The organism is Thiobacillus thiophilus (genome assembly GCF_055378705.1).
Genome location: NZ_AP042404.1, coordinates 3,260,145 through 3,314,140 on the forward strand (window position 1 = coordinate 3,260,145; position 53,996 = coordinate 3,314,140).

The window sequence follows — 53,996 nt, forward strand, 5'->3', positions numbered from 1 at the left end:
CCGCCATGCGCAATCCAAACGAAATCGTTGCCGACGCCCTTGCCGCGATCCAGACCAGCCCCGATTTGCCGATGCTGGAACAGGTCAAGGCGGCTTATCTTGGTAAAAGCGGCCAGCTCACCGAACTGCTGAAAAGCCTGGGTGCGATGCCGGCCGACGCGCGCAAGACCGCCGGCGCTCGCATCAACGAGGCCAAGCAGGCGGTCGAGGTGGCGCTGAAAACCCGCCGTGACGTCTTGCAGCAGGCCGAACTGGATCGCCAACTGGCGGCCGAGACGCTGGACGTGAGCCTGCCGGGACGTGGATTGGGGCACGGCGGTCTGCATCCGGTGTCGAAGACGCTGGCGCGCATTCAGGCGCTGTTCCGTACGATCGGGTTCGATGTGGCGACCGGGCCCGAGGTCGAGACCGATTTCTACAACTTCACTGCACTCAACATCCCGCAAGACCATCCGGCCCGCGCGATGCACGACACTTTTTATCTGCAGAGCGGGGCGTTGCTGCGCACCCACACTTCGCCGGTGCAGGTGCGCTACATGGAGCACCAGAAGCCGCCGATCAAGATCATTGCCCCCGGCCGCGTCTACCGGGTCGACTCCGACGCCACCCATTCGCCCATGTTCCACCAGGCCGAAGGCCTTTGGGTGGATGAGCAGATCAGCTTCGCCAATCTGAAAGGCGTGGTGCAGGACTTCCTGCAACGCTTCTTCGAACGCGATGATTTGCAGGTGCGCTTCCGTCCGTCGTTCTTCCCGTTCACCGAGCCTTCGGCCGAGATGGATATGAGTTGGGGCGACGGCTGGCTGGAGATCGGCGGCTGTGGCATGGTGCATCCCAACGTGTTCGGCCACGTCGGCATCGATAGCGAACGCTATCAGGGCTTCGCATTCGGTCTGGGCGTCGAGCGTTTGGCGATGCTGCGTTACGGCGTCGACGACCTGCGGCTGTTCTTTGAAAATGATTTGCGATTTCTCAAGCAATTCAATTAATTAAAGCGAAATCATCATGCAATTCCCGGAATCCTGGCTACGCAGCCTCGTCAATCCCGCGCTCGATACCGCCCAACTGGCCCATGCCCTGACCATGGCGGGACTGGAAGTGGAGGCGCTGGCGCCCGCCGCGCCGCCCTTCAATAACGTGGTGGTGGCCGAAATCCTGTCGGCGGAGAAACATCCCGACGCCGATCGCCTGCGCGTGTGCCGGGTCGATGTCGGCGAAGCGGCGCCGGTCACCATTGTGTGCGGCGCACCCAACGCGGCGGCAGGCCTCAAGGTGCCGTGCGCCCGCCCCGGCGCGACGCTGCCCGGGATCGAGATCAAGGTCGCCAGGGTGCGCGGCGTCGAGTCCTTCGGCATGCTGTGCTCGACCAGGGAACTGGGCCTGGAAGGTGCGGCGGATGGCTTGATGGTGCTGGATGAAGACGCACCGGTGGGCGAGGATTTCCGCAGTTGGCTCAACCTGGACGACACTCTCATCACCCTGAAACTCACGCCCAACCGTGCGGACTGCCTGTCGATACAAGGCCTGGCGCGCGAGGTTGGCGCGATCACCGGCGCCGAGGCGAGGTTGCCGCAGATCGTCGAAGTCGCCCCGAGCATCCAGGATGCGGTGCCGCTGCAGGTGACGGCAAGCGAGGCCTGTCCGCGCTATCTGGCGCGCGTGGTGCGCGGCATCGACGCGCAGGCCGCCACGCCGCGCTGGATGGCGCAACGGCTCGAGCGTAGCGGCATCCGACCGCTGCTGGCGCCGGTCGACATCACCAACTACGTGCTGCTCGAATTCGGCCAGCCGATGCATGCCTTCGCGCTGTCGCGCTTGAATGGCGGCATCGAGGTGCGACTGGCGCGTCCGGGTGAAAAACTCGAATTGCTGGATGGCCAGCTCGCCGAACTCGCCCCCGATATGCTGGTGATCGCCGATGCCGGCGGGCCGGTGGCGCTGGCCGGGATCATGGGCGGGCAGCCGACCAGCGTGGAGCGCGTCTCCGTCGACATCATGCTGGAGGCCGCGTTCTTCGTGCCGGCGGCGATTGCCGGCCGCGCCCGGCGCCTGGGCCTGTCGACCGATTCGTCGCACCGCTTCGAGCGCGGCGTCGATTTCGGCGCCACCCGGCAGGCGATGGAACGCGCAACGCAGCTGCTGCTCGACATCTGCGGCGGCCAGGCCGGGCCGATCACCGAGGCGGTCGCCGAGTTGCCCCGGCGTGAGCCGATCACCCTGCGGCTGGCGCGCCTGACGCGCGTGGTCGGCATCGAGCTCGATGCCGACCAGGTTGCGCGCGACCTTGCCGCCATCGGCGCGAATGTCGAGCGCCAGGACGACCGCTTCGTCGTCACGCCACCGAGTTTCCGTTTCGATCTCGCGATCGAGGAAGACCTGATCGAAGAAGCGGTGCGCCTGTTCGGCTACGACAACATTCCGGCGCAGCCGCCTGCGGCACCCTTGCGCATGCTGCCGCAGGACGAAACAGTGCTGGCCGACGATACCCTGCGCCAGATGATGGTCGATCTCGGCTACCAGGAAGTCATCACCTACAGTTTTGTCGATCCATCATGGGAGACTGCGTTCGACGCCACTGCCCGCCCGCTGTTGCTCGCCAACCCGATCGCCAACCAGTTGTCGGCGATGCGAACTACCCTGTGGGGCGGTCTGATCGAAACCCTGCGCCACAACCTCAACCGTCAGCAGGCGCGGGTGCGTATTTTCGAGCTGGGACGGGTGTACGTGTCGCTTGCCGAACAGCCGATGCGGCTGGGCGGCCTGGTTTATGGCGACGCGCTTCCCGAGCAGTGGGGCGCGCCGTCGCGCCGCGTCGATTTCTTCGATCTCAAAGGTGACCTGGAACGGCTGTTCGGTCATGCGCTGGATGCCCGCAGCGGTGTGCATCCCGCCCTCCATCCGGGGCAGTGTGCCGAACTGTGGGCCGATGGCTGGTCCATCGGCTGGATCGGTTCGCTGCATCCGCGCCTGGTGCAGGCGTTCGATCTACCGGCCGCACCGGTGCTGTTCGAACTCGACAGCCTGGCGCTTGCCCGACGCAGTCTGCCGCGGTATGCCGCGTTGTCCCGCTTCCCGCAGATGCAGCGCGATCTGGCGTTTGTGCTGGACGTTCATACGCCAGCCGGCGAGCTGCTGGCTGCGCTGCGCGAGGCCGCGGCTGACTGGGTGCGCTCAATCGAGGTGTTCGACGATTACCGTGGAAAAGGTGTGACCGAAAACCAAAAAAGCCTTGCCATACGGGTAGTTATGCAAGATACTGAACGCACATTGACGGATCGGGAAGTGGACGATGCCGTGCAAAAACTGGTCGATGCCGCACTTCGTCAGTGCAATGCCTCTTTGCGGGTGTAGCGTAAATTTTACTGACGCGTGCGTGACGCGATTTTCCACCAGCCAAATTCTGCAACAACGACCAACGACCATGACCACCCTTACCAAAGCTGATCTGGCCGAACTTCTGTTCGAAAAAGTGGGTTTGAACAAACGCGAGGCGAAGGACGTCGTCGAGTCGTTTTTTGACGAGATTCGCTTGTCCCTCGAAAAGGGCGACATCGTCAAACTGTCCGGTTTCGGTAATTTTCAGTGTCGCGAGAAACCGCAGCGGCCCGGCCGCAATCCCAAAACCGGCGAAGAAATGCCGATTTCCGCGCGTCGCGTGGTGACCTTCCACGCCAGCCAGAAACTCAAGTCACAGGTCGAAGGCGCCGAAATTGGAACGCCCAGCGAGGAGTGAACTTCCGCCGATTCCGGCAAAACGCTATTTCACCATCGGTGAAGTGTCGGAGCTGTGCGCCGTCAAGGCGCATGTGCTGCGTTACTGGGAACAGGAATTCACCCAGTTGCGCCCGGTCAAGCGGCGCGGCAACCGGCGTTACTACCAGCACCACGAGGTGCTGCTGATCCGCCGCATCCGGGAATTGCTGTACGACGAGGGGTTCACCATCAGCGGCGCACGGCAACGCCTGGAGCACGATCCCGAAACCACATCCGAGGCCGCGCTCGCGCCGGCTTCAAGTGCGCTGGATATTGGCAAACTGCGTGCCGAAATCATCGCCATCCTGAAAATATTGGGGTGACCGGCTTCCGCCGGATGCGGCTCATCTGTTAGAATTACCGGCTTCATCGGGGCGTAGCGCAGCCTGGTAGCGCACTTGACTGGGGGTCAAGTGGTCGGAGGTTCAAATCCTCTCGTCCCGACCAAAAAACAAGAGAGTCAGGGCCGGATTGCACCGGCCCTTTTTCTTGTGCGCCCGGCTGACGGCGCTGGTGCCGACATCGGACTGCAGCGCCCGAAAAACAGCCTATCATTTACTGTCTGTTCAATATCAGGAGAGAGTTATGGAACACACCTTGCCCGCACTGCCCTTTGCCATGGATGCGCTCGCACCGCACATGTCCCAGGAAACCTTCGAATACCACTACAGCAAGCACCATCAGGCTTATGTGACCAACCTCAACAACCTGATCAAGGGCACCGAGTTCGAGAGCAAGTCGCTCGAGGACATCGTCAAGACCGCTCCCGCCGGCGGCGTCTACAACAACGCCGCGCAGGTGTGGAACCACACCTTCTTCTGGAACTGCCTGTCGCCCAACGGCGGTGGCGCGCCCTCCGGCGCACTGGCCGACGCGATCGACAAGAAGTGGGGCTCGCTGGACGAATTCAAGAAGGCCTTCCAGACCAGCGCCGTGGGTAACTTCGGTTCCGGCTGGACCTGGCTGGTGAAAAAGGCCGACGGCTCAGTCGACATCGTCAACATGGGCCCCGCCGGCACCCCACTGACCACCGGCGACAAGGCCCTGCTGTGCGTGGACGTGTGGGAACACGCTTACTACATCGACTACCGCAACGCGCGTCCCAAGTTCGTCGAGACCTTTCTTAACAATCTGACGAACTGGAAGTTCGCCGAAGCGAATTTCGCCTGAGTTTTATCGGGTCAAGTCATATATGAAACCGGGGCGCAAGCCCCGGTTTTGTTTTTGGTGCGCCCTGTTGATAATAAAGTTTTAAACGGTTTAATAAACTTTATTTAGCGGCAAACATGGCGTGTTCCTGGTATGGCGGACTCGGGCTGGCAGCCAGTCGGATCAATCCCGACAGGCTGCTAGTCAGAAGAAGAAATTTCGAGCTTTTTCATCTTCTCCCACAAATTCTTGCGGCTGATGCCAAGACTTTCTGCTGTGCGTCCGAGGTGGCCGTCATTGCGCGCCAGGGAATCGCGGATGTAACGTTCTTCGCAGCCTTGCAGGTAGCTGCCGAGTTCCCGGTTGTCTGCAGGGACCGGCTGTTCACCATGCTCGAACAGGGCTTCAGGCTCCAGCAGCGGTCCGGGGGTGAGAATCGAGGCGCGCTCGATGGCGTGTCGTAGTTCCCGCACGTTGCCGGGCCAGGCGTGGGCGAGCAAGGCTTCCTCGCCGGCGCGGGAAAGCTGCTTGCGTTCTCCCTTGGCAGCCTGCTCCTCCAGGAAGCGGTGGGCGAACCACAGGATGTCTTCGCGTCGCTCGCGTAGTGGCGGTATCTTGGTTTGAATGACGTGGATGCGGTAGTAGAGATCTTCGCGAAAAGCGCCTTCTTCCACCATCTTGCGCAGGTCGCGGTGGGTGGCGCAGATCAATCGCAAGTTGACGGCAATTTCATTACTGCCGCCGACGCGCACGATCCTGCGCTCCTGGACGGCGCGCAGCAGTTTGACCTGCATGGCCAGCGGGGTGTCGCCGATTTCGTCGAGAAACAGCGTGCCGCCATCGGCCTGTTCGAACACCCCTTTGCGCGCGCGGATCGCCCCGGTGAACGCCCCTTTTTCGTGGCCGAACAGTTCCGCTTCGAGCAGCGATTCGCTGACCGCCCCGCAATTGACGGCGACAAAAGGGCGTTCCTTGTTTTTGGGGTCGAGACGGTGGATTTCGTGGGCGATCACTTCCTTGCCCACGCCCGACTCTCCTGTGACGAGAATGGTGGGCGCGTGCTGGGCGAGCCGGGGCAGAGTCTGCGCGATCCGGCGCATAGCGGGCGAGATGCCCAGGCGGCAACTATCCTTTTCGCAGGGGGAGAAGCGGTTGCCACATAACGCGCCCACCTTTTCCACCAGCCGGTCGAGATCGAAGGGCTTGGTGATGTAGTCCGCAGCCCCCAGCTTGAGCAGCGCCACGGCACGGTCGATCGAGCCGTGGCCGGTGATGAAGAGAAACGGCGGCAGGCTGCTGCCGCGCTCCAGCAGCCGAATGAAGATTTCCTCGCCGCTGCCGTCGGGCAGGCGGATGTCGCTCACCACTGCCGCGTAATCCTTGCGCCCAACCGCTGCCAGGGCCGACTGGGCGGTGCGGTGCCAGTCCACCGTGTAGCCTTCCAGCTCGAAGCGGTCTAGCAGCGATTCGCCCATGATCTCGTCGTCCTCGATCAGGCACAGGGAAGGTGTGATTGGGGTGCTCATGGTACTTTCTGCAAGGGCAGAGTGACGGCGAAACGGGTTTCGCCGGGCTCGCTTTCCACCACGATGCCGCCATTCAACTGGCGTGCGATCTGGTAGGTGACCCACAGACCCAGGCCGTGGCCGTTGTGGCTCAAACGCGAAAAAGGCTCAAACAGGTAGGCCATGTCTTCATCCTCGATGTGGGCGCCATCGTTTTTTACCAGCAGGGTGAAACTGCGGCTGTCACGGTAAACTTGGCACTCGACCCGCGTGTTCGCGGCACGGATGGCGTTGAGCAGCAGATTGAGGAGAATCTGGCGCACCAGGGTGGAAGGCAGCGGCAGATCTTCCGTAATGTCGTTTTCCCATGTCAGTTCAAGTTTTTTTTCGGCCGCTTCCGCAGCCACCAGGGTACGTGTGTCCTCGATGTCGCGGCGCGACAGTGGATGGTTCTCCACTTTGGTTTCCACCAGGAGGGCGGCGACCGTATCCTTGATCTGGGTCAGGCCGCGTTCCAGCAAAGCCAGTGTTTTGAGCGTGCGCGGATCGTCCGATCCGTGCCGTTTGAAGGTGCTGATGGCGTTAAGCATGCCGCCCAGGGGGTTGTTGATTTCGTGGGCGATGCCGGCGGAAAGCCGCCCCACCGCCGCCAGCCGTTCGCTTGCCATGATTTCCTGTTCCAGTTGCTCCTTTTCCTTGAGCTCCTTCAGCATGCGTTTGAAGGACGCCCCGGCACGACCGATTTCGTCATGCGATTCGAACAGATCGCAGTGCAGGTTTTCCGGTACGCTGGGCCCGATCTGGTCCATGCATCCTGCCAGTCGGACCAGCGGTTTAGCCATGCGATGGCCCCAGTACCAGGCGACGGGCAGCAGCATCGCCAAGGCCAGCAGGGTCATCAGGGCGGCGCGCTGGGCGATGCCGACGAAGCGGGGGATGAACAGACTCTTGGAGAAACCCATGACCAGGGTTCCCAGGCGCGTCCCTTCGGCGGTGATGGGAATGATGACGAACAGCCTGCTGGAATCGGGCGGGTCAACGACGCTTGGTTTCACATCGTTTCGGTCCGTCGCCAGATTGCTGATTGCGGCATATTCAGGATCAAGCCGTCCTGGGTCCGACAGCATGGGGTACTGGGTGGGGCGGGTGGAAACATAAACCTGGCCCCGTGTGTCCAGCACCAGGATGGTTTCCGCAATCTGGGTCTGCTCCTGGCTTTCCCCCTGGAAAGGTGAGTTGATGATTTCATACGCGCGCCAGACATCGTCATGGGTGATGGGGCCGACCAGGGTGTTGGCCAGCACCCGGCCCATGCTTTCGGCGTGACGCAGCAGATCGTTGCGGGTTTCGTCATACACCCGAAACAGGATGGAAGCGGCCACCAGAATGGCGGTGATGCTGGCGAGCATGAGTACCCGCAAGGGAATCTTGTAGCGCAGGCTGAGATCGCGCAGGAAATGCTTCATGGCCGGTTTGCCACTTCCTTAACCATGCGTGCGATGCCATCAAACAGCTTGCGCTCACCCGGCGTGAAACCGTCCAGGTTGAGCTGGCGCAGTAATTTCCGCCCCTCATCGTTGTCGCGCATATCGATCAGGGCTTGCCGCAGTGCCGCAAAATCGCTATCGGAAAGGGTGGCGCGGGCGACAAAGGGCGGAAAACCAAACTCGGGCGATTGCGCCACGACCCGGGTTCTGGCTGTGAGCTGCGGATGGGAGCGTTGCAGGGTTTCCCAGACATAACCGTCCACTGCGCCGCCCTGGGCCAGTTCGACGGCAACCGCGTCAACCACCTTGCGATGCGACCAGGTGTAGAAAGTGCGCGCAAAGAAGACCTCGGAACGCTCCCTGATCTGCGCCAGTGCGAACTGGGTATAGAGAAAACCGGAATTGGAATCGGGGTCGGAGTAGGCGAAGACCTTGCCGCGCAGGTCGAGCAGGGACTTGGTGTGCGTGTCGCCGGCAGGAACGATGAGATAGGAGCGGTACAGCGGCTTGCCCTGGAACAACGGCACGGCCAGAAGCCTGAGGCGCCGTTCATGACGCACGTACGGCGAACCGCATAGCCATGCCGCGTCGAGCTGGTCCTGGCTGAGCAGGTCGACAATCTCGCGGTAGCTGCCGCGCTGCACGAAAACCACCGGCCGTTGCAGATGCTCGGTCAGGTAAACGCGCCAGGCCTCCAGGAAAGTGGACTGGTCGTCGAGAAAAACGGGGGTCAGGCCAATCCGCAATGCAGGCGCTTCGCCGGCAAGCGCTGCCGCGAATGCGCCGGGTGCCAGCCCGCACAGGGCCAATGCTGTACAAAACCGCCTTCTCGACACGTTTCATTCTCCGTCTGGATTGGTTGCTTGTTGCCGATGTTTACCAAATGGTAATACCGGAATTCATGATTTGTAACCATCAGGTAACGGTGTTTGCGCTCCCTATTCAAAATATATCGATTAAACAATGAGTTATTTTCTGGCATGGATGCTGCTTTATGAATTAACAACCCGAGTTTGAACAGGGTTATGGCTGCCCGCCAGTAGTTACCAGTGCATCGAGGCGGGTCGGAAATGGAATTTAGGAGGAGACCAACAACCATGAGCGAAATGCGCTTGTCTTCCAGCGAAACCCGTGGCGAGCCTGTTAAGAAAAGGTACGCCATGGTGATCGACCTGCGCCGCTGCATCGGCTGCGATGCCTGCATGGTCGCGTGCAAGGCCGAATTCGACGTCCCGCTCGGGGTATTCAGAACCTGGGTGCCCTACAGGGTGGTGGGCACGTATCCCAATGTGCGCAAGCATTTCATGCCGCGCCTGTGCAATCACTGCGAAGATCCACCCTGCGTGCGTGCCTGTCCGGTAGGCGCCACGTATGTCGTGGAAGACGGCGGCTTCGTGCTCCAGCGCTATGAACGCTGCATCGGCTGCAAGGCCTGCATGGCGTCCTGCCCCTACAACGCGCGCTTCATGCTGCCCAAGAGCCGTACCTACACCGACATCACCAGCGTGGTGGACAAATGCACCTTCTGCCACCACCGGGTAACCCAGGGGCTGACACCGGCCTGCGTGCAGACCTGCATCGGCCGGGCGCGCATTTTTGGCGACCTCAACGATCCCGCGAGCGAAGTGTCGCATCTGGTGTCCACCCTGCCGACCCAGGTGTTGCGCCCCGAGGAAGGCACCAAGCCGCATGTGTTCTACATCGGCCTGGACCGCAATAATTCCGAGTTTGGCCGCGCGGTTTACGACCCGCCCGAGGTGCTGGAACAGGACCGCAAGGCCTTCAACAAGAACCATCAGGGATAGGAGCGAATCATGGGTGACTATAATATTTTCCATCACATGCCGTGGTCGAGTACCTATTCGATCTACTTCTTCACCATCGGCATTTCGGCGGCGCTGTTCTTCATGTCCACGCTGTCCTGGTATCGAGCGGAGTTCAGGACCCTGCGTGCCAGCGCGTTCTATCTCTCGTTCGTGCTGCTGGCGGTGAGCGGCTTGCTGCTGATCGGCGATTTGTCGAAACCGGCGCGTTTCCTGAACATCATGAATCCGGCCTATCTCAATTTCACCTCGCCGCTGGCCTGGGGTGGTCTCAACCTAGTTGCGTTTGGCGCGGTGTCGGTGGCCTATTTCTTCATGATGCGCAAGAACGACGAGGGCCTGAGCCGCAAGCTCGCGGTAGTGGGTTCGCTGCTGGCCTTGGGGCTACCGATCTACACCGGCTTCGACCTTACCGTGCATCAGAACCGGCCGGTATGGAACACGCCGCTGATGCCCATCCTGTTTGTCGCCCTGTCGCTGGTATCGGGCGCGGCGGTGGCGTCTTTCCTGGCAGGAGCAAACGAAAAACTGCTCGTCATGCTGCGCAGCTTCATGTTGTGGTCGGCAGCAGCAGTGGGCGTGATGCTGATCTCGATGCTCGGCACCACGGCTTACGGCGGCACCGGCGAGGAGCTGACCTTCATGTTCATGACCAGCGGCACGCTCGGCATGATTTTTATCGGCATCGGCATCCTGCTCGGCACCGCCGCGCCCATCCTGCTCCTGCTCGCGCCCTTCGGACGCCAGCAGGGCGGCGTGATGCTCGCAGCCCTGCTGCTGCTGGTGGGCGGAATGGCGTTGCGCTATTCCATCCTGGTCGGCGGCCAGATCGTTCAGACCTATTTCTAAAGATCGGGAGACCAGAAAATGGACATGTTGAATTTCAAGATTTCGCGCCGCACCTTTCTCCAGGCAAGCGCTGCGACCACGGCCGCTGCCGCGGCTTCCCCCAGGCTGCTCAGGGCAATGGAAACGGATCTGGGCGGCAGGGATTTCAACCCGGTGAATTTCGCCGAACGCAAGGCGATTCCCATTACCTGCCACGTCTGCAACATTCAGGACGGCGCCTTGGCCTACGTAGAGAACGGCCGTATCGTCAAGCTGGAAGGCAACCCGGAGCACGTTTCCACGCGCGGCAGGCTGTGTGCCAAAGGCAATTCCGGCATGTGGTACACCTACAATCCGGACCGCATTCTCTATCCCTTGAAGCGCGTTGGAGCCCGCGGCGAAGGCAAGTGGAAGCGCATCACCTGGGACGAGGCGCTGACCGAAATCGCCCAGAAGCTGGATGCGGCGCTCAAGGAAGACCCCAACACAATCATGCTGAAGTACGGTCGCGACCGCACGGGTGGCGCTATCAGCCGATTCGTCAAGACGCTGGGTTCGGCCACAATCATGAACCATACCTCGGTGTGCGAGTCTTCCAAGAAAATCGGCATGGAGCCGACCTGGGGCCCGGACATTGAAACGCCGGATTTCGCCAACGCCAAGTACATCCTCAACTTCGGCTCCAACATCATGGAGGCGTCATATTTCCACAACCCCTACGCCCAGCGCGTGGCCGATGGCATGGCGGAGAACAAGGCCAAATTGGTGACCTTCGATGTACGTCTGTCCAATACCGCTGGACGTTCCGATGAGTGGATTCCAGTCTTCCCCGGCACTGACGGGGCAGTGGCATTGGCCATCGGCCACGTCATCCTGCGCGACAATCTGCAGGACAGTGACTTCATAGAAACCTGGACCAACGTCACAGTGGATGAACTGAAGGAACATTACCGGCAGTACACCCCGGAATGGGCCTCCAAGCTGTCCGGTGTGCCGGTAGCAACGATCGAGCGCATCGCGCACGAATTCGCCACCACCAAGCCGGCCACCACCTACACCTACCGCGGCCCGGCCAAGCACTTGTACGGTTCCTACAACGAGAAGGCGTGCATGATGTTGCCGATCATGACCGGCAACATCGAGGTGCGCGGCGGCTACTGCATGCCGCGCGGCATGGGCTGGCCCCAGCCGCAGCCAGAACCGCCCAATCCGGCCAAGCCTTCGTGGATGTCCGATCACCCGGATTACCCCCTGGCCGGGCACAAGGTGGCTCATCTGGTGCCGTTCTGGATCGCGGAGGGCAAGCAGAAGATCAACGTCTATTTCACATACATGGACAACCCGGTATACACCAACCCCGGCGCCCAGGCAGTGTGGGGCAAGCTGTTCCGCGACGAGAAGCTGATTCCGTTCTATGTTTCCATGAGCGCGGTGATGGGCGAGGAAACGGAGCTGGCCGACATTATCCTGCCCGACTGCATGTACCTCGAGCGATGGGAACCGGAGTCCATGCCCAACTCCCTGTGGCCATGGCTGGGCATTCGCCAACCGGTGATCAAGCCGTTAGGCGAGACCCGTGAAACCCGCATCATCATGCGCGACATCATTCACAAGCTGGACCCGGACGGCAAGCGCGGCATGAAACAATACTGGAACTTCAAGGATGGCGAGGACTACATGCGCCACCATTTCGACAGTGTCCCGGGCCTGAAAGAGGCTGGCGGGCTGGATTTCCTCAAGAAGCACGGGGTATGGCCGATTTATGGCAAGCTTGATCCGGCCACCGGCAAGATCGTGGACAAGACCGGGCGCGAAATCCAGCCGGAATACGGCCTGCACAAGAAGGAGTTGTATGCCGCCGACATGGCCGGTGCCGTGGTGGAAAAGAACGGCACCATCGTCAAAAACGGCAAAGCCATCGGCGTCCAGCGCAAGGGCAAGAACTACACCGGCTTTCCCACCCACGACCGGATCATCAACGTGCGCGTGGACGAGTGGGCTGACTTTGGTTTCAACCCCATGCCCACCTTCAAGCAGATCCCCTGGCATAAGGAAATGAAGGACGACGAGCTGGTCCTCACCACCTACAAGCTCAATGTACACGTGCAATCCCGTACCGCGTCGGTGAAATGGCTGGCCGAGATCGCCCATGACAATCCGGTGTGGATGAACACCGAAACCGGCAAGAAGCTGGGCGTGAAAACCGGCGACCTGGTGCGGGTGGAAAGCAAGGTTGGTTACCTGGTCACCAAGGCCTACGTGTTCGAGGGCATTCATCCCAAGGTGGTGGCCATCCCGACTTCATTCGGGCACTGGGCCTACGGCAGGCTGGCCCAGCTCAAGCTGAAGAGCGAGAAAGCCGGTGCATGGGGAGCGGCGGACGACCCGGATCTGAACAACGTGTGGTGGGAAGACAAGGGGGTTCATCCCAATGCCATCATCCCCGTGGTGGTAGATCCCATCGGCGGCTCGCAGGGCTGGTACGACACGGTGGTCAAGGTGACCAAAGCCGGTCCGAACGACAAGTACGGCGACGTCAAGGCCTCGTGGGAGAAGCACGTGGAAGCCTTCAAGGAAACCATGCGCTACGCCTACACCGGCGATCTCCACCGCACGATGCATCCGGAAATGGCGGACTGGGGCGGGCCGGAAAGCGTCAAGCCCAAGGGAGGCGGAGGCGGCCATTGATCCATACCTGAGCCAGTGCAGTGCCCCGGTCATGAAGTCCTTCCCTTCTTCATGACCGGGTTTTTTGAGAGGATTGCCATGCAGAATCAGAATGCAGTTTCAGTTGAACCCATGGAAGATAGCCTGTCCCCTCTGGAATTGCGCGCCCGCGCCGGCTACTACCAGTTGCTGGCGGGCGCTTTCGTCGAAGAGCCGGGGTGCGATTATCTGGCGGCCCTGCGTGCGCCGGAAGCGCTGGCTGAATTGGGTCTGGCGTTCGACGCGGATGTGACCGATAGTCCCCTGGACACGCTTCAGGATGTTCTGGCGTGCGAATACGCCACCCTTTTCACCACCTCCGGCGGCTGCCCGCCGGTGGAGTCGTCGCGCCTTACCGGGCGTTTACAGCAGGAACCCTTCCATGAGGTGAAGGCCATATACCAGCGTTGCGGATTCGAGCTGCAACAGGGTAGATTTGCCGTATTCGAGGACCAGCTCGGGGTCGAACTGACTTTCGTGGCCGTGCTGCTGGAAAACCAGGCGGCCGCACTGGAACAGGGCGACAAGGCAGCGGCCTGGCGGCTGGAAAAGGAAATCAAGCGTTTCTGGGCCACCCACCTCGGCCGTTGGGTGCGCGGCTACGCGACGCTACTGGAGCGGGTGACGGAGCATTCCTTCTACCGTGAAATCGCACGCCTGTTGCGCGATTTTGCCGAGGCCGAACTGGCCCTGCTGAAGGTGAAGGTCGACGATGTGGACGGCGGCCGGGAAGTGGTGCCGAAAAGTGAAATCGATGTGTTGTTCAATCCCGACGAGCCTGTATGCGGCGGCTGCGAACATGGCAAGCAAGAGAACCGGGTTGCCGCATGAATCATGAATTCGCCTGGGATGAACTGGAACTGTTGTGGAACGCCAATAACTTCGGCGCCGTCCACGACTGGCTGGGCGAACGCTGGAATCACCTGATCCAGTCCCGGCCGGACGAGCACGAAGATCCGGATGCCCGGTTCCTGCAGGGGCTGGCGTTCGCGGCACTGGCCTTTCATTTCACCCAGAACCATAATCAGGACGGCGCGGCGCTGCTTGCCGATGACGCCCTGACCCTGTTGCCGCAATTTGTTCCGGTTTATCGCGGGGTGGCGCTCGGCCCCGTCCTGGAAACGCTCAATATCCTGAGGCCGTTGCTGGCTGGATTGGACCATGAGGCAGACTGTCCCCTGCAGCCTTTTGTTTTCAAAAAATTTGAACACCGGGTGATGAATCGATGACGCAAGCCATGCCGGAAATCATCCTGCGCCGCTGGGCCAAGCCAGAAGACGGCCCGTTTGCCGAGCCTGTTTTTTTGTTTGACGGCGATGACCTGCCCGAGGACCTGTCCCGCGTTTCGGTCGTGCTGCGCGGTGCCGGCCTGGAGCGCGCGCGCGAACTGCTGGCGCGGGGCGCCGAGCGGGTGCTGGCGGGCGAGGCCGCCTTGCTTGACGGCAGTCTGATCGAGGCCATGAGCCGGGAATTTGGCGGCAATCGCGTGGGGGTATGGGTGCCTGCGCAACGCGTGGAGGTCAGTTGGACGCTGGACATTCATTCCAACGCCGATTTCAGCTGCGTGACACCCTCCTATGGCAAGCCAGCCTGGGAAGTGCTGAAAAGCGATGGCAGCCGCAGTGGCACCGATGCCGGCTGGTGGCTCGGGCAGATGCTTGAACGCGGCGCTTCGCTGGTGCTGCTCGGGGCGGACATCGTCGACGACACCGACCTCAACCTGTGCGCCGAGTTGGTGGAGCAGTGCGGCGCCTGTCTGTGGCTGACGCCGCTGGCAAATCCGGAGGCGGACCTGCTTCCCTGGATTCAATTTGGCCAGGCCAGAAACCTGGCCATTCCCAATAGCGCACATTACGATGAAGCAGCGATGCTGGCCTTGAGCCGGGCACTGGAACCAGCGATGGAGGTCGTGGCATGAACTGGCCGGGAAGATTCGTGGTTGTCCTGGCATGTGTCTTGTCGGCGCCGGTGTGGGCCGCACGGGCAGAGCTGCTGGACGGCCCCCAGCTTGCGGAAGTGCTGAAAAAGGGCCAGCCCTGCTGTGTCATCGATGCGCGCGAAGAAGGGCGGCGCAAACAGCAGCCGATTCCTTTTGCCGTGATCTACAAGGAAGGCGTCAAGCCCAAGCCGGGCGGATTCGCAGTGGTGGTGGGCAACAACGACCGGCAGGCACTGGAAGTTGCACAAGTCATTGCCAAAAACAGCGGGCAGGACGTATTCGCCGTGAAAGGCGGTTACGCCATATTGAAGCAGGTGCAGTCGGGTGGCGAGGCATCCTCGGCCGGGCCGGAAATCCTCATGCCGCAGAATTTCACCATCCCCAGCAATACCTGCGAGCAGGGGCAGGCTTTGCATGAGTACAAGTAATTGATGCTGAGTCAGCCCGAATACCGCACCAGCCGCTGCACCCGTTTTCGCTACCGCTACAGCGGGTGCAGCCGCTGTGCCGACGCCTGCCCTCACGAAGCGGTTGAGCTGAACGACGAGGGCATCAAAATCAGCGCTGCGGCTTGCCGGAACTGCGCGCTGTGCGCCGCCGCCTGTCCCACCGAAGCGCTGCTGGCGGACAACCTGCCGCGCATCGAGGTGCTGAAGCGCGCCGCCAAGCGGCCCGAAGTTACTTTCGCCTGCGCGCCTTCCGAATCCAGGGGGGACGAGATCGTCCCCTGCCTGGGCGCCCTGGACGCGGCGATGCTGGCCTATCTCGCCAGCCGCGGCATCGCGGTCACGCTGGCCGGCACGCAGCATTGCGCAGAATGTGCCCATGGTGCGCGCGGGGAAGCGATGCTGGGCCTCAACCTGGAAGCGGCCGAAAGCCTGCGACACGTTGCCGGTAACGACAAGTGGGCCGCAATAGCCGTACCTGACGCAAGCGCAGCCGAACCGGACAAGGGCGGACACAATTCCTCCCGCCGCCACCTGTTTCGCCGCTTCGTCGGTCGCGGTGCCGACCAGTTGTCGCGCCCGGTTTCAGCAAGCGAGGCCTCTCCTGTTCCCCTCAAGGCGATCCGCTTCGCCGCGCCGTTTTCCACCGCCGGACGGGAATTGCTGCAAATCCTGTTCAACGTGCCACAGCCCCCCCCTGCGACCTTGCCCGTCCATGCCGCCCTGCTCGCAGCGCAGATCGGCATCCGGCCCGGCTGCACCGCCTGCGAGGCCTGTGCCCGCGCCTGTCCTACCGGCGCGCTGCAGATCAGGGAGGGTGCCACGGCCTGGCAACTGGGCTTCGAATTCACGCGCTGCGTCGGCTGCGGCGTATGCGTCGAGGTGTGTCAGCCCGATGTGCTGTATTTCAAGGACGAGATGAAAAACCTTGCCAGGTTGCCCGAACCGGTGACCCTGCATACCTTGGGCAAACAGCGATGCACCCGCTGCGACCGCTTTTTCATCTCGCCCGCGCCGGAGGAAATCTGCCCGATCTGCGAGGGGGATGACGCAGATTTTACTTCGCTGTTCGGATAGCCATCTGGAAGGAAACAAGCATGGAATGGGAATTCACACCGCAGCAAGTGGTGAAGGGCGAAATCGATTACGGTCTGGACAAATTCCGGCATGACCTGATGCAGGAAGTGGCGTTGAACATACCGGGCCTTGGCAATGAACAACTGGAGCCTCTTTTTCGTCTGGCATACGATCTCTGCTACTGGCTTGCCACGGGCAAGGACTACGACGAGTTCGAGGAACGTTTCCAGGATATCAATACCGTGATGTTCCTGCGCGCCTTGAGGGAGCATGGCAAGGCCAATGTGGAAATGCTGGGTGCCATCCTGCAGCGGATGATCATGGATGGTGTGGAAGAAGGGCTTTCTGTGGGTGACGCAGTGGCACAAGTGGCATGGCATCAGGAGCAGTCGGCATCCTGAATGCTCAATCGCCAGTGATGCATTTCACGCTGCTGCTGCCGTTGCGGCGCTGAATGGACTGTCCGGCGCAGGCGGCGAGCAGGGCAGCGGTGCGGTTCACGAGGAGCAGCTTACCTCAATCTTCCTCGCCCAGTCAGGCGGCTCGGCGGCGTAGGGCTCGTATTCCGGCTGTTCGTCGAACGGCCGTGTGAGCAGCGCGTGCAGGCGTTTGATCTCGCTGTAATCGCGCTCGTCTGTCGCGCGGCGGATGGCGATTTCGGCCAGATGGTTGCGCAGGATGTATTTGGGGTTGACCGCACGCATCGCCTTGCAGCGCTCGGCGTCGAGCGAACCCTGCTGGCGCAGCGCGGCGGCGTAGCGCGCCGCCCAGGCATCGAAGGCCGCGCGGTCGAGGAAGAGGTCGCGCAGCGTGTTGGGAGAATTTTCCCCAATGTCGAAGTCGCACAGGCGGCGCAGGAAAATCGTGTAATCGACGTGGTTCTGCGCCAGCAGCTGCAGCGCGTCCATCACGAGCGAGGCCGTTTCGTCGCCCGGCGGCAGACCGAACTTGGCAGCCATGCGCTCGAGGTAGGCGCGGCCGAACGCCTGCGGATACTCGCCGATCGCACTGGATGCGGCTTCCACCGACATCAGCGGCACCAGCGTCTGGGCCAGCTTGGTGAGGTTCCATGCCGCGACGTCGGGCTGCTGGTCGAAGGCGTAGCGCCCGCTGCTGTCGGAATGGTTGCAGATATAGCCGGGGTCGAAGGCGTCGAGAAAGCCGAACGGACCATAGTCGAGCGTGAGGCCGAGGATGGACATGTTGTCGGTATTCATCACCCCGTGTGAGAAGCCAACCGCCTGCCACTGCGCCATCAGCTCGGCGGTGCGCAGTGCGACCTGGCGCAGGAACTCGGGGTAGGGATCGGCCAGCGTCGTCAGCTCGGGGTAGTAACGCGCGATGACGTAATCGGCCAGGTGCTTGATCGACTCGATCTGGTTGCGGTAGTAGAACACCTCGAACGAACCGAAGCGCACGAAGCTCGGCGCCAGTCTTGTGACCAGCGCGGCGGTTTCCTCTTCCTCGCGGTAGACCGGGCGGTCGCTGCCGACGATGGCGAGGGCGCGGGTGGTCGGAATACCGAGTGCATGCATCGCTTCGGAACACAGAAACTCGCGGATACTCGAGCGCAGCACCGCACGGCCGTCGCCGCCGCGCGAGTAGGGGGTGCGGCCGGCACCCTTCAGCTGCACTTCCCAACCTTCGCCGACGGCATTCTTCACTTCGCCCAGCAGGATCGCGCGGCCGTCACCCAGCTGCGGCACGTAATGGCCGAACTGGTGCCCGGCGTACAGCGCGGCGATTGCGTCCATGCCCGGCAGCAGCTGGTTGCCGGCCAGCGTCTGGATCAGTTCGGGGCGGGTGATTTCGCTTTCGTCGAGGTCGAGCAGCGCCAGCGCTTGCGGGCTGTAGCAGACCAGATAGGGGTCGGGAAGGGGGGTCGGGCAGACGCGCGAATAATAGGCTTCCGGCAGGCGGGCGAAGCCGTTGTCGAAGGTGAGCGATTCAAGGCTGGACATGGGCCGATTTTAAGGCCGCGCAAGCCTTGCGCGACCCGTGCGGCGGCAGGGTTAATGGCAGCTTCTAACGATAACGATGCAGCTGGACCGCGAACCCGTCGTGCTCCCATTCGCCGGCCAGCTGCCAGCCGGTGCTGTTCGCAAGTGCGCTGAATTCGTCGCGGCGGAACTTGTAGGAATGCTCGGTGTGCAGCGTTTCGCCCAGGACAAAATGGAAGCGCCGGCCCGCGACGCTCACGTCCTGCTCGGCGAGGCTCACCAGGTGCATCTCGATGCGGCCAGCCACCGGGTTGTAGAACGCGTAGTGGCTGAATCGGGACGGATCGAAGTCGGCGCCCAGCTCGCGGTTCAGCCGTTCGAGCAGGTTGAGGTTGAAGGCGGCAGTGATGCCGGCAGCGTCGTTGTAGGCGCGATGCAACCGCTGCGGGTCCTTCTTGAGGTCAAAGCCGATGAGCAGTTGGCCTTCCGCGCCGGCCAGCTGGCGAAAGCGGGTTAGCAGGGCAGTCGCCGCGTCGGGTGGGAAGTTGCCGATGCTGGATCCGGGATAGTAGACGAGCCGCCGGCCGGATGGCAGATGGGACGCCGCCGCTTCCAGGTCATGGACGAAATCCATCCCCAGCGCGGTGACGGCAAGATCCGGGTGGTCGCGGGAAAGAGCTTCCGCCGCGGTTGCCAGGGGGGCGCCGGCAATGTCCATCGCGACGAGGTGCGCGGGATGCAGCGCGTCGAGCAGCAGGCGCACCTTGGCGCAGTCTCCAGCGCCTGGCTCGACGATGCAGTCCACCGGGCCGATGGCAGTGGCGATGTCGGGCAAGCAGGAAGCCATCAGCGCCCGTTCGGTGCGGGTGAGCGCATATTCGGGCTGGGCGCAGATCGCTTCGAACAGGCGACAGCCCGCTTCATCGTAGAAATATTTCGGCGGAATCGATTTGGGGCTGGCCGCCAGACCGTTCAGAACGTCGGCGCGCAGGTCGTCGCGGTCGGCGGGAAAATCCTTGAAGGTAAAAGACATTCAAGCCTCGATTGAAATCTGGCTGCCGGCATCCAGCCGGCCGATTTCCGTCGCCTGCATAAAGCCGTGCCGGTGGAAAATTTCAAGCACGGCATCCCTTGATTCGGTCGCACAGCTCACCAAGAGGCCGCCGCTGGTTTGCGGATCGGTCAAGAGGGCACGCTGCCAGTCGGCGATGCCATCGGGCAGATTCACTTCGCTGCCGTAGCTCGCCCAGTTGCGTTCGCTGGCGCCGGTGATGTGGCCGCCCTGGGCCAGTTCGGCGACGCCCGGAAAGAGCGGCAGACGCGCCAATTCAACGCGTGCCGCCAGCATCGACGCGCGGGTGATTTCGAGCAGGTGGCCGAGCAGGCCGAAGCCGGTGATGTCGGTCATCGCGTGCACGCCGTCGATTGCGGCGAGGTCGGCACCCGCGGTATTGAGCTGGGTGGTGGCGGCGATCATCGCCGCGTACTGGTCGGCGCTCAGCAGGTCCTTTTTCAGCGCCGCACTGTAGATGCCGACGCCCAGCGGCTTGCCGAGGATCAGCAGGTCGCCGGCCTGGCCGCCGCTGTTCTGCTTGACCTTGCGCGGATCGACCACGCCGATGCCGACCAGGCCGTAGATCGGTTCCGGCGCGTCGATGGAATGGCCGCCGGCGATGGGAATCCCGGCCTGTTTGCAGACAGCCTCGCCGCCGGCGAGGATCTGCCGGATGACGCTGTTAGGCAGCTTGCCGATCGGCATGCCGACGATGGCCAGGGCGAACAGCGGCCGCCCGCCCATGGCATAGACGTCGGATAGCGCATTGGTGGCGGCGATGCGGCCGAATTCGTAGGGGTCGTCGACGATGGGCATGAAGAAGTCGGTGGTCGCCACGATCGCCTGCTCGTCGTTCAGCCGGTAGACGGCGGCGTCGTCGCCGTGCTCGATCCCGACCAGGAGGTCGGGATAGGTTGCTGCCAGATGCGATGCGAAGGGCGTGTCGGACAGGATATCGCGCAACACCGAAGGCGCGATCTTGCAGCCGCAGCCGCCGCCGTGGGAAAACTGGGTCAGGCGAATGGGTGGCGTGAGAAGGGTATCGTTCATAATCAGAATTCGTAGTCGAGGGGGGCGCCCGGAATGGCACGGCCTATAGTAGTTTATACAGCATGAACAAGATCCGACCCGTCAGCGCTTGCACCGCGGACCAGCTCATCGACCGGCTGGCGCAGGCGCACGGCCACCTGCGTGCGCTGATCGACGGCCTGCCGACCGGCGGCCTGCTGGGGCCGCGTGCCGAACACCTGAACCCGCCGCTGTGGGAATACGGGCACATCGTCTGGTTCCAGGAGCGCTGGTGCCTGCGCGCACGGCCCGATGGCGGTTTCGCAGCCAGCCTGCTGGCCGGGGCCGATGCCTTGTACGACTCCTCCAGCGTAGCGCACGACACGCGCTGGGATCTACCCTTGCCGGAACTCGCGGCGGTCGACGACTACGCGGCCGGGGTGGCCGAAGCCGTGGCCGCCCGCCTGCGCAACGCATTCACCCATGAGCTGGCGTATTTCGCCGAGCTGAGCCTGTATCACGAGCTGATGCACATCGAGGCCTGGTGGATGGCTTTCCAGAATCTGGGCTATGCGCCGCCGGGGCGACCCGATGCGACAGCTTTGCCGCCTGCCCGGCGGCTGGCGTTTGCCGCGGGCGAGGTTGTGCTGGGTAGCGGTACGGACGAAGGGTTCATTTTCGACAACGAAAAGTGGCGTCACACGGCGCCGGTTCCGGCATTCGACATCGACGCGAGTCCGCAGTCCGAGACGGCCTTCGCCGAATTCGTCGATGCGGGCGGCTACCAGCGCAGGGACGGGTGGTCGGACGAGGGATGGGCCTGGCGCGAGGCCTCGGGTGCCCGCCATCCGCTTTACTGGCGGCCGCTAAACGGCGATTGGCAGGTGCGCCGCTTCGACCGCTGGATGCCGCTGAGTGCGGACGCACCCATGTTGCATGTGAACCGTTACGAAGCCGAGGCCTGTGCCGCCTGGATGGGCAGGCGTCTGCCCACGGCTGCGCAGTGGCTGCGCGCGGCGGCACGGCCGGAATTTCAAGGGGGCATGGGCTGGGACTGGCTGCGCAATCTCTTCACACCGTATCCGGGGTTTTCGCCCGATCCCTACCAGGATTATTCCCGGCCCTGGTTCCACACGCATGCGGAATTGCGCGGCGGCGGGCCGGTCACCGATCCGGCCCTCAAACGTCCCGGCTTCCGCAATTTCTATCTGCCGCACCGGCGCGATCCGTTCGCAGGGTTTCGCACCGTCAACCCTGATTACGGGGGGGCTAGCCGCCAGTCATCGACATAAAGCGCAGGACTTTCTGTGGCGCCTCGTTGAATTCGTGGCGTTCCGGCTTGAGATTGATCGCTTCGAGAATGGCGTCATCCAGTTCGGCGTCGGAACAGGCGCTCCGCAGCAGCGGGCGGAATTCGAATTTTTCATCCTGGCCCAAGCACATGTAAGCGGTGCCGTCGACGGCGATACGGATGCGGTTGCAGGTCTGGCAGAAGTGCTGCGAGATGGGTGTGATGAAGCCGACGTTGAAGCGGCCGTCCGCGGTGCCCAGGTAGCGCGCCGGTCCGGCGCCGGGCAGGACGGTTTCGACGAGATCGAACTCTTTGCGCAGGCGTTCCTTCACTGGCTGCAGGTCCAGGTATTCGGCGTTGCGGCCGGTATCACCCATCGGCATCGCCTCGATCAGCCGCAGCACGAAGCCGCGCTGCATGCAGAAGGCAACCATTTCGTCGATCTCGTCGTCGTTGGTGCCGGCCAGCGCCACCATGTTGAGCTTGATCGGCGCAAAGCCCACATCCTGCGCCACGGTGAGGCCGGCCATCACCCTGGCGAGCACGTCGCGGCCGTTGATTTTTTCCACCCGCGCCTGCTGCAGCGAGTCGAGGCTGACGTTGAGCCGCGTCACTCCGGCGGCTTTCAGCGCATGGGCGTGGCGTTCGAGCTGGGTGGCGTTGGTCGACAGCGACAGGTCTTCGATGCCGGGCAGGGCAGCGATGCGCCCGGCCAGTCCGGCAATGTCGCGCCGCAGCAACGGTTCGCCGCCGGTCAGGCGGATGCGGCTTACGCCGAGCCGGGCGAATGCGCCGATCAGGCGTTCGATCTCGTCGAAATTGAGCCAGTGTGCGGGTTCCTCGAAGCCCGTGAAACCTTCCGGGATGCAGTAGCTGCAGCGCAGGTCGCAACGGTCGGTCACCGACAGCCGCACGTAGTCGATGCGGCGTCCGAACTGATCGGTAAGAACGGGTGCGTTCATGATGAGGGCCGAAGTGGTGGCAGGAATGGGTTATATATGGAAAAATATAACCCAATTATCCAATCCAGACCAGCCAGACTCACCCTCCAGGCATGAAAATATTCCAGGCATGAAAATATTCGGCATTGCAGGCTACAGCGGCAGCGGCAAAACCACGCTGATCGAGCGCGTGCTGCCGCAGCTGGCCGCGCGCGGGCTCCGGGTGGCGGTGATCAAGCACACCCACCACGATTTCGACATCGACCGCCCCGGCAAGGACAGCTGGCGTGCGCGCGAGGCGGGCGCAGCGGCGGTGCTGCTGGCATCCGACCACCGTACCGCGGTGCTGACCGAGCATCGCGACGCGCCGCCGCTGCTGGACGATCTGCTGGCGCAGCTGCCGCCGTGCGATCTGGTACTGGTCGAGGGCTACAAGCGCTGCGCGATCCCCAAGCTGGAAGTGCATCGCACGGAGACCGCCAAGCCCTGGCTGTTTCCCGACGACCCGAATATTCTGGCGGCGGCGTCCGACGTCGACCCCCCGAACGGTTTTCCCCGCATCGACCTCGATGCCGTTTTCCAACTCACCGACTTTATCCTGAACCATGCTTACAGCCGACCAACTGCTTGATGCCCTGCTCGAACGCGCGCGCGGGGTGACCGAAACCGAGACTGTGGCCATTACGGATGCGCTCGGACGCGTGCTCGCCGTGCCGCAGACTTCCGCCATCACCGTGCCGCCGCTCGACAACAGCGCGATGGACGGCTACGCCGTGCGCGCCGCCGACGTGGTCGTGGCCGGCGTGCGCCTGCCGGTGTCGCAGCGCATTCTCGCCGGCGCGGTCGGTGCGCCCCTGCAGCCCGGCACCGCTGCCCGCATCTTCACCGGGGCACCGGTGCCGCCCGGGGCCGACGCCGTGCTGATGCAGGAATACTGCATGGCCGAGGGCGAATTCGTCGTCATCAACACCCTGCCGCAGCCGGGCGAAAACATCCGCCGCGCCGGCGAGGATATCGAGGCGGGCGGGCAAGTCCTCGCCGCAGGCGCCCGCATCGGCGCGGCGGAAATGGGCCTTGCCGCCTCGGTCGGGCTGGCTGCACTGCCGGTGTTCAAGCGGCTGAAAGTGGCGTGTTTTTTCACCGGCGACGAGCTGGTGACGCCGGGCACGGCGCTCGCCCCCGGCCAGATCTACAACTCCAACCGCTACCTGTTGACCGGACTGCTGAAGTCGTTGGGCTGCGAGCTGACCGATTTCGGCATCGTTCCCGACTCGCTGGAAGCGACCCAGGCCGCTCTGGAAGGCGCGGCCAGCATTGCCGACGTCGTCATCACCAGCGGCGGCGTGTCGGTAGGCGAGGCCGACTATGTGAAGGCGGCGGTCGAAAAACTCGGCCGCGTCGAGATGTGGAAGGTCGCCATGAAGCCCGGCAAGCCGCTCGTCTACGGCCGCGTGAACGACGCCGATTTCATCGGCCTGCCGGGCAATCCGGTATCGGCCTTTGTCACCTTCTGCCTGTTCGTGCGGCCGTTTTTGCTCAAGCGTATGGGCGTGGCCGACGTACTGTACCGCGCATTTGCCATGCAGGCGGACTTCGCCTGGAACAAGGCGGGCACACGGCGCGAATTCCTGCGGGTAAAAATTCAGGCGGATGGCAGGCTGGCGCTGTTCCCCAATCAGGGCTCGGGCGTGCTGACTTCCTGTGCCTGGGCCGATGGCCTGGTTGACCTCGGCATCGGTCATATCGTGCATCCGGGTGACTGGGTGCGCTACATTCCTTTCTCGGAGTTGCTGTCATGAAATTACGCGTATTGTATTTTGCCCGTCTGCGCGAGCGTTTCAGCGTGGGCGAGGAAACCCTGGATTTCGCCGGCACTACCGCTGCCGATCTGGTCGCACAGTTGCAGACCCGCGGCGGCGTGTGGGCGGAAGAACTGGCTGCGGGGCGTGCGTTCAGGATGGCGGTCAACCAGGACATCGTCGCGCTCGATGCATTGCTGCCGGACAATGCCGAAGTCGCGATTTTTCCGCCGGTGACCGGAGGCTGAGACAATGAAAATCCTGGTCCAGGCCGATACCTTCGACCTCGGCGCCGAAGTCGCCGCGATGAGCCGGGGCCGCACCGATATCGGCGCCATCGTCAGCTTCGTCGGTCTGGCGCGCGACCTCAACGAAGGCAGCGGTGTTGCGGCGATGACGCTGGAACACTACCCCGGCATGACCGAGAAGGCGCTCGCCGCTGTGGTCGACGATGCGTGCTCGCGCTGGACCCTGCTCGACGTCACCGTGATCCACCGCGTCGGCCGCCTGTTGCCGGGCGATCCCATCGTGCTGGTGGCAGTGGCGAGCCAGCACCGCGGCGAAGCCTTCGCCGCCTGCGAATTCATCATGGATTACCTGAAGACACAGGCGCCATTCTGGAAGAAGGAAGAAACGACGGAAGGCGAGCGCTGGGTCGAGGCCCGCGCCAGTGACGATGCGGCGGCGGCGCGCTGGCAGGCGAGTTGATCGGCTGTTTTATCCGGGAGGGTTCATTCGGCGATTTGTCGAGCGTAGGGTGCACTCCGTGCACCGATTGATGCCAGAAGGTGCACGGAGTGCACCCTACGAACCCGACCTCGCAATTACCGCAATGTGGCCCTCAACCGGTCTGGCCCGCTGACAGGTCTTGACTTTAGTTCTAACGCGAACTAAATTATGTCCATGTTAGAACCAAATGCGCGAGCGATGAGCCAGCCAGCCGAATTCCTGCCGACCGTACAAGCCCTGGTGCAATGCTATCAGGCTTTCGAGGCCTATTCCGCAACGCACATTCGCACGCTGGGGCTGACGCCGCCGCAGTTCGACATCGTCGCCACCCTCGGCAACACCTCCGGCATGACTGCCACCGAGCTTGGCGAAAAGACGCTCATCACCAAGGGCACGCTCACCGGCGTGGTCGACCGTCTGGTCGATCGCGGCTGGGTCGAGCGCGTGGCGCACGAAAGCGATGGCCGCTGCCAGATCATCCGGCTGACGCCATCCGGCGAGGCCCTGTTCGCGAGGGTCTTTCCCGCACACCTGGCGCATCTGGCGACATGTTTTTCCGGCACGGGCGCAACCGGACACAAGCGCTGGCAAACCGCCCTGCGCGGTCTGGAACAGGCTTTCAGTAAGAAGACTGCATGAGCGCCGTGATACCTTATTCAACCCCGGCCATCGTGCTGCACTGGCTGGTGGCGCTGCTGATCTTTGCAGCCTTCCCGCTCGGTGTGTACATGCACGAGCTGCCGCTGTCGCCCGACAAGCTGAAACTCTACAGCTACCACAAGTGGATCGGTGTCACGGTGCTGATGCTGGTTGCCGTTCGGCTGGGCTGGCGGCTGACGCACGTGCCGCCGCCGCTGCCGGACAGCATCGCCGCCTGGCAGCGCCGCGCGAGCGCAATCGTGCACGGACTGCTGTACGGGCTGATGATCGCGATTCCGCTGTCGGGCTGGCTGATGAGTTCGGCCAAGGGTTTCCAGACGGTGTGGTTCGGCGTGCTGCCGCTGCCCGACCTGGTCGGCAAGGACAAGGCATTGGGCGACCTGCTTGCCGGGGTGCATGAGGTCCTGAACTTCAGCTTGCTGGTGCTGGTCATCCTGCACGTGGCCGCTGCGCTGAAACATCATTTCATCGAACGCCGGCCATTTTTGCAGCGCATGGCCTGGGACAGAAAGGAACGAACATGAGAATGACGGGTTTGATTTTGCTGGCGGCGCTGGCCGCGCCTGCGGCGAATGCGGTGGAATACCAGACGGTGCTGCCGAAGCAGAGCACGATCCATTTCGAGTTCCGCCAGATGGGCGTGCCGATAAAGGGCGGTTTCAAGCGCTTTACCACGCAGATGGCGTTCGACCCGGCCAGACCCGAGGCCGCCCGTGCGCAGATCGAAATCGACCTCGCCAGCATCGATGCCGGTTCGCCCGAGGCCGACGAGGAATCCGCCGGCAAGCTGTGGTTCAACCGCAGCGTCTACGCGAAAGCGACCTTCGTTTCCAGTCAGGTGCGCGCGCTGGGCAACAACCGCTACGAGATGCGCGGCACGCTCACGCTCAAGGGCAGGAGCCGCGACATGGTCGTGCCGGTGACGTTCACGCCCGGCAATAACGCCGCCGTCTTCGACGGTGCGTTCGTCCTCAGGCGCCTCGACTTCGGCATCGGCGAAGGCATGTGGGCAGACGTCGACACCGTCGCCAACGAGGTTCAGGTCAGATTCCGCATTGCCGCCACCGGCAACTAACCCCCGCTGTTCATCCTTCAAGGAGCAAAACATGAAGCATCTCGCACTTCTCTCCGCACTTGCTGCGTTTGCCGCCACCGCCCAGGCCGCGCCGGTTACCTACGTCATCGACAACAGCCATACCTATCCGCACTTCACCTATAACCACTTCGGCTTTTCCAACCAGACCCACAAGTTCGACAAGACCCGCGGCAAGGTGGTGCTCGACCGTGCCGGGAAAGCCGGCTCGGTTTCCGTGATCATCGACGCCACCTCGGTCAACACCGGCCATGCGGTGTTCAACGAGCACATCCAGTCGGCAGATTTCTTCGACACCGCCAACCATCCGACGATCACGTTCATGGCAGACAAGATGGCGTTCAGAGGCGACCAGCCAGTGAGCCTGGTGGGCGACCTGACGATCAAGGGCGTGACGAAGCCGGTGACGCTCGCCATTACGCACTTCAAATGCCAGCCGCATCCGATGCTGAAAGTGGAAGCTTGTGGCGCCAACGCAAGCACGCAGATCAAGCGTTCGGAATTCAACATGGGCAAGAACGCGCCCTTTGTCAGCGATGAGGTCACGCTGACACTGGCGATCGAAGCGGTCAGGGAACAGCCGGCTGCGCAATAAGCCGATGCGCTGTTTTGTCTGCGTTGCGCAAGGCGCGCCGCAGACACTGGCATACCCCCTGCCAGACTGCCAGACTGCCAGACTGCCAGACTGCCAGACTGCCAGACTGCCAGACTGCCGGAAGGTCGGCACTTGAACGCAGACTGTTGGATTTCTGTCAGTTTGTTTCCTTGTTTCAGCTGAAACCTGTGGGGAAATAAAAGTAAGTTGCTGTTTTAACAAGGTGTTTTAATGCCACGCGGTGGCGCGCTGGCAGGCGAGTTGATCGTCTGTTTTATCCGGGAGGGTTCATTCGGCGATTTGTAGAGCGTAGAGGGTGCACTCCGTGCACCGATTGATGCCAGAAGGTGCACGGAGTGCACCCTACGAACCCGACCTCGCAATTACCGCAATGTGGCCCTCAACCGGTCTGGTCCGCTGACAGGGCTTGACTTTGGTTCTAGCACGAACTAAATTATGTCCGTGTTAGAACCAAATGTGCGAGCGATGAGCCAGCCAGCCGAATTCCTGCCGACCGTACAAGCCCTGGTGCACAAGCCCTGGTGCAGTGCTATCAGGCTTTCGAGGCCTATTCCGCAACGCACATTCGCACGCTGGGGCTGACGCCGCCGCAGTTCGACATCGTCGCCACCCTCGGCAACACCTCCGGCATGACTGCCACCGAGCTTGGCGAAAAGACGCTCATCACCAAGGGCACGCTCACGGCGTGGTCGACCGTCTGGTCGATCGCGGCTGGGTCGAGCGCGTGGCGCACGAAAGCGATGGCCGCTGCCAGATCATCCGGCTGACGCAGGCGGGCGAGTCCTTGTTTGCCAAGGTCTTACCGGCGCATCTGGCACACATGGATGCCTGCTTCGCCGGCGTGCCGGCGGCTGAACATGCGCGCTGGCAAACGGCCCTGCGCGCGCTGGAACAGGTTTTTAAAAAGGAGACGATATGAGTACAGTACTGCGTTATCCATCCCCGGCTATCGTGTTGCACTGGCTGGTGGCCCTGTTGATTTTTGTGGCGTTCCCGCTCGGCGTATATATGCACGAGCTGCCAGTATCGCCCGACAAGCTCAAGCTCTACAGCTATCACAAGTGGATCGGCATCACGATTTTAATGCTGGCGGCGGCGCGGGTGATGTGGCGGACGACATACACGCCGCCCGTGTTGCCGGACAGCATGGCCCAGTGGCAGCATCGGGTGACGCATATCGTGCATGGTCTGCTTTATGTGCTGATGATCGCGATTCCGCTGTCGGGCTGGCTGATGAGTTCGGCCAAGGGTTTCCAGACGGTGTGGTTCGGCGTGCTGCCGCTGCCCGACCTGGTCGGCAAGGACAAGGCATTGGGCGACCTGCTTGCCGGGGTGCATGAGGCCCTGAACTTCAGCTTGCTGGTGCTGGTCATCCTGCACGTGGCCGCTGCGCTGAAACATCATTTCATCGAACGCCGGCCGTTTTTGCATCGCATGGCCTGGGACAGAAAGGTACGCACATGAGAATGACTGGTTGGATTTTGCTGGCGGCGCTGGCCGCGCCTGCGGCGAATGCGGTGGAATACCAGACGGTGCTGCCGAAGCAGAGCACGATCCATTTCGAGTTCCGCCAGACGGGCTGGCCGATAAAGGGCGGTTTCAAGCGCTTTACCACGCAGATGGCGTTCGACCCGGCCAGACCCGAGGCCGTCCATGTGCAGATCGACATCGACCTCGCCAGCATCGACACTGGTTTATCCAGGGCCGACGAGGAATCCGGCGACAAGCTGTGGTTCAACCGCAACACCCACCCGAAAGCGACCTTCGTCTCCAGTCAGGTGCGCGCGCTGGGCAACAACCGCTACGAGATGCGCGGCACGCTCACGCTCAAGGGAAAGAGCCGCGACATGGTCGTGCCGCTGACGTTCACGCCCGGCAATAACGCCGCCATCTTCGACGGTGCGTTCGTCCTCAGGCGCCTCGACTTCGGCATCGGCGAAGGCAGGTGGTCAGATATCACCATCGTCGCCAACGAGGTCCAGGTCAGATTCCGCATTGCCGCCACCGGCGGCTAACCCGCTGCTCATCCCTCCAGGAGCAAAACATGAATCATCTCGCACTTCTGCTCTGCGTTTGCCGCCACCGCCCAGGCCGCTTCAGTCACCTACGTCATCGACAACAGCCACACCTATCTACATTTCACCTATAACCACTTCGGCTTTTCCAACCAGACCCACAAGTTCGACAAGACCCGCGGCAAGGTGGTGCTCGACCGTGCCGGGAAAGCCGGCTCGGTTTCCGTGATCATCGACGCCACCTCGGTCAACACCGGCCATGCGGTGTTCAACGAGCACATCCAGTCGGCAGATTTCTTCGACACCGCCAACCATCCGACGATCACGTTCATGGCAGACAAGATGGCGTTCAGAGGCGACCAGCCAGTGAGCCTGGTGGGCGACCTGACGATCAAGGGCGTGACGAAGCCGGTGACGCTCGCCATTACGCACTTCAAATGCCAGCCGCATCCGATGCTGAAAGTGGAAGCTTGTGGCGCCAACGCAAGCACGCAGATCAAGCGTTCGGAATTCAACATGGGCAAGAACGCGCCCTTTGTCAGCGATGAGGTCACGCTGACACTGGCGATCGAAGCGGTCAGGGAACAGCCGGCTGCGCAATAAGCCGGGCGGGCTCCGGTAAAATGTTGCTTTAGCTGTCCGGAACACCGCCTCGTGGAACCCCATCGACTTGAACTGCTCGCGCCCGCGCGCGACGCCGATATCGGCATCGAGGCCGTCAACCATGGCGCCGATGCGGTGTACATCGGCGGGCCATCGTTCGGCGCGCGCGCGGCGGCGTCCAACGAAGTCGCCGACATCGCGCGGTTGGTCGGATACGCACACCGCTTCAACGCACGCGTATTCGTTACCCTCAACACCATCCTTACCGACGACGAACTGGAACCGGCACGGCGGCAGATCATTCAACTGTACGACGCCGGCGCCGATGCCCTGATCATCCAGGACATGGGCCTGCTGGAGCTCGATCTGCCGCCGATCCAGCTGCATGCCAGCACCCAGACCGACATCCGCACGCCGGAAAAGGCCCGCTTCCTGCAGGACGTTGGGCTGTCGCAGATCGTGCTGGCACGCGAGCTCGACCTCGGCCAGATTGCCGCCATCCGCGCCGCCACCGATCCTGCGCGCTGCACCCTGGAATTTTTCGTCCATGGCGCGCTGTGCGTCGCCTACAGCGGCCAGTGCTACATCAGCCACGCCCACACCGGGCGCAGCGCCAACCGTGGCGACTGCTCGCAGTCCTGCCGCCTGCCGTATCAGGTTACCGACCTGGAAGGGCGCATCGTCGCGCACGACAAGCATGTTCTTTCCATGAAGGACAACAACCAGAGCGGCAACCTCGAAGCGCTGGTCGACGCCGGCATTCGCAGTTTCAAGATCGAGGGCCGCTACAAGGACATGGGCTACGTGAAGAACATCACCGCCCATTACCGTACGCTGCTCGACCAGCTCGTCGAGCGCCGCCCGGAATTCGCGCGCGCGTCCGCGGGTCGCACCGCGTTTGCCTTCACCCCCGACCCCGAGCAGAACTTCAACCGCGAGTTCACCGACTACTTCGTCGGCGGCCGCCGCGACGACATCGGTGCGTTCGACACGCCGAAGAACCCCGGCCTTTCCATCGGCTACGTCAGCAAGGTCGGCGACAAATGGGTCGAACTGCACACCGACTCGCCCGATATCGTGCTCAATAACGGCGACGGCCTCTGCTACTACACCTTGCAGAAAGACCTGACCGGCCTCGCCATCAACCGTGCCGAAAAGCTGGGCGAGGGCGCCTGGCGCGTGTTCCCGAAAGACACCATCGCGAGTTTCAGGGACTTGCGCGCCGGCACGATGGTCAGCCGCAACCGCGACATGAACTGGACGCGCCTGCTCGACAAGCCGTCGGGCGAGCGTCGCATCGGCGTGTGGCTGCGGTTGGAGGAGACTGCGGACGGCTTCGCGCTGACGCTGACCGACGAGGACGGCCATGCCGCGACAGTCGAGGCGGCGCACGCCAAAGAGCCGGCCAAGGACATCGTCAAAGCGGAGGCCACCCTGCGCGAGCACCTCGGCAAACTCGGCGCCACGCCGTTTGCACCTATGGGAATCGCGCTTGAGTTGTCGCAGGACTGGTTCATGCCGGCGTCCTTCGTCAACGCCCTGCGCCGCGACGCCGTCGCCGCGCTGGAAGCCGGACGCGCCGCCGCTTACCGGCGTCCGCCGCGTGCGCAGGCGGTCGAGCCGGCGGCGGTCTATCCCGAGGACACGCTTACCTATCTCGCCAACGTCTACAATCATAAGGCGCGTGACTTCTACACGAAGCACGGCGTCCGGGCCATTGCCGCTGCCTACGAGAGCCACGAGGAAACGGGCGAGGTCTCGCTGATGATCACCAGGCACTGCGTGCGCTATTCGCTCTCCCTGTGCCCCAAGCAGGCCAAGGGCGTCACCGGCGTGCAGGGCACCGTGCGCGCCGCGCCGCTGACGCTGATCAACGGCAGCGAAAAGCTCACCCTGCGCTTCGACTGCAAGGCCTGCGAGATGCACGTGATGGGGAAACTGAAACCGGCCGTCGCCAAAAACAGCGCGCCGCTGAACTTTTATAAAACGCAGCCCGTTGCGTGAGCCGGTAATCCCACTTGAAACACACCGAAATGCGCCAACCCGAATTGCTGGCACCCGCCGGCTCGCAAACCATGCTGGAAACCGCGCTCGCCTTCGGCGCCGATGCGGTGTATGCCGGCCAGCCGCGCTACAGCCTGCGCGTGCGCAACAACAGCTTCCGCGACGAAGTTGCGCTGGGCATCGGCATCGACTACGCGCACAGCCGGGGCAAGCAGTTCTACGTCGTCAGCAACATCTTTCCGCACAACTCCAAAATCAAAACCTACCTGGCGGACATGGCGCCGGTCGTCGCCCTCAAGCCGGACGCGCTGATCATGGCCGACCCGGGCCTGATCGACATGATTCGCGAAACCTGGCCTGAAATGCCCGTCCACCTTTCGGTGCAGGCCAACACCGTCAACTACGCGGCGGTGCGGTTCTGGAAAAAGCTCGGCATCCGCCGCGTCATCCTGTCGCGCGAACTGTCGCTCGACCAGGTCGCCGAGATCCGCCAGGAATGCCCGGACATGGAGCTTGAGGTCTTCGTGCATGGCGCGCTGTGCATCGCCTATTCCGGGCGCTGCCTGCTCTCGGGCTACTTCAACCACCGCGACCCCAACCAGGGCGCGTGCACCAATTCCTGCCGCTGGGAGTTCAACACCCACCCCGGCAAGGAAGCGCCGGATGGCGACGTGTATCTGCTGGAAGAGCGCAAACGCGCCGGCAGCTACATGCCCATCGAGGAGGACGAGCACGGCACCTACATCCTCAACTCGAAAGACCTGCGCGCCATCGAACACGTGCAGCGGCTGACGGAAATCGGCATCGACTCGCTCAAGATCGAAGGCCGCACCAAGTCGCCCTATTACGTGGCGCGCACCTGCCAGACCTATCGCCAGGCCATCGACGATGCCGCCGCCGGCCGCCCGCTCGACCCGGCCCTGCTGCGCGAGCTCGACGGCCTGGCCAACCGCGGCTATACCGGCGGTTTCTACGAACGCCACCCGGATCGCGAATACCAGAGCTACCTGAAGAGCCATTCCGAGTCGGACCGCAGCCTCTACGTCGGCGATGTCATAGGGTATGACGCAGAAGGCCTGGCCGAGATCGACGTGAAAAACAGGTTTTCGGTCGGCGACCGCATCGAGATCATCCATCCCAGAGGCAACCTGGAACTGACGATTGCCACCATGCAAGGCAAAAACAGCACCCCGGTCAAGGTCGCACCGGGTAGCGGCCATCGTGTAAGCATTCCCCTGCCGGCGGGTTACGAGGGGGCATTCGTCGCGCGTTTTGTTGCGGAACACGAATGAACGCCGCCTTCAGCACAGCTTCTGTAACCACGCGTTGATGAACCCGCTGCTTGTGCGGTGGGTTTTTTACAGGTCGATGGTGAGTTTCAGCATGAACGCGGTGTGACGTGCTTCGATTTTTTGAAACATCGCGATCAGCCGCTCGGCTTCTTCGGTTAGCCGGCTGCCGGCGGGGCCGCTTTCCACCAGGGGCGATCGCCACGCGGCGTTCATCGCATCGATCGCATCCCATGCCGCCTTGTAGCTCATCTTCATCGCCTTGGCAGCTTTGGAGATGGAGCCGGTTTCGCGGATGCGCTGCAGCAGTTCGATGCGGCCGCGGCCGAGGAAATTCCTGCCTTCCAGAGTCAGCCAGAAGCGACCGTCTGCCTTGAGTTGCGTTGTCTTCGATCGCGTTGCCATGCGGCGAGTGTAGCAAATGGCCATTGCTGTTTATCCGCGAGCGGATGAAAATCGGGGTTTGCAATCCAGGATGAATGTCATGAAAAAAATATTTGCCGTATGCGCGATGCTCTGCCTGCCCTTTTCCGCGATGGCGGCCGAGGATTATGCGGTGACCTTCAAAACCCAGGGCGACTACCAATTTGTGCGCGATTTGGTGCAAACCGCGATCGAGGGCCAAGGCCTGAAGATCACCAACACCAACCATATTGCCGAAATGCTGGAGCGAACCGGCAGGGATATCGGCGCGACCAGGGTGGTGTATGAAAACGCCGAGCAGTTCGAATTCTGCAGTGCCACTATTTCGCGCCGGATGATGGAAGCCGATCCGCACGCGATCGTAATGTGCCCCTACAACGTGGCGGTGTATACGATTCCCAACGACAAGCATGTTTATATTGCCTATCGCAAGCCCGCTGCCACCCAAAATCCGGCCCTGCAAAAAGCCCTGGCCGATGTGGAGAAGCTGCTTAACGACATCATCCGGGACGCGATGTAAGCGCCGGACTTGAATAGAAGGCGTACATGATTTCAGCCGACGCGCGCCAGCCATGACCGCCTTCTTCGCCATCGGCCTGGGTGCGGCCATCGGCGCGTGGCTGCGCTGGGGGCTGGGGCTGTGGCTCAACCCCGCATTCCCCTCGCTGCCGCTCGGCACGCTGGCCGCCAATCTGATCGGCGGTTATTTCGTCGGCCTGGTCATCGCCTGGTTTGCCGAACATCCCGGCGTGCCGCCGGAAGCGCGGCTGTTTCTCATCACCGGCCTGCTTGGCGGGCTGACCACGTTCTCTACGTTTTCCGCCGAAGTCGTCACGGCGCTGATGCGCGGCCTGTGGCTGACCGGCGGCCTGATTGCGTTCGCCCACATGACGGGTTCCTTTCTGGCGACCGGGCTGGGGTTTTATTCGATGAGGCTTTTCAAATGAACGCGGTCTGTCTGCAGGTATTTGTGTCGGAGGCCAGCCGCCATCACGGCAAGCTGACCTACGAATGGCTGCTCGATACGGCGCAGGAACTCGGCATTGCCGGCGGTTCGGCGTTCCGCGCCGTTGCGGGATTCGGCCGCCATGGCCGCCACGACGCAGGATTCTTCGAGCTCGCAGGCGAGCTGCCGGTGGTGGTGGAGTTCTTCGTCGATGCGGCGATGGCCGACCAGCTGCTGCAGCGCATCGCCGAAGCGGATTTAAAACTGTTCTACGCCAGGCTTCCGGCCGAAACCGGCGTCACGCTTTAGCCGGCGTGCTCGACCAGCTGATTCTGTTTGTCGCCTCGCTGGCGGCAAATTTCTTTTCGGCACTGTCGGGCGGCGGGGCAGGGCTGATCCAGTTTCCCATGCTGATTTTTCTGGGGCTGCCGTTCGGCGTGGCGCTCGCCACCCACAAGGTCGCCAGCGTCGCGCTCGGACTTGGCGCCACGCTGCGTCACCTGAAGGAGTCGCATCTCGAACGCCGGTTCTCGCTGATCATCCTGGGTGCAGGGCTGCCCGGCGTGGTGCTGGGCGCGGTCACGATCCTGCAGATCCCCGAGCGCATCGCCACCCTGGCGCTGGGCGTTCTGACGCTGGGGCTGGGTCTGTATTCGGTGTTCAAGCCCCGGCTCGGCATGGACCATGCGCCCAGGAACCGGCAGGGCGCGGCGCTGGTCGGCGGCATGGCGGGGCTGTTTGTCGTCGGCTTTCTCAATGGCTCGATCACCAGCGGCACCGGGCTGTTCCTCACCATCTGGCTGATCCGCTGGTTCGGCCTCGACTACACTCGCGCCGTGGCCTACACCCTGATTCTCTGCGGCCTGCTATGGAACGGCACCGGCGCACTGATACTGGGCGTGATCGGTACGGTGGCGTGGGACTGGATGCCGGCGCTGCTGGCCGGCTCAGTCCTCGGCGGCTACCTGGGCAGCCATCTGGCGATCAGGAAAGGCAATCTGTGGATCAAGCGGGCATTCGAAATCGTGACAATATCGATCGGCCTGAAACTGATCCTTGGCTGAGCGACCTGCCGCGCTCAGTCCTCGTCGGTGCGGATGCGGTTGCGCCCGTCACGCTTGGCCTGGTAGAGCGCTTCGTCGGCGGCTTTGATCAGCGCATCGCCGGTTTGATAGAGCGGATAGGTGGCGATGCCACCGCTGGCGCTGACGTGGAAATGGCTGTTGCCATGGGGATGGCGGATTTGCGCGAAATCCTGACGGATGCGATCCATGATGGCGAAAGCCTGTTCGGCATCGGTGTGCGGCAAACCGATGAGGAATTCCTCGCCGCCGTAGCGGCAGAGAATGTCCTGCTTGCGCAGGCGCTGCTTGAGCAGCCACGACAGGCCGCGTATGACCTGGTCGCCGACGGGATGGCCATAGGTGTCGTTGACCTGCTTGAAATTGTCGATATCCATCATCACCACCGACAGGAATCCGCCCTCGTGCGCCACGCTGGACAGCAGCATGTCCAGCATGTTCTTGCCGCTTGAATGGTTGAGCAGCCCGGTCAGGCTGTCGTGGTACATGGTGCGGCGCAGCGCCCGGTAGCGCTCGATCTTGCTCTTGACGATCGCGTTGAGGAACACCGGGTTGAACGGCTTGGTGAGGAAATGGTCGCCGCCCAGCCGCATGGCGTCGACCTGCAGGGCAACGTTGGTTTCGCCCGACAGGTAGACGATCGGGGTGCTGAGGAATTCGTTGTGCTGGCGAATGATGCGCGCGGCCTCGACACCAGTGCAGTTCGGCATGTACATGTCCATCAGGATCAGGTCCGGATTGAACTGCCGCAGCGCATTCAGCGTCTGCTGCGGATCGTTGATGATCTCGGAGACGATCTGGTTTTCTTCCAGGGTACGACGGATCATGTGGCTGGCGGTCTTGGAATCCTCCACGATCAGCACGCGATATGCTTCCTGCTCATGGCGCTCGTTCAGTTCCATGATGTGCTCGACGATGGCATGTACGGGCGTTCCATCCAGCAGGCAACTATCGCAGCCGCCACGCAGGACTTGTTGCAGCTGTTCGAAATCGGAGCGTACCCCGAGGCAGATCAGCTGCCCCATTGCGAACCGTTGCCGCAGCGCCTGGATTCTGCTGCACCACTCGGCTTCGGGCAGGCTGCTCAGGTCGAGCAGCAGGAGCGGGGCGACGCCGGCGCTGTCCGGCAGGGGCCGGTCCCACGTGGTGTACTGCGCGGCCATGCCGAAATAACCAAGCTGTGCCTGCAGGTCGCCCCAGGCCGCCTGATCATGCCCGATCAGCCAGGACTGGCCCACCGCCATGTCATGGACGGCAGGGTGCTGTCGGTCATGGCGTCGCTCGGCCAGACCGGCGGTCGCTGAGGCGTGGGTCGTCGCCATGCGCGCCAGCGCGAACACGCGCTCGTTGAGGTCGTCGAGCGCGGCTTGCGGGAGCGGATGCGCCACCTCCGTGTTGAACAGGGCCAGCGTCACCTGCTCCAGCTGGTGGCTGGCGTGATGCAGGGCCGTGATGCCTTTGTCGATCAGGAACTCGGTGAAGCTGTTGATCGATACCGCCAGCTCGACGAAACTCTCGAAACTTGGCGCCGCCTGATAACGCTGCCACGTGTTCGACAAAGCCTGGTTTTTCTGCAGGAGTTCTTCGGGGGAGCAGAGCATGGAGCAAGCCGGATAAGATTTTCCTGTTGATGCCTGTTCAGCAATTATCACGCTTTATACGTGAATGGGATAACGGCGATACGAATTCGCCGTGCCCCCGGTCGTGAATTCACGCGTTGCGGCCCCTTGGCGCTTGCCGCATTTGCTTTTGCCCGCCTGTCCGGGCCGCAAATAAAGGCTGAATGCATTGTCCGTCTGGATTGTCGAATGCCGGCATGGCAGGGTATTTCGATCAGCCGGTTTTTTCTGGGCGTCTCCGGCAGCCTGGGGTCAGCGAGTGATGCTGTGATATCTTCAAAGCTGTAACGGGGGGTGTCAGGCGTGTTCAAGAAACAGTGGCCGGCGTTTGTGCTGGCGTTCGTATTGCCGCTGCTGGCGGTGTTCTGGTGGTGGGGCGGGTTCAACCCGGTCAATGTCACCGAAACCGAGGCAGGGCCTTATCGCTATGCCTATCTGGATTACGATGGCCCGATCAGCAACGTGCGCAAATCGCATCGCACGGCGCTGGATCGATTCACTGCGTCCAGGGTGGCGGCGGGCGACACGATCAGCGTGATTCTCACCGACCCGCGCGCTGCCAACGGCAAGGTGCGTGCGCAACTGGGCTACACCCTGGCCGACAGCGCCCCGATCCCCGAAGGCCTGAAGGAAGGCCGCATCGAACGTCGTCCGGTGTATGTCGCGCAGGTACAGGCAGCGGTGCTGCTGGCGCCGTCCAAGGCCTACCAGGCGCTGTCCGACACGCTGGCGTCGCGCGGGCTGGCCATCGTCATGCCGACGGTCGAGCTGTATCGACCGTCGGGTCAGGCAAACCGTATCGGTATCTTTACCCTGGAAATGAACCGCTGATGGCTTTTTTCTCCGTCCTTGCCGCCGTGGCCCTCGAACATCTGCGCCCGTTGCGGCAGCCGCTGCCGTACTACCAGCACTACCGCCGCTTGACCCACTGGCTTGAGCGTCGCTTCAATGCCGGCGAATTCAGCCACGGTGCGATTGCCTGGGCGCTGGCGGCGTTGCCGCTGCTGGCGGGCGTGTGGCTGGTTTTTGTCCTGCTTGACGGCATCAGTCCCATTTTCGGCTGGCTGTGGAATGTGGCCGTGCTGTATTTCACTCTGGGGTTCAAATATTTCAGCACCATCGCCGAGCAGATTGCGCGGCTGCTGCGCGCCGGCGATATCGAGGACGCACGTGCGCGCCTGGATGCCTGGCGCGGCGGCGATGCCAGCCAGTTCAGCGTCGACGAACTGGTACGGGTCACCGTCGAGCAGGTAATGGCAGCAAGCCACCGTCAGATGTTCGGTGTGTTGTTCTGGTTCGTGCTGCTGTCGTCGCTGGGGCCGGTCGGCGCGGTGCTGTTTCGCATTGCCTCGATCCTGGCGCGGCGCTGGGAAAACGCCACCGGACAGTTCGGCGGCTTTTCCCGGCGCGCGTTTCACGCCATCAACTGGCTGCCCGCGCGGCTGACCGCGTTGACCTACGCCATCGCCGGCAATTTCGAGGATGCCACCTATTGCTGGCGCACCCAGGCGTCGGCGTGGCCGGAGCCGGAAGAAGGCGTGGTGCTCGCCGCTGGCGCCGGCGCCATGGGGATCCTGCTGGGGCAGGGCGTCAACGTGGGCGGAGAAACCGTGTGGCGGCCCGAACTCGGCACCGGTCAGGCCCCGGAAGCCGACTGCATCGACAGCGCCGTCAGCATGATCTGGCGCGGCCTGGCGATCTGGCTGGCGGCGGGGCTGCTGGTCGTCATCGCCGGCTGGACTTCTTAAGCGTAAATGCTCAACGCGCTGTGGATCGGGTTCTTTCTGGTCGCCTTCCTGATTGCGTTGTTCAAACTGGTTTTCCTCGGCGACGCCGACATTTTCGCCGCGCTGGTGAAGGCGCTGTTTACCAGCAGCAAGACCGCGTTTGAAATCGCCCTGGGTTTGACCGGCGTGATGGCGTTGTGGCTGGGGGTGATGAAAATCGGCGAACGCGCCGGCATGCTCGACGTGTTGACGCGTGGCCTGGCGCCGCTATTCCGCCGCCTGTTTCCCGACGTGCCGGCGAACCATCCGGCGCTCGGCGCGATGACAATGAACATGGGCGCCAACATGCTGGGGCTGGACAATGCGGCCACCCCGCTCGGCATCAAGGCGATGCAGGAACTGCAGAAACTCAACCCGTCCAGCGACACCGCCAGCGACGCACAAATCCTGTTCCTGGTGATCAACACCGCGTCAGTCACCCTGCTGCCGGTGACCATTTTCACCTTCCGCGCACAGCTGGGCGCGGCCGACCCTACCGACGTGTTTGTGCCGCTTCTCATCACCACCTATATCGGTACCCTGGTCGGACTCTTCGTCACCGGCATGTTCCAGCGCCTGCACCTGTGGAACCGCGTCACCATGGCCTACCTGGGTGGCGCCACCGCGCTGATCGGCGGGCTGGTACTGTATTTCGGCAGCCTCGACGCCGCGGCGATGACACGGCAGTCGTCGATCCTGAGCAACGTGCTGCTGTTCGGCCTCATCGTCACCTTCCTGCTGATGGCGGTGCGGCGCCGGGTCAATGCCTACGAGGCCTTCGTCGAAGGCGCCAAGGAAGGCTTTCACACGGCGGTTACGATCATCCCGTATCTGGTCGCGATGCTGGTGGCGATCGCCGTGTTCCGCGCCAGCGGCGCGCTCGACCTGCTGATGGGCGGGATGCGCGGCATGGTGCTGGCGCTGGGGTACGACGCGCGCTGGGTCGACGCGCTGCCCACCGCGCTGATGAAACCGTTTTCCGGCAGCGGCGCGCGTGCCATGATGATCGACACCATGCAGGCGCACGGCGCGGATTCGTTTGCCGGGCGACTGGCTTCAATCGTGCAGGGCAGCACCGAAACAACCTTTTACGTGCTGGCCGTATATTTTGGTGCGGTCGGCATCCGTCGGGTACGCCATGCGGTGGCATGCGGTCTGATAGCCGATATCGCCGGCATTCTTGCCGCCATCGGCATGGCCTATCTCTTCTTTGGCAGCATCGCATGAATCTGAAACCCTACGACACCCTTGCCGCCGTCGATCTCGGCTCCAATTCGTTTCGCCTTGAGGTCGCACGGGTCTCCGGCGATCAGCTCTATCCGCTCGATTCGCTGAAGGAAACCGTGCGCCTGGCCGGCGGGCTGGGCGACGACAAGCAGCTCGATGAAACCGCCCAGGCACGCGCGCTGGCCTGTCTGCACCGCTTTGGCGAGCGCCTGCGCGGGCTGTCGCCCGAGGCGGTCCGCTGCATCGGCACCTCGACGCTGCGCATCGCCAGGAACGCCGACGCCTTCATTGCCAGGGCCGAAATCGCGCTGGGCCACCCGATCGAGATCGTCGCCGGACGCGAGGAGGCGAGGCTGGTCTATCTGGGGGTGGCGCACTCGCTGGCGGCCTCGCCCGACAAGCGGCTGGTGGTGGATATCGGCGGTGGCTCCACCGAGCTGATCGTCGGCCAAGGCCTGAAACCGCACGAACGCGAAAGCCTGCACATGGGCTGTGTGAATTTCTCGCAACGTTTCTTCGCCACCGGGGTGATCGACAAGGCTGCGCTGAAAGTCGCCGAGGTCACCGCCCGGCTCGAGGTCGAGCGTATCGCCAGGAAATTTTCCAAAGCCAACTGGCAGCAGGCGATCGGGTCGTCCGGCACCGCGCGGGCACTGCGCGAGATTCTCGAACAGAACGGGTGGTCGGCCAGCGGCATCACCGCCGATGGCCTGGCGCAGTTGCGCACCCAGTTCATCAAGGCCGGGCATATCGACACGCTGCAGCTTGCCGGTCTGCGCAACGACCGCCGCCCGGTGATTGCGGGCGGCTTTGCCATCATGGCGGGGGTGTTTGCCGAACTCGGGATCGAACAGATGGCTGTCGCCGAGACCGCGATGCGTGAGGGCATCCTGTACGACCTGCTGGGCCGCTTCCACGAGAAGGACATGCGCGAGGCGACGGTGGACGAATTCATGCGCCGCTACCACATCGATGTCCAGCAGGCGACGCGCGTCAAGCGCGTGGCGCAAAAGCTGCTGGCGGCCTGCGGCGGCGGCGACGAGAACGACGAACGCTTCCTCGACTGGGCCGCACGTCTGCACGAAATCGGATTGTCGGTGTCGCACGGCGGCTACCACCGCCACGCCGGCTACATCCTGGAAAACGCCGACATGCCAGGCTTTTCGCGCACCGATCAGGCGCGCCTGGCCCTGCTGATGCGCGCCCAGCGCGGCGCGCTGACGAAGCTGTCGGCCTTCGCCAGCGGCGCGGTGCCGGACCGCGACCGCCTGCTGGTCTGGCTGCTGCGCCAGGCCGTCATCCTCTGCCGCAGCCGCGCAGACCCTCGCCTGCCCGACGTGAAAGTGGAAGCCAGCGGCAAGCGCTTGCACCTCTCCTTGCCCGAAGGCTGGCTGGAGCGGCGCCCGTTGACCCATCGCGCGCTGGAAGAGGAAATCGGGCACTGGCAGGCCATCGGCATGAAGTACACCTTTGGCTAGCAGTCTGTCAGGGGCCTGGCGGACGAGACAATCCCGACGGAAAGGGCTGCCTCAGCTGTCAGTACCCGGTTTCGATGTGCGCAGTTTCTTGGTTTCGCCCCGCCGCTGCTTGCCTTCCAGCCGCCGTTTCTTCGATGCCAGGGTCGGGCGGGTCGGGCGGCGCGGTTTTTCCACTTCGCAGGCTTCGCGGATCAGTTCGATCAGTCGTTCCAGCGCATCGTCGCGGTTGCGTCGTTGGCTGCGATAGCGCTCGGCCTCGATGATCAGCACGCCGTCCTGGGTCACGCGACGGCCGGCCAGGGCGATGAGGCGGGCGCGCACCGGGTCGGGCAGCGAAGGGGAACGGGCGACGTCGAAGCGCAGTTGCACCGCGGTGGACACCTTGTTGACGTTCTGCCCGCCGGGGCCCGAGGCGCGCACGAAATCCTCCTGGATTTCACGCTCGTCGAGCTCGATCTCGGCGTTGACCCGGATCATGCGTGCGGCTTCGTGACTACCACTTCACCACATGCACGTTGTTGAGCGTGCGTCCGAGAAAGCGCTCGCCGATGGTCTGGAAGCGCAGCGGCACGTCGGTGACGTAGAAGTCGTAGCGCGGCTGGGCCGGGCCGGGGTTGGCGATCCGCTTTTCGGCCAGCACCGCGGCGACCTGCTCGGCCATGGCTTCGGCGGAATCGACCAGCGCGACGTCGTTGCCCACCACCTGGCGCAGCAGCGGTTTCAAGAGCGGGTAATGGGTGCAGCCGAGCACCAGGGTGTCGATGTGCTCGCCCAGGAGCGGCTTCAGGTAATCCTGCGCGGTCAGCCGGGTGACTTCGTGGTCGAGCCAGCCTTCTTCCACCAGCGGTACGAACAGCGCGCAGGCCTGCGAGTGGATGCGCGAATCGGGCGCGTATTCGTGAATGGCGCGGGCGTAGGCGTTGCTGTTGATGGTGGTGGGGGTGCCGATGACGCCGATCTTCCTGCCACCGCGTGCCGATGCCGCGCCGGCGTCGATGACGTCGAGCACCGGCACCGGCGACAGGTCCTTGACGATTTGCGAGGCTACCGCCGCCATGGTGTTGCAGGCGATGACCAGCAGCTTGACGTCCTTTTCCAGCAGGAACTGCGCGATCTGGGTGGTGAAGTGGGCGATGGTCTCGACCGATTTCACGCCGTAGGGCACGCGCGCGGTGTCGCCGAAATAGACGATGTTCTCGTAGGGTAGGCGCTCCATCAGGGCGCGCACCACGGTCAGCCCGCCGATGCCGGAATCGAATACGCCGATTGGGGATTTTGCATTCGTGGACATGGGTGGCAGGATGGCGCGATGAGAAAGACGGCATTTTACCTGCAGGGCAGCATGAGGCGAGATCCGGCATGAGCGAGTGCGGCTGCGATTCGGTGTGCGATGCGGCGCCGTCCGATCCGCGCTACCGGCGCGCGTTGTGGGTTGCGCTGGTGCTCAACGCGCTGATGTTCGGCGTGGAGATCGTTGCCAGCTTTTCGGCGCAGTCGGTGTCGCTGCTGGCCGACGCGGTCGACTTTCTGGGCGACGCCGGCAACTACGCCGTCGCGCTCTTCGTGCTGGGCCTGGCGCCGGTGTGGCGCTCGCGCAGTGCGCTGTGGAAAGGCTGGCTGATGATCGGCTTCGGCGTGTTCGTGCTTGGCAAGTCGGCCTGGCAGTGGTCGGCCGGCGTGGTGCCGGAGCCGTTCGTCATGGGCTGGGTGAGCCTTCTGGCGCTGGCGGTCAACGTCGGCGTGGCGGCGCTGCTTTTCGCGTATCGCCGGGGTGACGCGCAGGCGCGCTCGGTGTGGCTGTGCTCGCGCAACGACGTGCTCGGCAATCTGGCGGTGATGGGCGCGGCGGGCGGCGTGTGGGCGACCACGCACGGCTGGCCGGATATCGCGGTGGCGCTGGTGCTGGCCGGGCTGGCGCTGAGCTCGGGTGCCTCGGTGATCCAACATGCGCAGCGTGAGCTGCGCATGAACTAAAACGGTGTGGTTTCATGGTTGCGAAAATCGCGGCGAGGGCGCGCCTCCATAAGAGTGCCTTTCGGTAGGAGCGGGTTTACCCGCGATTGACGCGCCTATCGGGGCTAAAGCCCCTCCCACAGGGTGACTTATGGTGGGGCGACAGTGCGAAACTGGCAGTAAATTCACAGTAAGCCTAATCGTCGGCCCAGTCCATTGAAACCACGGATTCCGGCTTTCGCCGGAAAGACAATTTGCAAGCCTTGCGCTTACGCCACTTGTTGGCGCGCAAGCGCCCACGCCACGTGCTCGCGTACCAACTCGGACGGATGATCCAGGCGGGCGCCGAGTGCGGCCTGAACGACGGGCGAGGGCGGCGCGTTGCCCAGCGCGACGGCGATGTTGCGCTGCCAGCGCTCATGCCCGATGCGGCGGATCGGCGAGCCCGCCAGCCGTTCGTTGAATTCCGTTTCGCTCCAGGCGAACAGGTCCACCAGTTGCGCACTGTCGAGTCTGTTCCTCACTTCGAAATCCGGCAGCGCGGCGGTTTGCGCAAAGCGGTTCCACGGGCACGCCAGCTGGCAGTCGTCGCAGCCGTAGATGCGGTTGCCCAGCAGCGGACGCAGCTCGGGCGGGATGCTGCCCTTGAGTTCGATGGTGAGATAAGAAATGCAGCGCCGCGCGTCGACCGTGTAGGGCGCGACGATCGCAGCGGTGGGGCAGACGTCGATGCAGGCGGAGCAGGTGCCGCAGTGGCCGGCTTCGGGCGCGTCTACCGGCAGCGGCAAATCGGTATAGATCTCGCCGAGAAAGAACCACGAGCCATGCTGCCGGTTCAGCAGCAGCGTGTGCTTGCCGCGCCAGCCCAGTCCCGATTTTGTGGCGAGTGCCACTTCCAGCACCGGCGCGCTGTCGGTGAAAACGCGGAAATGATACGCGCCGATTTCCGTGCCGATTTTTTCGGCCAGGCTTTGCAGGCGGTTGCGCAGCACCTTGTGATAGTCGCGTCCCAGCGCGTAGCGCGAAATATAGGCGGCGTCGGCGTCATCCAGCACCGCCTGCGGATCGGCCGACGTCGGCGGAAAATAGTCCAGCCGTGCGCTGATGATGCGGACGGTTCCCGGTACCAGTTCGGCCGGCCGGCTGCGCTTGGTGCCGTGCGCCGCCATATAATCCATCTCGCCATGAAAACCTTGCGCCAGCCATTCCTGCAAGCCCGCTTCGGCCGTACTCAGGTCGCTGTCGGCAATGCCTACCGCGGCAAAGCCGAGCTCGCGCCCCCAGTACTTGATTTTCTGTGCCAGTCGGCTTAAATCCTGCTCATGCATACCGTCGATGATATCGTGCGTTGCCGCCGCCGTCTGGCCGATGAGGCTGCGACGCTTGCATTCGGTGCGCAACTGGCCCGGCAACTGGCGGCGGGGATGACGTTCTACCTTGAGGGCGATCTGGGTGCGGGCAAGACGACGCTGGTGCGCGGCATGCTGCGTGCGCTGGGATACAGCGGGCGGGTCAAGAGCCCGACCTACACCCTGGCTGAAATCTACAGCCTGCCCGCGTTTGAGCTATATCATTTTGACCTGTATCGTATGCATGACCCGCGCGAGTGGCTGGATGCGGGGTTTCGCGACATCAGCGACGGCCAGGCGGTGAGTCTGATCGAATGGCCGGAAAAAGCCGCGGGCTGGCTGCCGCCGCCGGACATGATCATCCGGCTGACGATTGCGGACGAGGCACGCGAAATCGAATGCGAAGCGAGAAGTTCGCGCGGCGCCCAATATCTGGAGTCATTTTGCACGCTCTGCTGAAAATTTTCCTGCTGTGCGGTGTGCTGGCGTCGGGCTGGGCCCAGGCGCTGCAGCTTTCCGCCACGCGTTTGTGGCCGTCGCCCGATTACACGCGTATCACGCTGGAGGCCGCGCAGCCGGTCGCGCATCAATACTTTACCCTGTCGAATCCCGAGCGCCTGGTGATCGACCTCGAAGGCGTGGAGAAGAACGCCGTGCTCGATGCGCTGACCGCCCAGCTGAGTGCGGATGATCCCTACATCGGCGCGATTCGGGTGGGCATCAACCGCCCCGGCGTGATGCGGGTGGTGCTGGATCTGAAAGCAGCCGTCAGGCCGTCGGTGTTCCAGTTGCAGCCGCTGGCAGAGTATGGCCACCGCTTGGTGATCGACCTGTATCCGGACCAGGTGGCCGATACGGCATCAAGCCCGGCTGTCCTTCCGCAGCCGGCGATGGCCGGACTGAAGCCTGCCGGACCGGGTATTCCACAGTACGCGCGGCTCGTCATCGTGGCGATCGATGCCGGCCACGGCGGCGAGGATCCCGGCGCCATCGGCGCCAAGGGTTCGTACGAAAAGCACATCACCCTGGCATTGGCAAAGAAACTCAAGCAAAAGATCGACGCGCAGGAAAACATGCGTGCCGTGCTGATTCGCGATGGCGACTATTTTGTGCCGCTGGTGCAGCGCGTCACCAAGGCGCGTGCACTGAAGGCCGACCTGTTTCTGTCGATTCATGCCGATGCCTTCATCAAGCCGCACGCGCGCGGATCGTCGGTGTTCGCGCTGTCCGAGAACGGCGCAACCTCGGTCGCCGCACGCTGGCTGGCCAAGAAGGAAAACGAGGCCGACCTGGTGGGCGGCGTCAACATCGACGTCAAGGACCCCTTCCTCAAGCGCACCCTGATCGATCTGTCGCAGACCGCCACCATCAACGACAGCCTCAAGTTGGGGAATGCCGTGCTGAAGGAAATCGGCGGCGTCAATACGCTGCACAAGGCGCAGGTCGAGCAGGCCGGGTTTGCCGTGCTGAAGGCGCCCGACATCCCCTCGATCCTGATCGAGACTGCGTTCATCTCCAACCCGGAAGAGGAGCGGCGCCTGAACGATTCTGCCTACCAGGACCAGTTGGCCGACGCCATCGTCGTCGGCGTCAGGAATTACTTCGACAAGCATCCGCTGGGCGCGCCGTCGCGGCTGACGCTCAATCCATGAGCGCCGGTTTTCCGGGCGCCGCGGCCACGGGTTTGGACCGGCCGCTGGCGAGGCTTGCGTCGTGACGTTTGCGAACTGACATGTCGATCCGCGTATTGCCCGATGTGCTGATTTCGCAGATCGCCGCCGGCGAGGTGGTCGAACGCCCGGCCGCGGCCTTGAAGGAAATTCTCGAAAACAGTCTCGACGCCGGCGCCACCGATATCCAGATCGATCTGGAACAGGGCGGCATCAAGCGTATCCGGGTCGCCGACAACGGTAACGGCATCGCGCGCGACGAACTTGCGCTGGCCCTGACCCGCCACGCCACCAGCAAGATCGCCAGCCTGGCCGACCTCGAACAGGTTGCGAGCCTGGGATTTCGCGGCGAGGCGCTGGCGTCGATTGCCGCCATCGCGCGGGTGCAGCTCAGCAGCCGCGGCGCGGACGCCGGGCATGCCTGGGCGGTGGGCGTCGAGGGCGGTCGCCTGAGCGAACCCGCACCGGCGGCGCGCGCCGCCGGCACCACCATCGACATCCAGGACCTGTTCTTCAACACCCCGGCGCGGCGCAAATTTCTCAAGACCGAGGCCACCGAATACGCCCACTGCGCCGAAACCGTGCGGCGGCTGGCGCTGGCGAACCCGTGCACGGCCTTCACCCTGAGCCACAACGGCCGGGTACAGCTGCGCCTCAACGCCGATTCCGCCGCCGCGCGGGTGCGTCAGGTGATGGGCGAGGCATTCGAGCGCAACACGATTGCGGTCGATGCCGCCGCGGGGGCCTTGAGGGTGTCCGGCTGGGTGATCCGCCCCGGCGCCGCGACGGCCAGTCGCGACAGCCAGCACGTGTTCGTCAATGGGCGCTACGTGCGCGACAAGCTGATCGTCCATGCGCTGAAGGAAGCCTATCGCGACGTTCTGCACCATCAGCTGAATCCGGCGTATTGCCTGTTCATCAGCCTGCCGCCGGATGCGGTGGACGTCAACGTGCATCCGGCCAAGACCGAGATCCGCTTCCGCGACAGCCGCGGCGTGCACCAGTTTCTGTTTCATGCGGTCGAGCGCCTGCTGTCGGTGCCGGTGCCGGCCGAGCGCATGCCCGAGGCGGCCGACACGCCCTCGGTAGCGGGGTTCAGACCGGGGTTTGGCGCGCCACGGCAGGCATCGATGCCGCTGCAGGTGACCGAGGCGATGGGGTTCTATGCGCCGCTTCAGGGATCAGGGGTCAGGGGCCAGGATTCAGGGGCGTTTGTTGCGCCTGCGGCGCAGGCTTTGCCTGAAAGCGGGCAGGGCGATGCGCCGCCGCTCGGCTATGCGCTGGCGCAGCTGCACGGCGTGTACGTGCTGGCGCAGAACGCGCAGGGGCTGGTGCTGGTCGACATGCACGCGGCGCACGAACGGGTGGTCTATGAAAAACTCAAGGCTGCATTCGATGCCCGCGCGGTGCCGGCGCAGACCCTGCTGATCCCGGTGGCGCTGACGGTGGACGCGCGCGACGCGGCGGAAATCGGCCCGCACCTGGATCAATTGCGCGAAATCGGTTTCGAGCTGTCGATCACTTCGCCTACCTCGGTGGCGGTGCGCTCGGTGCCGTGGCTGCTGAAGAATGCCGACCCGGTGGAACTGACCCGTGCCGTGCTGGCCGAAATCGCCGAATTCGGCGTGGCGCGCCTTTTGGCCGAGCGCCGCAACGAACTGCTGGCCACCCTGGCCTGCCATGGTGCGGTGCGCGCCAACCGCCATCTGACGCTGCCAGAAATGAACGCGTTGCTGCGCGAGATGGAGGCCACCGAGCGGGCCGGACAGTGCAACCACGGCCGCCCCACCTGGTTTCCGATCAGCCTCAGGGAGCTCGACGCCATGTTCATGCGCGGCCGCTGATTTTGCATCCGGCGCTTTTGTATATAAGCTTTGTCTGATTGATCTGTTTGAACGAGACCCCCATGAACGAACGCAGCGAACGCAAGACCATCCCGATCCAGGATGTCAACGAGGCCAGTAACTGCGCCAGTGCCGAACCTTATGCGCTGATGGTGCTGGGGGACTCCATGATGCCGGAATTCGAGGAGGGCGAGATCATCGTCGTCGAGCCGTCCGGACTGATCAAGGACGGCTCCTATGTGGTGGCTTTTGTGAACGACGAGTATATTTTCCGCCAGCTCGTGCAGACGCCCGATGGCTGGATGCTGAAGCCACTCAACCCCCTGTACGAGAACATACCGGTTGCCGACATCGACGTCGCCAAGGGCGTGGTCATCATGAAAAAGCGGCCCGGAAAACGCAGCGAGCAAAAGCGCTACGTATGAACCTGCCACAGCGGGATTCTTCAACTTGCCGATATGAAAGAAATCGCCTTGTCAGGACCGCCATCAATTTGATCAATGGCGCAGTGAGAGAATTGAATAAAGTAGTTGACTAAATTACTCGGGTATATACACTGGAGGCCTGTTCAACCCTTTCCAGACAGGAGATAAACCATGAGTGGACTGATCGCTAATTTCCCGACCGACGGTATCGTGACAGTCAATCGGGTAATTCTGAAACCTGAATTCACGGTGGATGATTTGCAGGAGCGGGTGGCATTTCTGTGTGAAAACGTCAAGACTTACCATTCCGACACTGGCTTCGTCGGCGGCTTCGTCGCGCTGAACTCCGGCATCGTGTCGAACGCGGGTTCGACCATCGGCCAGGCGGTCGAAAGCCCGATGAAGGGCAAGGAGGCATTGATCGTGACCTTCTGGACCGACTACGAAAACCACGAGAAATCACACCTATCGGAAACCTTCCAGCCGCTGTTCCAGAAAGTGCTGGATCTGTGCGAGAACGGCAACGAGGAAATCGCCTACGACATGCTGTGGTCCGGCAAGGCCTACGGTCCCGACGAAATCGCGGCCGCACGCCAGGCCAAGGCGCAGTACGCCAACGCAGCCTGATTACGCGAGCAGTCGAAACTGAAGCGGCGGGGGGAGACTTCCGCCGCTTTTTTGTGGCCGGCTTTCCCGGGAAGGGATGGGTCAGTGGGTCAGTAGGACTGCAGATAGCGCACCCCGACATGGTCGAGTCCCTCGTTTTCGCCGCCGACGATCCACTTGTGCGACATGTGATCCGCAAACAGGGAAACCGACCTGGCGGCGCTGATCCGATAGCCTGTTTCCAGCCCGAAGCGCGGCATGACGCGAATGCCGTACCCGCAGTCGCTGTATAAGCGGCAGCCCTCCGGATCCTTGTGCAGCGGCCCGTCATGCACGGCCACACTGAGCAGAAGGTCGGCGAACCATTGCCTTGTTTCGCGCACGCGGTAACTCAGGCCGGCGTAGGCCATGCTGGTATCCCCCACAAAGTTCAGGGTGCCGCCGAGATGGGGGTGCAACGAGTCTGCGAACGCAAGCGGCGGGTACTGGATCTCCAGATTGAGATCGACTCCGTTTTCGTGGTGATCGCTCGCCGGTCCGCGGTCGTGCGCGATCACGCCGATCGCCAGAATCCGTTTGCTGCTTGCGGCGATTTCCGTTGCGCAGGCGGATGCATGAAAGCCCAGCGCGATGGCCAGCCACAGGCTCGCCAGGCGGACGCTGCGGAGTAGCCGATGAAACCGCTTGGGCATCAGCTCCGGCGCCTGTCCGCGGGAATGGCAGGCGGATCCGGAACCGACCGCCGGTCGACCGGGGCGCCAAGCCCTGGCGCGATCATGCGGCGCTTTCCATGGAGCGGGAATATTTACCGGCACGGGCCAGGCCGTTCAGATGGCAACGGTTCATCAGCGCGGTCTGCGCGGCGGCGACGTTGTCTTCCTGACCCTGCCAGGCGGCCAGTACCGGCGCCTGCAGCGCCCGCCCGTACGAGAAGCTGACTTCCCACGGCTGCGGCTCCATCGCGTTCATGGCGTTGAGGTGGTCGGTCGCATCCTCCGCACTCTGCCCCCCGGAGAGGAACACGATTCCGGGAACCGCCGCCGGCACGTAACGCCTGAGGCAACGTAGCGTGGCCTCGGCGACCTCCTGCACGCTGGCCTGGCGCGGGCACTTTTTGCCGGCAAGCACCATGTTCGGCTTCAGCAGCATGCCTTCGAATTGCACACCATGGGCGTCGAGCTCGGCGAACACCGCTTGCAGCGCTTGTGCCGTTACCGCCTCGCAGCGCTCAATGCCGTGAGCGCCGTCCATCAGCACTTCCGGCTCCACGATCGGCACCAGCCCTGCCTCCTGGCACAGCGCGGCGTAGCGCGCCAGTGCGTGGGCATTGGCACGGATGCCAAACGGCGACGGAATATAGCGGTCGTCGATGTCGATCACCGCCCGCCATTTGGCGAATTGCGCGCCCAGCTGCTTGTATTCGGCGAGCCGCTCGCGCAAGCCGTCGAGTCCTTCGGTCACCCTGTCGCCGGGGCAGAGCGCCAGCGCCTTGGCGCCCTTATCGACCTTGATGCCTGGGATGATGCCCCGGTCCGCCAGCAGTTTGGGGAAGGGGATGCCGTCGTGCGTGCTTTGGCGCAGGGTTTCGTCGAACAGGATGACGCCGCCGATCTGGCGCTCGATGCCGTCGGCGGTGAACAGGATTTCGCGGTAGCGCCGGCGGTTTTCCTCGGTCGATTCAACCTGGATCGTGTCGAAGCGTTTCTTGATGGTGGGGCTGCTTTCGTCAGCCGCCAGCACTCCCTTGTGCTGCGCAACAATGGCTCTCGCCACGGACTTGAGTTCGTCGATGTTCATGGGCTATGGCCCTCCTTCAGGAATAAATGAGTCAGGGCATTCGTCGATGCCCTCACCCTATACTGTACTGTAGACCCTGTTTTTTTTACGCCTCGCCTGCCGGCAACGCACCGAACCGCCAGCCGCCATCGGCGCGACCGCCAGGCTGGTGGATAATCCCCGCATGTCCGCACCCAGCCTTCCCCCCGCCGTTTTCCTCATGGGCCCGACCGCATCGGGCAAGACCGCGCTGGCGGTCAGCCTGGCCGAACGCTTCCCGCTCGAAATCGTCAGCGTCGACTCGGCGCTGGTGTACCGCGGCATGGACATCGGCAGCGCCAAGCCCGATGCCGCCACCCTGGCGCGCGCCCCGCACCACCTGCTCGACATCCGCGACCCCACCGAAGCCTATTCCGCCGCGGCGTTCTGCGACGACGCGCGCAGGCTGATGGCCGACATCGTCGCGCGCGGCAAGGTGCCGCTGCTGGTCGGCGGCACCATGCTGTATTTTCGTGCGCTGTTGCGCGGCCTGGACGACCTGCCGCGCGCCGATCCGGCGCTGCGGAAAGCGCTGGAAGCGAAGGCGAAGGCGCACGGCTGGCCCGCGCTGCACGCCGAACTGGCGGCGGTCGACCCGGCGACCGCCGCGCGGCTGGCGCCGAACGATTCCCAGCGTATCGGCCGCGCGCTGGAAATTTTCCGGCTCACCGGTACGCCCATGTCGGCACTGCTCGATCGCGCGCAACCCGAATTGCCCTATCGCGTGCTGCAGCTCGCCCTGATTCCGTCCGACCGCGCGGTGCTGCACCAGCGCATCGCCACGCGCTTCGACGCCATGCTCGCGGAAGGCCTGGTCGACGAAGTGGAATTTCTGCGCCGTGCCTATGTGCTCAGCCCCGATCTGTCCGCCATGCGCGCGGTCGGTTACCGCCAGGCGTGGGCCTGTTTAGACGGCAATATCGATATGAAGGCGCTGCGCGAACAGGGCATCGCCGCCACCCGCCAGCTCGCCAAGCGCCAGCTCACCTGGCTGCGCACATGGCCCGACGCGGTGGTGCTGGACTGTCTGGCGGACGATCTGGAGACGCAGGCGACGGCCCTGGTGGCACGTCATTTGAAGGCTTGACTGTGCCCTAATCCTTGCGGGTCGATTCTATCCGGGCGCGGGCCTGCCCACGGTGGAAGCGGATGCCGACGGCGTCGCCGGCATCGAGCGCTGCAGCATCCTGCACCACGCGGCCGTCTTCCCGCCGGACGATGCTGTAGCCGCGCGCCAGTACGCCTTCCGGATTGAGGTGGGCGAGGCTGCTGGCGAGCCGTGCCAGGTTCAACTGGCGTTGCCCGAAACCGCCCTCGACCGCACGCCTGCCGCGTATGTCCAGCGCGTCCAGCCGCTGCTGTTCGCGCCGGATGACGTGAATCGGCGTCACCAGCCGCTGGCTCAGCCGTGCGAGGCGCAGGTGCTCGGTCGTCAGGCGGGTGCCGCAGGCATGGCGCAGGCGCTGCGCCAGCCGGTAAAGGTCGCTGTGCCGGCGGCGCAGCTGCTCGGCCGGGTGGACCAGGCGTCGTGCCAGGTAATCCAGCCGTTGCATTTCGGTCTGCTGTCTGCGCGTGAATGGGTGCTGCAGCCGGCGTGCCAGCTGTCCCAGCTGCAGCAGCAGCTCCTGTCGCAGCGGGCTGGCGAGCTCGGCTGCCGCCGTCGGGGTGGGCGCGCGCAGGTCGGCGGCAAAGTCGGCCAGGGTGAAATCGGTTTCGTGGCCGACCCCGCTCACCACCGGCATCGGGCTGGCGGCAATCGCCCGCGCCACCGGCTCATCATTGAACGCCCACAGATCTTCCAGCGAGCCGCCGCCGCGGCATACCAGCAGCACGTCGCATTCGGCGCGCGCACCGGCCGTGCGGATGGCGACGGCGATCTGCGCGCCCGCGCCGGCGCCCTGCACCGGGGTCGGATAGAGGATTGCCGGCAGGCCCGGCATGCGGCGCGAAAGCGCGGTCAGGATGTCGTGCAGGGCCGCCGCCTGCGGCGAGGTGACGATGCCCAAGACGCGCGGAAAGCGTGGCAGGGCGCGTTTTT

General features: G+C 63.2%; 60 protein-coding genes and 1 tRNA gene (1 of these 61 only partly in view). 46 read left to right on the forward strand and 15 right to left on the reverse strand.

All coding sequences use genetic code 11. The annotated features are described in order from the left end of the window. Positions 1 to 5: 5 nt before the first annotated feature. The 6 genes from pheS (at position 6) to ACZ41T_RS16450 (ending at position 4,923) form a co-directional block, all read left to right on the forward strand. Positions 6 to 989, forward strand: coding sequence for a phenylalanine--tRNA ligase subunit alpha (gene pheS / locus ACZ41T_RS16425; RefSeq protein ID WP_464922413.1), 984 nt, complete (start codon positions 6 to 8; stop codon positions 987 to 989). Between the two features lie 16 nt (positions 990 to 1,005). After that, the gene (gene pheT / locus ACZ41T_RS16430; protein ID WP_464922414.1) at positions 1,006 to 3,351 is read left to right on the forward strand and encodes a phenylalanine--tRNA ligase subunit beta; all 2,346 of its coding nucleotides are present in this window, start codon (positions 1,006 to 1,008) and stop codon (positions 3,349 to 3,351) included. Between the two features lie 70 nt (positions 3,352 to 3,421). Beyond that, entirely contained in the window at positions 3,422 to 3,733 is a 312-nt protein-coding gene (locus ACZ41T_RS16435; RefSeq protein WP_464922415.1) for an integration host factor subunit alpha, read from the forward strand. Next, the gene (locus tag ACZ41T_RS16440; RefSeq protein ID WP_464922416.1) at positions 3,711 to 4,076 is read left to right on the forward strand and encodes a MerR family transcriptional regulator; all 366 of its coding nucleotides are present in this window, start codon (positions 3,711 to 3,713) and stop codon (positions 4,074 to 4,076) included. Before ACZ41T_RS16435 ends, ACZ41T_RS16440 begins: the two co-directional genes overlap by 23 nt. A gap of 47 nt (positions 4,077 to 4,123) precedes the next feature. Then, positions 4,124 to 4,200 (forward strand) — tRNA-Pro (locus tag ACZ41T_RS16445). Positions 4,201 to 4,338: 138 nt separating this feature from the next. Then, positions 4,339 to 4,923, forward strand: a complete 585-nt coding sequence (locus ACZ41T_RS16450; RefSeq protein WP_464922417.1) for a superoxide dismutase — start codon at positions 4,339 to 4,341, stop codon at positions 4,921 to 4,923. A 179-nt stretch (positions 4,924 to 5,102) separates the two neighbouring features. On the opposite strand, the gene ACZ41T_RS16455 is transcribed toward ACZ41T_RS16450, so the two are convergent. Genes ACZ41T_RS16455 through ACZ41T_RS16465 form a run of 3 tightly spaced genes read right to left on the reverse strand, consistent with a single transcriptional unit; the run spans position 5,103 to position 8,703 of the window. Next, positions 5,103 to 6,428, reverse strand: a complete 1,326-nt coding sequence (locus tag ACZ41T_RS16455; RefSeq protein WP_464922418.1) for a sigma-54-dependent transcriptional regulator — start codon at positions 6,426 to 6,428, stop codon at positions 5,103 to 5,105. Beyond that, positions 6,425 to 7,873: a sensor histidine kinase gene (locus tag ACZ41T_RS16460; RefSeq protein WP_464922419.1), complete on the reverse strand. Its 1,449-nt coding sequence runs from the start codon at positions 7,871 to 7,873 to the stop codon at positions 6,425 to 6,427. Before ACZ41T_RS16460 ends, ACZ41T_RS16455 begins: the two co-directional genes overlap by 4 nt. After that, on the reverse strand, positions 7,870 to 8,703 hold the full coding sequence (locus ACZ41T_RS16465) for a substrate-binding domain-containing protein (RefSeq protein ID WP_464922420.1): 834 nt from the start codon (positions 8,701 to 8,703) through the stop codon (positions 7,870 to 7,872). Before ACZ41T_RS16465 ends, ACZ41T_RS16460 begins: the two co-directional genes overlap by 4 nt. 288 nt (positions 8,704 to 8,991) lie before the next feature. Here ACZ41T_RS16465 and ACZ41T_RS16470 point away from each other — a divergent pair, with 288 nt between their 5' ends. From ACZ41T_RS16470 to ACZ41T_RS16510, 9 genes are all read left to right on the forward strand, one after another. Beyond that, positions 8,992 to 9,699 (forward strand): 4Fe-4S dicluster domain-containing protein, encoded by a 708-nt coding sequence (locus ACZ41T_RS16470; protein WP_464922421.1) that lies wholly within the window; start codon positions 8,992 to 8,994, stop codon positions 9,697 to 9,699. A gap of 9 nt (positions 9,700 to 9,708) precedes the next feature. Next, positions 9,709 to 10,566: an NrfD/PsrC family molybdoenzyme membrane anchor subunit gene (nrfD, locus tag ACZ41T_RS16475; protein ID WP_464922422.1), complete on the forward strand. Its 858-nt coding sequence runs from the start codon at positions 9,709 to 9,711 to the stop codon at positions 10,564 to 10,566. A gap of 18 nt (positions 10,567 to 10,584) precedes the next feature. Then, positions 10,585 to 13,233, forward strand: a complete 2,649-nt coding sequence (locus ACZ41T_RS16480) for a molybdopterin-dependent oxidoreductase (protein ID WP_464922423.1) — start codon at positions 10,585 to 10,587, stop codon at positions 13,231 to 13,233. 111 nt (positions 13,234 to 13,344) lie between these two features. Continuing rightward, the gene (locus tag ACZ41T_RS16485) at positions 13,345 to 14,082 is read left to right on the forward strand and encodes a TorD/DmsD family molecular chaperone (protein ID WP_464922424.1); all 738 of its coding nucleotides are present in this window, start codon (positions 13,345 to 13,347) and stop codon (positions 14,080 to 14,082) included. Further along, positions 14,079 to 14,480, forward strand: a complete 402-nt coding sequence (locus ACZ41T_RS16490) for a DUF309 domain-containing protein (protein ID WP_464922425.1) — start codon at positions 14,079 to 14,081, stop codon at positions 14,478 to 14,480. Before ACZ41T_RS16485 ends, ACZ41T_RS16490 begins: the two co-directional genes overlap by 4 nt. Beyond that, on the forward strand, positions 14,477 to 15,169 hold the full coding sequence (locus tag ACZ41T_RS16495) for a hypothetical protein (protein ID WP_464922426.1): 693 nt from the start codon (positions 14,477 to 14,479) through the stop codon (positions 15,167 to 15,169). The genes ACZ41T_RS16490 and ACZ41T_RS16495 overlap by 4 nt, the downstream gene beginning before the upstream one ends. Further along, entirely contained in the window at positions 15,166 to 15,618 is a 453-nt protein-coding gene (locus tag ACZ41T_RS16500) for a rhodanese-like domain-containing protein (protein ID WP_464922427.1), read from the forward strand. The genes ACZ41T_RS16495 and ACZ41T_RS16500 overlap by 4 nt, the downstream gene beginning before the upstream one ends. Before the next feature lie 3 nt (positions 15,619 to 15,621). Next, on the forward strand, positions 15,622 to 16,713 hold the full coding sequence (locus tag ACZ41T_RS16505) for a 4Fe-4S dicluster domain-containing protein (RefSeq protein ID WP_464922428.1): 1,092 nt from the start codon (positions 15,622 to 15,624) through the stop codon (positions 16,711 to 16,713). 20 nt (positions 16,714 to 16,733) lie between these two features. Further along, the gene (locus ACZ41T_RS16510) at positions 16,734 to 17,114 is read left to right on the forward strand and encodes a hypothetical protein (protein WP_464922429.1); all 381 of its coding nucleotides are present in this window, start codon (positions 16,734 to 16,736) and stop codon (positions 17,112 to 17,114) included. Positions 17,115 to 17,210: 96 nt separating this feature from the next. Here ACZ41T_RS16510 and ACZ41T_RS16515 read toward each other — a convergent pair whose 3' ends face one another. The 3 genes from ACZ41T_RS16515 to selD form a co-directional block, all read right to left on the reverse strand. After that, positions 17,211 to 18,674, reverse strand: coding sequence for a protein adenylyltransferase SelO (locus ACZ41T_RS16515; RefSeq protein ID WP_464922430.1), 1,464 nt, complete (start codon positions 18,672 to 18,674; stop codon positions 17,211 to 17,213). 64 nt (positions 18,675 to 18,738) lie between these two features. Then, a complete protein-coding gene (gene egtD, locus ACZ41T_RS16520) occupies positions 18,739 to 19,686 on the reverse strand; it encodes an L-histidine N(alpha)-methyltransferase (protein ID WP_464922431.1) in 948 nt (315 codons plus the stop codon). After that, positions 19,687 to 20,757: a selenide, water dikinase SelD gene (gene selD / locus ACZ41T_RS16525; protein ID WP_464922432.1), complete on the reverse strand. Its 1,071-nt coding sequence runs from the start codon at positions 20,755 to 20,757 to the stop codon at positions 19,687 to 19,689. Between the two features lie 62 nt (positions 20,758 to 20,819). Here selD and senA point away from each other — a divergent pair, with 62 nt between their 5' ends. Continuing rightward, positions 20,820 to 22,007 carry a selenoneine synthase SenA gene (gene senA, locus ACZ41T_RS16530; protein WP_464922433.1) on the forward strand — a complete coding sequence of 396 codons (1,188 nt, stop codon included), beginning with the start codon at positions 20,820 to 20,822 and terminating at the stop codon, positions 22,005 to 22,007. Here senA and moaA read toward each other — a convergent pair. Further along, the gene (gene moaA, locus ACZ41T_RS16535; RefSeq protein WP_464922434.1) at positions 21,985 to 22,968 is read right to left on the reverse strand and encodes a GTP 3',8-cyclase MoaA; all 984 of its coding nucleotides are present in this window, start codon (positions 22,966 to 22,968) and stop codon (positions 21,985 to 21,987) included. The two genes, senA and moaA, sit on opposite strands and share 23 nt — an antisense overlap. A gap of 109 nt (positions 22,969 to 23,077) precedes the next feature. On the opposite strand from moaA, the gene mobB reads away from it, so the two are divergent. From mobB to ACZ41T_RS16610, 15 genes are all read left to right on the forward strand, one after another. Then, complete coding sequence (mobB, locus tag ACZ41T_RS16540) at positions 23,078 to 23,578, forward strand: molybdopterin-guanine dinucleotide biosynthesis protein B (RefSeq protein WP_464922435.1); 501 nt, start codon at positions 23,078 to 23,080, stop codon at positions 23,576 to 23,578. Continuing rightward, the gene (locus ACZ41T_RS16545; RefSeq protein ID WP_464922436.1) at positions 23,553 to 24,746 is read left to right on the forward strand and encodes a molybdopterin molybdotransferase MoeA; all 1,194 of its coding nucleotides are present in this window, start codon (positions 23,553 to 23,555) and stop codon (positions 24,744 to 24,746) included. The genes mobB and ACZ41T_RS16545 overlap by 26 nt, the downstream gene beginning before the upstream one ends. Beyond that, entirely contained in the window at positions 24,743 to 24,994 is a 252-nt protein-coding gene (gene moaD / locus ACZ41T_RS16550; RefSeq protein ID WP_464922437.1) for a molybdopterin converting factor subunit 1, read from the forward strand. Before ACZ41T_RS16545 ends, moaD begins: the two co-directional genes overlap by 4 nt. Before the next feature lie 4 nt (positions 24,995 to 24,998). Continuing rightward, complete coding sequence (gene moaE / locus ACZ41T_RS16555) at positions 24,999 to 25,454, forward strand: molybdopterin synthase catalytic subunit MoaE (protein WP_464922438.1); 456 nt, start codon at positions 24,999 to 25,001, stop codon at positions 25,452 to 25,454. A 195-nt stretch (positions 25,455 to 25,649) separates the two neighbouring features. Further along, entirely contained in the window at positions 25,650 to 26,114 is a 465-nt protein-coding gene (locus tag ACZ41T_RS16560; RefSeq protein WP_464922439.1) for a MarR family winged helix-turn-helix transcriptional regulator, read from the forward strand. Then, positions 26,111 to 26,659, forward strand: a complete 549-nt coding sequence (locus ACZ41T_RS16565) for a cytochrome b (protein WP_464922440.1) — start codon at positions 26,111 to 26,113, stop codon at positions 26,657 to 26,659. The genes ACZ41T_RS16560 and ACZ41T_RS16565 overlap by 4 nt, the downstream gene beginning before the upstream one ends. A 2-nt stretch (positions 26,660 to 26,661) precedes the next feature. Then, positions 26,662 to 27,210, forward strand: a complete 549-nt coding sequence (locus ACZ41T_RS16570; protein WP_464922441.1) for a YceI family protein — start codon at positions 26,662 to 26,664, stop codon at positions 27,208 to 27,210. A 31-nt stretch (positions 27,211 to 27,241) separates the two neighbouring features. Further along, positions 27,242 to 27,823 (forward strand): YceI family protein, encoded by a 582-nt coding sequence (locus ACZ41T_RS16575; protein ID WP_464922442.1) that lies wholly within the window; start codon positions 27,242 to 27,244, stop codon positions 27,821 to 27,823. A 542-nt stretch (positions 27,824 to 28,365) separates the two neighbouring features. Further along, positions 28,366 to 28,611 (forward strand): MarR family winged helix-turn-helix transcriptional regulator, encoded by a 246-nt coding sequence (locus ACZ41T_RS16580; RefSeq protein ID WP_464922443.1) that lies wholly within the window; start codon positions 28,366 to 28,368, stop codon positions 28,609 to 28,611. 17 nt (positions 28,612 to 28,628) lie between these two features. After that, positions 28,629 to 28,763 (forward strand): hypothetical protein, encoded by a 135-nt coding sequence (locus ACZ41T_RS16585; RefSeq protein WP_464922444.1) that lies wholly within the window; start codon positions 28,629 to 28,631, stop codon positions 28,761 to 28,763. After that, positions 28,760 to 29,308 (forward strand): cytochrome b, encoded by a 549-nt coding sequence (locus ACZ41T_RS16590; RefSeq protein WP_464922445.1) that lies wholly within the window; start codon positions 28,760 to 28,762, stop codon positions 29,306 to 29,308. The genes ACZ41T_RS16585 and ACZ41T_RS16590 overlap by 4 nt, the downstream gene beginning before the upstream one ends. Beyond that, a complete protein-coding gene (locus ACZ41T_RS16595) occupies positions 29,305 to 29,859 on the forward strand; it encodes a YceI family protein (protein ID WP_464922446.1) in 555 nt (184 codons plus the stop codon). The genes ACZ41T_RS16590 and ACZ41T_RS16595 overlap by 4 nt, the downstream gene beginning before the upstream one ends. A 96-nt stretch (positions 29,860 to 29,955) precedes the next feature. Next, positions 29,956 to 30,462: a YceI family protein gene (locus ACZ41T_RS16600; RefSeq protein ID WP_464924001.1), complete on the forward strand. Its 507-nt coding sequence runs from the start codon at positions 29,956 to 29,958 to the stop codon at positions 30,460 to 30,462. Positions 30,463 to 30,513: 51 nt separating this feature from the next. Then, positions 30,514 to 32,466: a peptidase U32 family protein gene (locus ACZ41T_RS16605; protein ID WP_464922447.1), complete on the forward strand. Its 1,953-nt coding sequence runs from the start codon at positions 30,514 to 30,516 to the stop codon at positions 32,464 to 32,466. 29 nt (positions 32,467 to 32,495) lie between these two features. Continuing rightward, the gene (locus ACZ41T_RS16610) at positions 32,496 to 33,758 is read left to right on the forward strand and encodes a peptidase U32 family protein (RefSeq protein ID WP_464924002.1); all 1,263 of its coding nucleotides are present in this window, start codon (positions 32,496 to 32,498) and stop codon (positions 33,756 to 33,758) included. Positions 33,759 to 33,824: 66 nt separating this feature from the next. On the opposite strand, the gene ACZ41T_RS16615 is transcribed toward ACZ41T_RS16610, so the two are convergent. Further along, a complete protein-coding gene (locus tag ACZ41T_RS16615; RefSeq protein ID WP_464922448.1) occupies positions 33,825 to 34,160 on the reverse strand; it encodes a winged helix-turn-helix domain-containing protein in 336 nt (111 codons plus the stop codon). Positions 34,161 to 34,176: 16 nt separating this feature from the next. On the opposite strand from ACZ41T_RS16615, the gene ACZ41T_RS16620 reads away from it, so the two are divergent. Genes ACZ41T_RS16620 through ACZ41T_RS16635 form a run of 4 tightly spaced genes read left to right on the forward strand, consistent with a single transcriptional unit; the run spans position 34,177 to position 36,188 of the window. Next, on the forward strand, positions 34,177 to 34,698 hold the full coding sequence (locus tag ACZ41T_RS16620; protein ID WP_464922449.1) for a DUF302 domain-containing protein: 522 nt from the start codon (positions 34,177 to 34,179) through the stop codon (positions 34,696 to 34,698). 52 nt (positions 34,699 to 34,750) lie between these two features. Beyond that, positions 34,751 to 35,125 carry a fluoride efflux transporter CrcB gene (crcB, locus tag ACZ41T_RS16625; protein WP_464922450.1) on the forward strand — a complete coding sequence of 125 codons (375 nt, stop codon included), beginning with the start codon at positions 34,751 to 34,753 and terminating at the stop codon, positions 35,123 to 35,125. Then, positions 35,122 to 35,433, forward strand: a complete 312-nt coding sequence (locus ACZ41T_RS16630) for a DUF190 domain-containing protein (protein WP_464922451.1) — start codon at positions 35,122 to 35,124, stop codon at positions 35,431 to 35,433. The genes crcB and ACZ41T_RS16630 overlap by 4 nt, the downstream gene beginning before the upstream one ends. A gap of 5 nt (positions 35,434 to 35,438) precedes the next feature. Beyond that, a complete protein-coding gene (locus tag ACZ41T_RS16635) occupies positions 35,439 to 36,188 on the forward strand; it encodes a sulfite exporter TauE/SafE family protein (protein ID WP_464922452.1) in 750 nt (249 codons plus the stop codon). A gap of 14 nt (positions 36,189 to 36,202) precedes the next feature. Here ACZ41T_RS16635 and ACZ41T_RS16640 read toward each other — a convergent pair whose 3' ends face one another. Further along, complete coding sequence (locus ACZ41T_RS16640) at positions 36,203 to 37,807, reverse strand: GGDEF domain-containing response regulator (RefSeq protein WP_464922453.1); 1,605 nt, start codon at positions 37,805 to 37,807, stop codon at positions 36,203 to 36,205. Positions 37,808 to 38,128: 321 nt separating this feature from the next. Here ACZ41T_RS16640 and ACZ41T_RS16645 point away from each other — a divergent pair, with 321 nt between their 5' ends. From ACZ41T_RS16645 to ppx, 4 genes are read left to right on the forward strand one after another with little or no spacing between them, the layout of a single operon-like run. Continuing rightward, positions 38,129 to 38,656: a hypothetical protein gene (locus ACZ41T_RS16645; protein WP_464922454.1), complete on the forward strand. Its 528-nt coding sequence runs from the start codon at positions 38,129 to 38,131 to the stop codon at positions 38,654 to 38,656. Continuing rightward, entirely contained in the window at positions 38,656 to 39,573 is a 918-nt protein-coding gene (locus ACZ41T_RS16650) for a CobD/CbiB family protein (RefSeq protein ID WP_464922455.1), read from the forward strand. The genes ACZ41T_RS16645 and ACZ41T_RS16650 overlap by 1 nt, the downstream gene beginning before the upstream one ends. Before the next feature lie 6 nt (positions 39,574 to 39,579). Further along, a complete protein-coding gene (locus ACZ41T_RS16655) occupies positions 39,580 to 40,818 on the forward strand; it encodes a nucleoside recognition domain-containing protein (RefSeq protein ID WP_464922456.1) in 1,239 nt (412 codons plus the stop codon). Further along, positions 40,815 to 42,296 carry an exopolyphosphatase gene (gene ppx / locus ACZ41T_RS16660; RefSeq protein WP_464922457.1) on the forward strand — a complete coding sequence of 494 codons (1,482 nt, stop codon included), beginning with the start codon at positions 40,815 to 40,817 and terminating at the stop codon, positions 42,294 to 42,296. Before ACZ41T_RS16655 ends, ppx begins: the two co-directional genes overlap by 4 nt. Before the next feature lie 51 nt (positions 42,297 to 42,347). Here ppx and arfB read toward each other — a convergent pair whose 3' ends face one another. Both arfB and murI read right to left on the reverse strand, forming a co-directional pair. Further along, on the reverse strand, positions 42,348 to 42,773 hold the full coding sequence (arfB, locus tag ACZ41T_RS16665) for an alternative ribosome rescue aminoacyl-tRNA hydrolase ArfB (RefSeq protein ID WP_464922458.1): 426 nt from the start codon (positions 42,771 to 42,773) through the stop codon (positions 42,348 to 42,350). Between the two features lie 16 nt (positions 42,774 to 42,789). After that, a complete protein-coding gene (murI, locus tag ACZ41T_RS16670; RefSeq protein WP_464922459.1) occupies positions 42,790 to 43,587 on the reverse strand; it encodes a glutamate racemase in 798 nt (265 codons plus the stop codon). 68 nt (positions 43,588 to 43,655) lie between these two features. Here murI and ACZ41T_RS16675 point away from each other — a divergent pair, with 68 nt between their 5' ends. Continuing rightward, a complete protein-coding gene (locus ACZ41T_RS16675) occupies positions 43,656 to 44,270 on the forward strand; it encodes a cation efflux transmembrane domain-containing protein (protein WP_464922460.1) in 615 nt (204 codons plus the stop codon). 248 nt (positions 44,271 to 44,518) lie between these two features. Here ACZ41T_RS16675 and queG read toward each other — a convergent pair whose 3' ends face one another. Next, positions 44,519 to 45,577, reverse strand: coding sequence for a tRNA epoxyqueuosine(34) reductase QueG (queG, locus tag ACZ41T_RS16680; RefSeq protein WP_464922461.1), 1,059 nt, complete (start codon positions 45,575 to 45,577; stop codon positions 44,519 to 44,521). Between queG and tsaE the strand changes: the two genes are divergently transcribed. The 5 genes from tsaE (at position 45,572) to ACZ41T_RS16705 (ending at position 50,164) form a co-directional block, all read left to right on the forward strand. Continuing rightward, complete coding sequence (tsaE, locus tag ACZ41T_RS16685) at positions 45,572 to 46,057, forward strand: tRNA (adenosine(37)-N6)-threonylcarbamoyltransferase complex ATPase subunit type 1 TsaE (protein WP_464922462.1); 486 nt, start codon at positions 45,572 to 45,574, stop codon at positions 46,055 to 46,057. The two genes, queG and tsaE, sit on opposite strands and share 6 nt — an antisense overlap. Continuing rightward, positions 46,039 to 47,250, forward strand: a complete 1,212-nt coding sequence (locus ACZ41T_RS16690; protein ID WP_464924003.1) for an N-acetylmuramoyl-L-alanine amidase — start codon at positions 46,039 to 46,041, stop codon at positions 47,248 to 47,250. Before tsaE ends, ACZ41T_RS16690 begins: the two co-directional genes overlap by 19 nt. Positions 47,251 to 47,330: 80 nt before the next feature. Next, positions 47,331 to 49,112 (forward strand): DNA mismatch repair endonuclease MutL, encoded by a 1,782-nt coding sequence (gene mutL, locus ACZ41T_RS16695; RefSeq protein WP_464922463.1) that lies wholly within the window; start codon positions 47,331 to 47,333, stop codon positions 49,110 to 49,112. A 62-nt stretch (positions 49,113 to 49,174) separates the two neighbouring features. Next, positions 49,175 to 49,537, forward strand: a complete 363-nt coding sequence (locus tag ACZ41T_RS16700) for a S24 family peptidase (protein WP_464922464.1) — start codon at positions 49,175 to 49,177, stop codon at positions 49,535 to 49,537. 171 nt (positions 49,538 to 49,708) lie between these two features. Further along, a complete protein-coding gene (locus ACZ41T_RS16705) occupies positions 49,709 to 50,164 on the forward strand; it encodes a ligand-binding protein SH3 (RefSeq protein ID WP_464922465.1) in 456 nt (151 codons plus the stop codon). A gap of 89 nt (positions 50,165 to 50,253) precedes the next feature. Here ACZ41T_RS16705 and ACZ41T_RS16710 read toward each other — a convergent pair whose 3' ends face one another. After that, positions 50,254 to 50,835 (reverse strand): acyloxyacyl hydrolase, encoded by a 582-nt coding sequence (locus ACZ41T_RS16710; RefSeq protein ID WP_464922466.1) that lies wholly within the window; start codon positions 50,833 to 50,835, stop codon positions 50,254 to 50,256. Between the two features lie 82 nt (positions 50,836 to 50,917). Beyond that, on the reverse strand, positions 50,918 to 51,940 hold the full coding sequence (locus tag ACZ41T_RS16715) for a class I fructose-bisphosphate aldolase (RefSeq protein ID WP_464922467.1): 1,023 nt from the start codon (positions 51,938 to 51,940) through the stop codon (positions 50,918 to 50,920). A gap of 163 nt (positions 51,941 to 52,103) precedes the next feature. On the opposite strand from ACZ41T_RS16715, the gene miaA reads away from it, so the two are divergent. Continuing rightward, on the forward strand, positions 52,104 to 53,045 hold the full coding sequence (miaA, locus tag ACZ41T_RS16720; RefSeq protein ID WP_464922468.1) for a tRNA (adenosine(37)-N6)-dimethylallyltransferase MiaA: 942 nt from the start codon (positions 52,104 to 52,106) through the stop codon (positions 53,043 to 53,045). A 7-nt stretch (positions 53,046 to 53,052) separates the two neighbouring features. Here the strand turns inward: miaA and xseA are convergent, their stop codons facing one another. Beyond that, positions 53,053 to 53,996, reverse strand: the 3' portion of a protein-coding gene (gene xseA / locus ACZ41T_RS16725) for an exodeoxyribonuclease VII large subunit (protein ID WP_464922469.1). It continues 412 nt past the right edge of the window; only the last 944 of its 1,356 coding nucleotides appear in the window; its start codon lies off the right edge, out of view; it ends in the stop codon at positions 53,053 to 53,055.

Bases quoted from the DNA above. Each gene is read 5' to 3' on its own strand.
- ACZ41T_RS16490 (WP_464922425.1), top strand. From the start codon at position 14,079: ATGAATCATGAATTCGCCTGGGATGAACTGGAACTGTTGTGGAACGCC.
- ACZ41T_RS16575 (WP_464922442.1), top strand. From the start codon at position 27,242: ATGAAGCATCTCGCACTTCTCTCCGCACTTGCTGCGTTTGCCGCCACC.
- ACZ41T_RS16515 (WP_464922430.1), bottom strand. From the start codon at position 18,674: ATGTCCAGCCTTGAATCGCTCACCTTCGACAACGGCTTCGCCCGCCTG.
- ACZ41T_RS16700 (WP_464922464.1), top strand. From the start codon at position 49,175: ATGAACGAACGCAGCGAACGCAAGACCATCCCGATCCAGGATGTCAAC.
- ACZ41T_RS16565 (WP_464922440.1), top strand. From the start codon at position 26,111: ATGAGCGCCGTGATACCTTATTCAACCCCGGCCATCGTGCTGCACTGG.
- ACZ41T_RS16435 (WP_464922415.1), top strand. From the start codon at position 3,422: ATGACCACCCTTACCAAAGCTGATCTGGCCGAACTTCTGTTCGAAAAA.
- ACZ41T_RS16650 (WP_464922455.1), top strand. From the start codon at position 38,656: ATGGCTTTTTTCTCCGTCCTTGCCGCCGTGGCCCTCGAACATCTGCGC.
- ACZ41T_RS16590 (WP_464922445.1), top strand. From the start codon at position 28,760: ATGAGTACAGTACTGCGTTATCCATCCCCGGCTATCGTGTTGCACTGG.
- senA (WP_464922433.1), top strand. From the start codon at position 20,820: ATGAACAAGATCCGACCCGTCAGCGCTTGCACCGCGGACCAGCTCATC.
- crcB (WP_464922450.1), top strand. From the start codon at position 34,751: ATGACCGCCTTCTTCGCCATCGGCCTGGGTGCGGCCATCGGCGCGTGG.
- ACZ41T_RS16710 (WP_464922466.1), bottom strand. From the start codon at position 50,835: ATGCCCAAGCGGTTTCATCGGCTACTCCGCAGCGTCCGCCTGGCGAGC.
- ACZ41T_RS16495 (WP_464922426.1), top strand. From the start codon at position 14,477: ATGACGCAAGCCATGCCGGAAATCATCCTGCGCCGCTGGGCCAAGCCA.
- ACZ41T_RS16460 (WP_464922419.1), bottom strand. From the start codon at position 7,873: ATGAAGCATTTCCTGCGCGATCTCAGCCTGCGCTACAAGATTCCCTTG.
- mobB (WP_464922435.1), top strand. From the start codon at position 23,078: ATGAAAATATTCGGCATTGCAGGCTACAGCGGCAGCGGCAAAACCACG.
- ACZ41T_RS16620 (WP_464922449.1), top strand. From the start codon at position 34,177: ATGGCCATTGCTGTTTATCCGCGAGCGGATGAAAATCGGGGTTTGCAA.
- moaE (WP_464922438.1), top strand. From the start codon at position 24,999: ATGAAAATCCTGGTCCAGGCCGATACCTTCGACCTCGGCGCCGAAGTC.
- ACZ41T_RS16615 (WP_464922448.1), bottom strand. From the start codon at position 34,160: ATGGCAACGCGATCGAAGACAACGCAACTCAAGGCAGACGGTCGCTTC.
- pheT (WP_464922414.1), top strand. From the start codon at position 1,006: ATGCAATTCCCGGAATCCTGGCTACGCAGCCTCGTCAATCCCGCGCTC.
- arfB (WP_464922458.1), bottom strand. From the start codon at position 42,773: ATGATCCGGGTCAACGCCGAGATCGAGCTCGACGAGCGTGAAATCCAG.
- ACZ41T_RS16505 (WP_464922428.1), top strand. From the start codon at position 15,622: ATGCTGAGTCAGCCCGAATACCGCACCAGCCGCTGCACCCGTTTTCGC.
- queG (WP_464922461.1), bottom strand. From the start codon at position 45,577: ATGCATGAGCAGGATTTAAGCCGACTGGCACAGAAAATCAAGTACTGG.
- ACZ41T_RS16480 (WP_464922423.1), top strand. From the start codon at position 10,585: ATGGACATGTTGAATTTCAAGATTTCGCGCCGCACCTTTCTCCAGGCA.
- egtD (WP_464922431.1), bottom strand. From the start codon at position 19,686: ATGTCTTTTACCTTCAAGGATTTTCCCGCCGACCGCGACGACCTGCGC.
- selD (WP_464922432.1), bottom strand. From the start codon at position 20,757: ATGAACGATACCCTTCTCACGCCACCCATTCGCCTGACCCAGTTTTCC.
- ACZ41T_RS16560 (WP_464922439.1), top strand. From the start codon at position 25,650: ATGTTAGAACCAAATGCGCGAGCGATGAGCCAGCCAGCCGAATTCCTG.
- tsaE (WP_464922462.1), top strand. From the start codon at position 45,572: ATGCATACCGTCGATGATATCGTGCGTTGCCGCCGCCGTCTGGCCGAT.
- ACZ41T_RS16705 (WP_464922465.1), top strand. From the start codon at position 49,709: ATGAGTGGACTGATCGCTAATTTCCCGACCGACGGTATCGTGACAGTC.
- ppx (WP_464922457.1), top strand. From the start codon at position 40,815: ATGAATCTGAAACCCTACGACACCCTTGCCGCCGTCGATCTCGGCTCC.
- ACZ41T_RS16595 (WP_464922446.1), top strand. From the start codon at position 29,305: ATGAGAATGACTGGTTGGATTTTGCTGGCGGCGCTGGCCGCGCCTGCG.
- nrfD (WP_464922422.1), top strand. From the start codon at position 9,709: ATGGGTGACTATAATATTTTCCATCACATGCCGTGGTCGAGTACCTAT.
- ACZ41T_RS16675 (WP_464922460.1), top strand. From the start codon at position 43,656: ATGAGCGAGTGCGGCTGCGATTCGGTGTGCGATGCGGCGCCGTCCGAT.
- ACZ41T_RS16510 (WP_464922429.1), top strand. From the start codon at position 16,734: ATGGAATGGGAATTCACACCGCAGCAAGTGGTGAAGGGCGAAATCGAT.
- moaD (WP_464922437.1), top strand. From the start codon at position 24,743: ATGAAATTACGCGTATTGTATTTTGCCCGTCTGCGCGAGCGTTTCAGC.
- ACZ41T_RS16470 (WP_464922421.1), top strand. From the start codon at position 8,992: ATGAGCGAAATGCGCTTGTCTTCCAGCGAAACCCGTGGCGAGCCTGTT.
- ACZ41T_RS16655 (WP_464922456.1), top strand. From the start codon at position 39,580: ATGCTCAACGCGCTGTGGATCGGGTTCTTTCTGGTCGCCTTCCTGATT.
- miaA (WP_464922468.1), top strand. From the start codon at position 52,104: ATGTCCGCACCCAGCCTTCCCCCCGCCGTTTTCCTCATGGGCCCGACC.
- ACZ41T_RS16610 (WP_464924002.1), top strand. From the start codon at position 32,496: ATGCGCCAACCCGAATTGCTGGCACCCGCCGGCTCGCAAACCATGCTG.
- ACZ41T_RS16570 (WP_464922441.1), top strand. From the start codon at position 26,662: ATGACGGGTTTGATTTTGCTGGCGGCGCTGGCCGCGCCTGCGGCGAAT.
- ACZ41T_RS16500 (WP_464922427.1), top strand. From the start codon at position 15,166: ATGAACTGGCCGGGAAGATTCGTGGTTGTCCTGGCATGTGTCTTGTCG.
- pheS (WP_464922413.1), top strand. From the start codon at position 6: ATGCGCAATCCAAACGAAATCGTTGCCGACGCCCTTGCCGCGATCCAG.
- moaA (WP_464922434.1), bottom strand. From the start codon at position 22,968: ATGAACGCACCCGTTCTTACCGATCAGTTCGGACGCCGCATCGACTAC.
- ACZ41T_RS16630 (WP_464922451.1), top strand. From the start codon at position 35,122: ATGAACGCGGTCTGTCTGCAGGTATTTGTGTCGGAGGCCAGCCGCCAT.
- ACZ41T_RS16640 (WP_464922453.1), bottom strand. From the start codon at position 37,807: ATGCTCTGCTCCCCCGAAGAACTCCTGCAGAAAAACCAGGCTTTGTCG.
- ACZ41T_RS16455 (WP_464922418.1), bottom strand. From the start codon at position 6,428: ATGAGCACCCCAATCACACCTTCCCTGTGCCTGATCGAGGACGACGAG.
- murI (WP_464922459.1), bottom strand. From the start codon at position 43,587: ATGTCCACGAATGCAAAATCCCCAATCGGCGTATTCGATTCCGGCATC.
- ACZ41T_RS16450 (WP_464922417.1), top strand. From the start codon at position 4,339: ATGGAACACACCTTGCCCGCACTGCCCTTTGCCATGGATGCGCTCGCA.
- ACZ41T_RS16715 (WP_464922467.1), bottom strand. From the start codon at position 51,940: ATGAACATCGACGAACTCAAGTCCGTGGCGAGAGCCATTGTTGCGCAG.
- ACZ41T_RS16485 (WP_464922424.1), top strand. From the start codon at position 13,345: ATGGAAGATAGCCTGTCCCCTCTGGAATTGCGCGCCCGCGCCGGCTAC.
- ACZ41T_RS16545 (WP_464922436.1), top strand. From the start codon at position 23,553: ATGCTTACAGCCGACCAACTGCTTGATGCCCTGCTCGAACGCGCGCGC.
- mutL (WP_464922463.1), top strand. From the start codon at position 47,331: ATGTCGATCCGCGTATTGCCCGATGTGCTGATTTCGCAGATCGCCGCC.